At 64.7% G+C, this 57,671-nt stretch carries 44 protein-coding genes, 1 other RNA gene and 2 pseudogenes (1 of these 47 running past the window's edge); 32 read left to right on the plus strand and 15 right to left on the minus strand.

Annotation, left to right across the window (positions count from 1 at the left end):
* Positions 1-19: 19 nt before the first annotated feature.
* The 6 genes and pseudogenes from KW830_RS13960 (at position 20) to KW830_RS13980 (ending at position 13,375) form a co-directional block, all read left to right on the plus strand.
* Entirely contained in the window at positions 20-3,145 is a 3,126-nt protein-coding gene (locus KW830_RS13960) for a type I secretion C-terminal target domain-containing protein (RefSeq protein ID WP_218333503.1), read from the plus strand.
* A 305-nt stretch (positions 3,146-3,450) separates the two neighbouring features.
* The gene (locus KW830_RS13965; protein WP_218333504.1) at positions 3,451-4,164 is read left to right on the plus strand and encodes a transglutaminase-like cysteine peptidase; all 714 of its coding nucleotides are present in this window, start codon (positions 3,451-3,453) and stop codon (positions 4,162-4,164) included.
* Between the two features lie 124 nt (positions 4,165-4,288).
* Positions 4,289-6,253, plus strand: coding sequence for a LapD/MoxY N-terminal periplasmic domain-containing protein (locus KW830_RS13970; RefSeq protein ID WP_218333505.1), 1,965 nt, complete (start codon positions 4,289-4,291; stop codon positions 6,251-6,253).
* Between the two features lie 514 nt (positions 6,254-6,767).
* A pseudogene (locus KW830_RS21555) lies at positions 6,768-7,181 on the plus strand (retention module-containing protein); the annotation flags it as partial.
* Between the two features lie 1,338 nt (positions 7,182-8,519).
* A complete protein-coding gene (locus tag KW830_RS13975) occupies positions 8,520-12,077 on the plus strand; it encodes a calcium-binding protein (protein WP_255578399.1) in 3,558 nt (1,185 codons plus the stop codon).
* A gap of 278 nt (positions 12,078-12,355) precedes the next feature.
* A complete protein-coding gene (locus tag KW830_RS13980; RefSeq protein ID WP_218333507.1) occupies positions 12,356-13,375 on the plus strand; it encodes a tetratricopeptide repeat protein in 1,020 nt (339 codons plus the stop codon).
* Between the two features lie 97 nt (positions 13,376-13,472).
* Here KW830_RS13980 and KW830_RS13985 read toward each other — a convergent pair whose 3' ends face one another.
* From KW830_RS13985 to sbcD, 4 genes are all read right to left on the minus strand, one after another.
* Positions 13,473-14,012, minus strand: a complete 540-nt coding sequence (locus KW830_RS13985) for a VUT family protein (RefSeq protein ID WP_218333508.1) — start codon at positions 14,010-14,012, stop codon at positions 13,473-13,475.
* A 151-nt stretch (positions 14,013-14,163) separates the two neighbouring features.
* A complete protein-coding gene (locus KW830_RS13990) occupies positions 14,164-15,954 on the minus strand; it encodes an NAD(P)/FAD-dependent oxidoreductase (RefSeq protein ID WP_218333509.1) in 1,791 nt (596 codons plus the stop codon).
* Between the two features lie 229 nt (positions 15,955-16,183).
* The gene (locus KW830_RS13995; RefSeq protein ID WP_218333510.1) at positions 16,184-19,621 is read right to left on the minus strand and encodes an AAA family ATPase; all 3,438 of its coding nucleotides are present in this window, start codon (positions 19,619-19,621) and stop codon (positions 16,184-16,186) included.
* Positions 19,618-20,874: an exonuclease subunit SbcD gene (gene sbcD / locus KW830_RS14000; RefSeq protein ID WP_218333511.1), complete on the minus strand. Its 1,257-nt coding sequence runs from the start codon at positions 20,872-20,874 to the stop codon at positions 19,618-19,620. The genes KW830_RS13995 and sbcD overlap by 4 nt, the downstream gene beginning before the upstream one ends.
* A gap of 475 nt (positions 20,875-21,349) precedes the next feature.
* Between sbcD and KW830_RS14005 the strand changes: the two genes are divergently transcribed.
* The 4 genes from KW830_RS14005 (at position 21,350) to KW830_RS14020 (ending at position 25,820) form a co-directional block, all read left to right on the plus strand.
* Positions 21,350-23,785, plus strand: a complete 2,436-nt coding sequence (locus KW830_RS14005; protein WP_218333512.1) for a membrane-bound PQQ-dependent dehydrogenase, glucose/quinate/shikimate family — start codon at positions 21,350-21,352, stop codon at positions 23,783-23,785.
* 133 nt (positions 23,786-23,918) lie between these two features.
* Complete coding sequence (locus KW830_RS14010) at positions 23,919-24,374, plus strand: hypothetical protein (RefSeq protein ID WP_218333513.1); 456 nt, start codon at positions 23,919-23,921, stop codon at positions 24,372-24,374.
* A gap of 103 nt (positions 24,375-24,477) precedes the next feature.
* Positions 24,478-25,437, plus strand: a complete 960-nt coding sequence (locus KW830_RS14015) for a tripartite tricarboxylate transporter substrate binding protein (RefSeq protein ID WP_066542006.1) — start codon at positions 24,478-24,480, stop codon at positions 25,435-25,437.
* 167 nt (positions 25,438-25,604) lie between these two features.
* Positions 25,605-25,820, plus strand: coding sequence for a hypothetical protein (locus tag KW830_RS14020; RefSeq protein ID WP_192334185.1), 216 nt, complete (start codon positions 25,605-25,607; stop codon positions 25,818-25,820).
* Between the two features lie 249 nt (positions 25,821-26,069).
* Here the strand turns inward: KW830_RS14020 and KW830_RS14025 are convergent, their stop codons facing one another.
* Positions 26,070-27,914: an ABC transporter ATP-binding protein gene (locus KW830_RS14025; protein WP_218333514.1), complete on the minus strand. Its 1,845-nt coding sequence runs from the start codon at positions 27,912-27,914 to the stop codon at positions 26,070-26,072.
* Between the two features lie 310 nt (positions 27,915-28,224).
* On the opposite strand from KW830_RS14025, the gene KW830_RS14030 reads away from it, so the two are divergent.
* Positions 28,225-28,584 carry a DUF3617 family protein gene (locus KW830_RS14030; RefSeq protein ID WP_127446263.1) on the plus strand — a complete coding sequence of 120 codons (360 nt, stop codon included), beginning with the start codon at positions 28,225-28,227 and terminating at the stop codon, positions 28,582-28,584.
* 126 nt (positions 28,585-28,710) lie between these two features.
* Here the strand turns inward: KW830_RS14030 and KW830_RS14035 are convergent, their stop codons facing one another.
* From KW830_RS14035 to KW830_RS14050, 4 genes are all read right to left on the minus strand, one after another.
* Positions 28,711-29,475, minus strand: coding sequence for an amino acid ABC transporter ATP-binding protein (locus KW830_RS14035; RefSeq protein WP_218333515.1), 765 nt, complete (start codon positions 29,473-29,475; stop codon positions 28,711-28,713).
* A 46-nt stretch (positions 29,476-29,521) separates the two neighbouring features.
* Positions 29,522-30,172 carry an amino acid ABC transporter permease gene (locus KW830_RS14040; RefSeq protein WP_066542012.1) on the minus strand — a complete coding sequence of 217 codons (651 nt, stop codon included), beginning with the start codon at positions 30,170-30,172 and terminating at the stop codon, positions 29,522-29,524.
* Positions 30,173-30,189: 17 nt separating this feature from the next.
* The gene (locus tag KW830_RS14045; protein WP_218333516.1) at positions 30,190-30,852 is read right to left on the minus strand and encodes an amino acid ABC transporter permease; all 663 of its coding nucleotides are present in this window, start codon (positions 30,850-30,852) and stop codon (positions 30,190-30,192) included.
* Positions 30,853-30,962: 110 nt separating this feature from the next.
* Positions 30,963-31,763 carry a transporter substrate-binding domain-containing protein gene (locus KW830_RS14050; RefSeq protein ID WP_066542022.1) on the minus strand — a complete coding sequence of 267 codons (801 nt, stop codon included), beginning with the start codon at positions 31,761-31,763 and terminating at the stop codon, positions 30,963-30,965.
* Positions 31,764-32,083: 320 nt separating this feature from the next.
* On the opposite strand from KW830_RS14050, the gene KW830_RS14055 reads away from it, so the two are divergent.
* The 4 genes from KW830_RS14055 to KW830_RS14070 all read left to right on the plus strand — a co-directional run bounded on the left by KW830_RS14055 (position 32,084) and on the right by KW830_RS14070 (position 36,529).
* On the plus strand, positions 32,084-32,956 hold the full coding sequence (locus KW830_RS14055) for a MurR/RpiR family transcriptional regulator (RefSeq protein ID WP_066542014.1): 873 nt from the start codon (positions 32,084-32,086) through the stop codon (positions 32,954-32,956).
* A 64-nt stretch (positions 32,957-33,020) separates the two neighbouring features.
* Entirely contained in the window at positions 33,021-34,262 is a 1,242-nt protein-coding gene (locus tag KW830_RS14060; protein ID WP_066542016.1) for a diaminopropionate ammonia-lyase, read from the plus strand.
* Complete coding sequence (locus KW830_RS14065; RefSeq protein ID WP_066542018.1) at positions 34,259-35,503, plus strand: Zn-dependent hydrolase; 1,245 nt, start codon at positions 34,259-34,261, stop codon at positions 35,501-35,503. Before KW830_RS14060 ends, KW830_RS14065 begins: the two co-directional genes overlap by 4 nt.
* A gap of 69 nt (positions 35,504-35,572) precedes the next feature.
* Positions 35,573-36,529 (plus strand): N-carbamoyl-D-amino-acid hydrolase, encoded by a 957-nt coding sequence (locus tag KW830_RS14070; protein ID WP_218333517.1) that lies wholly within the window; start codon positions 35,573-35,575, stop codon positions 36,527-36,529.
* 27 nt (positions 36,530-36,556) lie between these two features.
* On the opposite strand, the pseudogene KW830_RS14075 reads toward KW830_RS14070, so the two are convergent.
* Positions 36,557-37,693, minus strand: a pseudogene (locus KW830_RS14075) (sterol desaturase family protein); the annotation flags it as partial.
* A 155-nt stretch (positions 37,694-37,848) separates the two neighbouring features.
* Positions 37,849-38,769 carry a cysteine synthase A gene (gene cysK, locus KW830_RS14080; RefSeq protein WP_066542020.1) on the minus strand — a complete coding sequence of 307 codons (921 nt, stop codon included), beginning with the start codon at positions 38,767-38,769 and terminating at the stop codon, positions 37,849-37,851.
* 268 nt (positions 38,770-39,037) lie between these two features.
* Between cysK and KW830_RS14085 the strand changes: the two genes are divergently transcribed.
* Together KW830_RS14085 and rnpB are read left to right on the plus strand one after the other, a co-directional pair.
* Positions 39,038-39,202: a hypothetical protein gene (locus KW830_RS14085; RefSeq protein WP_255578401.1), complete on the plus strand. Its 165-nt coding sequence runs from the start codon at positions 39,038-39,040 to the stop codon at positions 39,200-39,202.
* A gap of 60 nt (positions 39,203-39,262) precedes the next feature.
* Positions 39,263-39,601: RNase P RNA component class A (rnpB, locus tag KW830_RS14090), an RNA gene on the plus strand.
* 384 nt (positions 39,602-39,985) lie between these two features.
* Here rnpB and KW830_RS14095 read toward each other — a convergent pair.
* Entirely contained in the window at positions 39,986-40,771 is a 786-nt protein-coding gene (locus KW830_RS14095) for an RNA pseudouridine synthase (RefSeq protein WP_066537830.1), read from the minus strand.
* A 102-nt stretch (positions 40,772-40,873) separates the two neighbouring features.
* Complete coding sequence (locus tag KW830_RS14100; RefSeq protein ID WP_218333520.1) at positions 40,874-42,550, minus strand: MBL fold metallo-hydrolase; 1,677 nt, start codon at positions 42,548-42,550, stop codon at positions 40,874-40,876.
* A gap of 145 nt (positions 42,551-42,695) precedes the next feature.
* Between KW830_RS14100 and KW830_RS14105 the strand changes: the two genes are divergently transcribed.
* Positions 42,696-43,697: a tripartite tricarboxylate transporter substrate binding protein gene (locus KW830_RS14105; RefSeq protein WP_066537826.1), complete on the plus strand. Its 1,002-nt coding sequence runs from the start codon at positions 42,696-42,698 to the stop codon at positions 43,695-43,697.
* A gap of 135 nt (positions 43,698-43,832) precedes the next feature.
* Here the strand turns inward: KW830_RS14105 and KW830_RS14110 are convergent, their stop codons facing one another.
* Positions 43,833-44,225: a DoxX family protein gene (locus KW830_RS14110; protein ID WP_218333521.1), complete on the minus strand. Its 393-nt coding sequence runs from the start codon at positions 44,223-44,225 to the stop codon at positions 43,833-43,835.
* Between the two features lie 314 nt (positions 44,226-44,539).
* On the opposite strand from KW830_RS14110, the gene KW830_RS14115 reads away from it, so the two are divergent.
* The gene (locus tag KW830_RS14115; RefSeq protein ID WP_066537824.1) at positions 44,540-45,127 is read left to right on the plus strand and encodes a YSC84-related protein; all 588 of its coding nucleotides are present in this window, start codon (positions 44,540-44,542) and stop codon (positions 45,125-45,127) included.
* Between the two features lie 90 nt (positions 45,128-45,217).
* Here the strand turns inward: KW830_RS14115 and KW830_RS14120 are convergent, their stop codons facing one another.
* Positions 45,218-46,786 (minus strand): NAD(P)/FAD-dependent oxidoreductase, encoded by a 1,569-nt coding sequence (locus tag KW830_RS14120; RefSeq protein ID WP_218333522.1) that lies wholly within the window; start codon positions 46,784-46,786, stop codon positions 45,218-45,220.
* A gap of 21 nt (positions 46,787-46,807) precedes the next feature.
* Between KW830_RS14120 and KW830_RS14125 the strand changes: the two genes are divergently transcribed.
* From KW830_RS14125 to KW830_RS14185, 13 genes are all read left to right on the plus strand, one after another.
* Entirely contained in the window at positions 46,808-47,440 is a 633-nt protein-coding gene (locus KW830_RS14125) for a 2-hydroxychromene-2-carboxylate isomerase (RefSeq protein ID WP_066537814.1), read from the plus strand.
* A gap of 28 nt (positions 47,441-47,468) precedes the next feature.
* Positions 47,469-48,344: a diaminopimelate epimerase gene (gene dapF, locus KW830_RS14130; RefSeq protein WP_066537812.1), complete on the plus strand. Its 876-nt coding sequence runs from the start codon at positions 47,469-47,471 to the stop codon at positions 48,342-48,344.
* Positions 48,341-49,039 carry a DUF484 family protein gene (locus tag KW830_RS14135; protein WP_066537810.1) on the plus strand — a complete coding sequence of 233 codons (699 nt, stop codon included), beginning with the start codon at positions 48,341-48,343 and terminating at the stop codon, positions 49,037-49,039. The genes dapF and KW830_RS14135 overlap by 4 nt, the downstream gene beginning before the upstream one ends.
* Positions 49,040-49,104: 65 nt before the next feature.
* Positions 49,105-50,046 (plus strand): tyrosine recombinase XerC, encoded by a 942-nt coding sequence (locus tag KW830_RS14140; protein ID WP_218333795.1) that lies wholly within the window; start codon positions 49,105-49,107, stop codon positions 50,044-50,046.
* A 265-nt stretch (positions 50,047-50,311) separates the two neighbouring features.
* Entirely contained in the window at positions 50,312-51,421 is a 1,110-nt protein-coding gene (locus KW830_RS14145; protein WP_218333523.1) for a GTP-binding protein, read from the plus strand.
* A gap of 272 nt (positions 51,422-51,693) precedes the next feature.
* Complete coding sequence (dksA, locus tag KW830_RS14150; protein ID WP_218333524.1) at positions 51,694-52,419, plus strand: RNA polymerase-binding protein DksA; 726 nt, start codon at positions 51,694-51,696, stop codon at positions 52,417-52,419.
* Positions 52,420-52,456: 37 nt separating this feature from the next.
* The gene (locus KW830_RS14155; RefSeq protein WP_218333525.1) at positions 52,457-53,572 is read left to right on the plus strand and encodes an STAS domain-containing protein; all 1,116 of its coding nucleotides are present in this window, start codon (positions 52,457-52,459) and stop codon (positions 53,570-53,572) included.
* Between the two features lie 112 nt (positions 53,573-53,684).
* The gene (hslV, locus tag KW830_RS14160) at positions 53,685-54,230 is read left to right on the plus strand and encodes an ATP-dependent protease subunit HslV (protein ID WP_066537798.1); all 546 of its coding nucleotides are present in this window, start codon (positions 53,685-53,687) and stop codon (positions 54,228-54,230) included.
* A gap of 76 nt (positions 54,231-54,306) precedes the next feature.
* Positions 54,307-55,626, plus strand: coding sequence for an ATP-dependent protease ATPase subunit HslU (hslU, locus tag KW830_RS14165; protein ID WP_066537796.1), 1,320 nt, complete (start codon positions 54,307-54,309; stop codon positions 55,624-55,626).
* A 320-nt stretch (positions 55,627-55,946) separates the two neighbouring features.
* On the plus strand, positions 55,947-56,375 hold the full coding sequence (gene mraZ, locus KW830_RS14170; RefSeq protein WP_066537794.1) for a division/cell wall cluster transcriptional repressor MraZ: 429 nt from the start codon (positions 55,947-55,949) through the stop codon (positions 56,373-56,375).
* A 12-nt stretch (positions 56,376-56,387) separates the two neighbouring features.
* Positions 56,388-57,317 (plus strand): 16S rRNA (cytosine(1402)-N(4))-methyltransferase RsmH, encoded by a 930-nt coding sequence (gene rsmH / locus KW830_RS14175; RefSeq protein WP_218333526.1) that lies wholly within the window; start codon positions 56,388-56,390, stop codon positions 57,315-57,317.
* Positions 57,318-57,372: 55 nt separating this feature from the next.
* The gene (ftsL, locus tag KW830_RS14180) at positions 57,373-57,654 is read left to right on the plus strand and encodes a cell division protein FtsL (protein WP_066537791.1); all 282 of its coding nucleotides are present in this window, start codon (positions 57,373-57,375) and stop codon (positions 57,652-57,654) included.
* A gap of 2 nt (positions 57,655-57,656) precedes the next feature.
* A protein-coding gene (locus tag KW830_RS14185) for a penicillin-binding protein 2 (RefSeq protein ID WP_066537859.1) crosses the window boundary here: on the plus strand, positions 57,657-57,671 show its 5' end (the start). The gene runs 1,728 nt beyond the window's last position; only the first 15 of its 1,743 coding nucleotides appear in the window; it begins with the start codon at positions 57,657-57,659; the stop codon falls past the right edge of the window.

The raw sequence follows: 57,671 nt of genomic DNA on the forward strand, positions 1-57,671 counted from the left end.
ACTGAGCAACGGCCAGGAAGTGACCATCACTGTCGCAGCGGGCGCTGCCACAGGCACCGTCACCGTGGGCTGGGGCGCCGAACTGCAACCGGGCACGGTGGCACTGGATGGCTACCCCGATTCGGACTTCTTCGCAGAAGACGACGTGAGCCTGACTGTCGACGGCTTTGCGGCCGAGGGCAGCGGTGGCAATTTTGAAGACCTGGACGTGGTCAACGACAGCACCCCAGTGGTGATCGGCGACAGCATCAACACCACGACGGTGACACTGAGCGATTCGACTGTACTAGTTGGCGGGTTGATCTCCATTACTGCAACCGTCGATCATGCTCCTAAAACACAGCTGATTTTGAAGCTGAACAATGGGCAAGAAATCACGATCGAGGCAAACGCCACAAGTGGTACCGTGAGCTTTGCCAACACCAATGTAGGCGGTTCAAGCGCTGTATACAGCGTGATAGACCATGAAGGTGGAGATTACGAGGCATTGAACACGCTGGATACGGCGATCATTGACACGCCTGTGGTGCCCAAGGATCCTCTGGCGGTCAAAGATACCGGCGAGATCAATGAAGGAGCGACACAGCCCGCGACAGGGAATGTGCTGGATAACGACACCCTGGGTGATGGCACCAAGGCCGAACACAGCACCACATTGATCAGCAGTGGCCAGGGCCAGTACGGCACGATCACGTTGAATCCCAATGGTGGCTATAGCTACCAGTTGAACAACAGCAATCCTGACGTCAAGCAGATGGCCGCAGGGGATACCCTGACCGACACCTTCACTTACCAGGTGACGGACAAGGATGGCTCCACGTCAACGGCGACCATCATCATCACCATCAATGGTCAGAACAACGATGCTCCGAAGCTGATTGTCGATCCCAATGGCAACGGTAATCTGCAAGGAGGCGATGCCAACGATGTGGTGATCGGAGATATGGGCGGCGACACGCTGGTTCCGGGGGCAACGGCCAATATCGTGTTGGTGCTTGATGCTTCCAGCAGCATGTCGATGGATGGTAGTACCCGACTCGCCACCATGAAGGCTGCCGTGGTTCAAGCGCTGAAGGACCTGGCAGCTTCAGGGGCCAAAGATGTGATGGTGCATCTGGTGACGTTCGGAACCAGTTCCAAAGATCTGGGCTCCTTCCTGCTCACAAGTAACGGCGTTGATAGCCAGAAAGCGTTGGATGATGCAATTGCTGCGGTGAATAATGTGCCTGCATATAAAGGCGGTGCATACGAGTACACCAATTACGAAGCCGGGTTGAATACGGCGTATGACTGGATCAAATCAACATCGGGGACGGGAACTGATGCACCGCCGTTGGGTAATGCCAGCGTTAATAAGCTGGTGTTTATCACTGATGGTGATCCAACCTATGCGCTTGACAATAATGGAAATGGCATCAATTACATCAACACAAGTAATGGTGAAACGCTGGCCATGCAGCATGTGTTGGGGACATTTAATCCTGCTGGAACGGCCAATGATGACAATGTCAGCGAAGTGAAGCTGATCACAGACAAGGGCTTCTCCATCGAAGCAGTGGGCATTGATGTCAACAGCAGCACGGTTAATTTCCTGTCGCAACTCGAAGGGGTGAACGGAAATGGGGCCACCAGCGTGTCGAATGGTGCGCAGTTGTCGACGGTAATCGGCCAGTTGCTGGGTTCCAGCGGCGGTATCAATGCCGTGGGCAGCGACACCATCCATGGTGGTGCCGGCAATGATGTCATTCTGGGTGACAGCATCTACTCCACTGCGGCAGACAAAGGCTGGGCGGCATACCTGGCTGCGCATCCGAACGCCACGGAAGCAGACCGTCTGAATGACATTTACGCCAACCTCACCTCGGCAAACCCGACCTATGCACAAGAGGGTACGGTGGGCGGTAATGACACCTTGTACGGCGGCGCAGGCAATGACACCATTTTTGGTCAAGCTGGTGACGACAAACTGTATGGCGGAAGCGGAAACGACAAGCTCTACGGCGGAACGGGCAAAGACCTGCTGGTGGGCGGGACAGGCGATGATCTGCTGATCGGAGGTGTAGGAGCCGACACGTTCCAATGGTCGCTGGCCGATCTGGATGGTGGTGTGGACCGTGTGATGGATTTTGAGGTGACCAAAGTGACGGGGACGCCATGGAAGTACACCGTCGATTTTGAGAATTCGATCAGTAGTTTTAGCAACAGTGCTAGTGAAGTTATTCAGATCAAGGTCAATGGCGTGACTTATACGGCCTCAGGAAACTTGGGCGGTAACGGAAATGATGGCCGGTTTGATGCTGCTGCGAATGCTTTGGTGACCCAGCTCAATGCACTGGCTGGCATCGAGGCTAGCTACAACACCACGAGCAATACTTTCACCATCACGTCGGCAGATCAAGCACTGAGCATCAGCGCAACATCTACGAGCAGTGATACCTCAGGCGATATCGCGACAACCCAGGTGGGTTCGTTGACGACCTACACCGGCGATGTCATTGATTTGAGCGATGTGCCGGGCAATCTGCTTACCTTTGCCGACGTGGGCGGGAAAGCCGCCTTGCTGGTGGGTTCCGTGGGTGGGGATGTGGTGCAGACCATTGTGTTTGACAACTACACCCTGGCGAGCCTGACATCACTCATGGGTACGAATACCGCGGGCTTGACAAGCGCACTCAAGAGCAGCGGACTGTTGCTGACCGGGGCGGATGCCGTGGTCGACACGCACAAGGGCACTGGCGGTGATGACACCTTGCTTGGTTCGCCAGGCGACGACATCTTGCTGGGTGGTGCAGGCAACGACACCTTCAAGTGGAATGCTGGGGACCAGGGATCGGTCGCCGCGCCCGCCAAGGATGTGGTGCTGGACTTTGGTCATGGCAAGGACAAGCTGGATCTGAGCGATTTGCTCCAGGGCGAAGACAATGCAACGGATCTGAGCAAGTTCCTGCACATTGAGAGCGATGGCAAGGATACGGTGCTGAAAGTATCGAGCACTGGCGGATTGACAGAGTCCGGTGTCGGCTTCGACCAGAAGATCACGCTAGAAGGTGTGCAATGGAATGCTGCAGATACGGCGGCAGACCAGAATGCGCTGATCAAGAGCCTGATCGACCAAGGGAAGCTGCAGGTGGGGGGCAACCACTGACGACGACGGATGCCAGAGAAGGACATCGTCCTTCTCTGGCGCTGCCAGGTGCTGAATGCAGAACAAGAGCGCGCATGGGCATGGCTGCATGCGCTCTTTTTTTTGTTGGCACAGGCGGGCTGGTGGTTGACGGAGGCACTGGGATAATGTGCGGGCACCGGCATGCGCCCTGGAGGTGAGCGGTGAAGCATTTGCACACTTCAGTTTTTTGCGGTGCACTGCAGCCATGGGCCTGCTGCGTGGCAGGCTGTGGCTGTTTGTTTGTCTGATTGCTCCCGCCCGGGAATCTGCCTGGATTTTTTTTCATGCCCCTGTGTGTGCCCCGTCTTTTGCCAGTGCGCCGTGCGGCGCTGTGGGCATTGCGCACGGTGGCGGTGGCGGCGGTGCTGTCGGTGGGCGCTTGGCGCGCACCGGATGTGCAGGCGCTGGAGTTTCATGTACAGCAGATGCGCCAGAGCATTCAGTCCCGCTTTGGCGAGGGCGGGGTGCAGCGGCTGGATGCCTGGCTGGCCATGTTGGAAAGGTCGGCTGGGCGCAGCGTGCAGGGCCAGTTACAGGCGGTGAACGATTTCTGGAATCAGAGCGTTGTGGGTGGCGAAGACCAGCAGATCTGGGGTGAGGCCGAATACTGGGCCACCCCGCTGGAAAGCCTGGGCAAGCGCGCGGGCGATTGTGAGGACTATGTGATTGGCAAGTACTTTTCACTGGTGCGCCTGGGCGTGCCGGTGGAAAAGCTGCGTTTCATCTATGTGCGTGCCCGGGTGGGCGGCATGGGCAGCACGCAAAGCATTGCCCACATGGTGCTGGGCTATTACGAAACACCGCAGTCCGAGCCCCTGGTGCTGGACAACCTGCTGGGCACCATTCTGCCTGCCAGCCAGCGCAAGGATCTGACGCCTGTGTTCAGCTTCAACGCCCAGGGCATTTATGTCACCGGGGCGCAGCCCGCTTCGGTGGAGCGCATCAGTCGCTGGAAAGGCTTGATGGGGCGCATGCAGCAGGAAGGCATTGCGCCATGAGTCCGTCATGCACGGGATCGGCGAGATTGGTGGAGTAGGCGAGTCAGGTGGGGTCCGTGGAGTCAGTGGGGCTGGCGGTCATGGCCGCAGAGAACAAGGATAGAGGGATGAAGGTGAGGTTTGCATGTCATTGTTGAAACGTCTGTTGCTCACGGTGAGCGTGGCCATCTTGATCATTTTGTCGGGCACCTTGGCGCTGAGCATCCATGCCGCGCGCCAGTACCTGGACGGGCAGTTGCAGTCGCAAAGCGAGAACGCGGTGTCCGCGCTCGCCCTGTCGCTGTCGCAGCCGGCCAACCAGGACGAGGTCACGCGCGAGCTGCTGATGATGGCCTTGTTCGACAGCGGGCAGTTCCGCGCCATCAGCCTGACGGGCACCGAAGGCCAGACGCTGTTTGAGCGCAGCCACCCGGACACCCCGGGCAACGGGGTGGCCCCGCCCTGGTTTGCGCGCCTGCTGCCGCTGCGCGTGCCGGTGGCACAGCGCGCCATCAGCGACGGCTGGAAGCAGGTGGGCAATCTGTCGGTCACAGTGGACAACACTTTTGCGCGCGATGCCTTGTGGAGCAGCAGCATCCGCATGGGGTTGTTGGTGCTGGTGGCCGGCGGTCTGTGGGCGCTGTCGGTGGTGGGCTTGCTGAGCTGGTTCAGCCGCGTGCTGCGCGAGGAAATCTCTGCCCAGGTGATGGCTATCGGGGCGACGGCATCGGGCGCTACCGCGCCAGGCGCGGTGGCGCCGCTGCGCAGCAAGGTGGCAGAGCTGACCGACGTGGTGCACGCCATCAGCGACACCCGCGAGCGTGTGCGCGCCACGGCGCAGGAGCAGACGCAGCGCATCGAATCGCTGGAAGTGGAGCTCAACCGCGACCAGGTCACGATGCTGCCCAACCGCAAGTACTTCATGAACGAACTGCGCCGTGTGCTGCAAGGCGATGTGGGGGCAGACGGTCAGGCGCTGCCCGTGGGCGGCCATGTGCTGCTGTTCCGCCAGCGCGATCTGCAGGCGCTCAACACCTATATGACCCGCGCCCCCGCAGACGCGTGGCTGGCCGCCATGGCCGAGCGCGTGGGCCTGCGTTTGGCCGCTGAGGGGCCTGCCGGCACGCTGCTGGCGCGCCTCAACGGGTCGGACTTCATTGTGCTGATGCCGGGCATGGAAGGGCCTGCTGCCATGCATGTGGTGCAGCAGATCAAGCATGACCTGCAGGCGCTGCGCCAACCGATTGGCCCGGGCCAATGGTGCCGCTGGGCCTATGCGCTGACCGACTACGACAGCGGCGTGACCGTGAGCGAACTGCTGTCCCGCCTGGACCAGGGGCTGCGTCGCAGCGAGAGCGTGGGCCAGGAAGAGGTGGAATACCTGACCGACGCCGCACCGCGCAACACCGTGAGCGAACGCCAGTGGCAGCAGACGCTGGTGCAGGCTCTGGCCGAAGAGCGCTTGAGCCTGCAGGTGGCTGCACAGAACTATGCCGCTGCCAGCGCCGCCGTGCAGCGCCACGAAGCCTCGCTCACGCTGCAGGAAGCCGATGGCGCATTGCTGCAGGGCGCGCTGTTCCTGCCCGTGGCCGTGCGCCTGGGCATGTCGGCCACATTCGACGTACGTGCCATGCAGCTGGGACTGCAGTGGCTGCAGCAGCATGCAGGCGCCCAACTGGTGGTGAAGGTATCGCTGCCTTCCTTGTCGGATGACAGCTTCCTGCCGCAGCTGCGTGCGCTGTGGGAGCAGGCAGCGGATGTGCGCCAGCGCCTGTGGGTGGAGCTGGATGCCCACGGTCTGGTGGCCTATGCGGAAGAGGTGGAAGCCCTGGCCAGCGCTGCTGCAGCGCTGGGTGTGCACGTAGGCCTGCGCCGTTTGGAACACGAGCCCATGGCCCTGGCACGCCTGCATTTGCTGCCGCTGGCCTATGTCAAGCTGGGCAGCGACTTTGCCCAGCAGGCCGCCACCAGCCCCGGCAGCCAGCATCTGCTGCAGGCCATGGTGGCCACGGCCCAGGCGCTGCAGGTAGAGGTCTATCTGGCGGGCAGCGTGGATGCGGAGACCGCCCAGGCGCTGCAGGCGCAGGGGGTGCATGTGCCGGTGGCATAGATCTCATCGATCTCATAGATCCGCTGCAGAGGCCCTGTGCCGCACCTGCCGTCCCGTGCGGAAGATGCGGTGGGTGCTTAAAAAGAATAGCTGCTTGTGTAGGCTGTGCCTTCATGAGCGGCTATTTTTTATGGAAATTCGGGGGCGGCGCAAAGCCCGTCTTGTCCGCGTGCAATGGCTATCTGCTCTGAAGGGGGCGGCTTGTTGACCCCGCGTGGCAATGGTTGGCAGCGGTTGGCAATAGCTGGCGGCACATCACAACCAGTGCCCGTCGCGCGGTGTGCCAGCGCATCAGCGGCGTTGCGGATGGGTTGTTGAGGTCGCTCAAGGGGAGGCGTCTTTTTCGTTGCGCTCGAGATACATATAAGTGGCCTCTTGGTGAAAAGAGGGCGGGAACTGGCGTGGCGGCCAATGGTCGCCTTGTAGGCAATCTCTTACGATGTATGCACAAACAGCCTGGAGCGATGGCCCCCCGCATCGACATCTGGGCACTGCTTACTGAAAGAGGCTGCACTTGGCTACGACAACTGTTCTGGTTGCCCAACTCACCGGGCAAGCGTGGGTCCGCGATGCGGATGGAAATCTGACCCCCCTGCGTGAAGGCATGCGCATCCCCGCCGATGCACAGGTGGTGACTGCTTCCGGCAGCACCGTGCAGTTGCAGGCAGACGGCCAGCCCCCTCTGACGCTGGGCGAAAACCAGGATGTGGCCCTGGCGCCCGAAGTATTTGAAGACGTGACCGCCGCGGAAGCCGCCGTGCCTGCGGTTGCAGACCCGTTGCTGGACAACCTGATTGCCGCCATCAATGACGGCCAGGATCCTTTGGCTGAACTCGATCCCACCGCGGCCACGCTGAGCGGCGGTGGTGGTACCGGCAGCACCTTTATCCGTCTGGCCGATGTGGTGGAAGTGACATCGCCGCTGGCCTTGGTCTACCCACGTGGTGCCCCTGCAGTGCAGTTTGACCGCATTGGTGGCGGAACCGCCGTGGCTGCGGTTGCAGCGACCGAGGCGCCTACGGAGGCTCCGACTGAGGCGCCTACCGAAGCCCCGACTGAGGTCCCCACGGAAGCGCCGACTGAAGCCCCTACCGAGGCTCCGACGGAAGCACCGACTGAGGCGCCTACCGAAGCTCCAACCGAGGCACCCACGGAAGCGCCTACCGAGGCCCCGACCGAAGCTCCTACGGAAGCTCCGACTGAAGTGCCAACAGAGGCGCCCACGGAGGCACCTACCGAAGCCCCGACGGAAGCCCCGACCGAGGCTCCTACAGAAGCCCCGACGGAAGCCCCGACCGAGGCTCCTACAGAAGCCCCGACTGAGGCTCCCACGGAAGCACCTACAGAAGCCCCAACCGAGGCTCCAACGGAAGCGCCGACTGAGGCTCCGACAGAAGCACCGACGGAAGCACCGACAGAGGCGCCTACGGAAGCTCCGACTGAAGTGCCAACAGAGGCGCCCACGGAGGCACCTACCGAAGCCCCGACGGAAGCCCCGACGGAGGCTCCTACAGAAGCCCCGACCGAGGCTCCTACAGAAGCCCCGACTGAGGCTCCCACGGAAGCACCTACAGAAGCCCCAACCGAGGCTCCAACGGAAGCGCCGACGGAAGCACCGACAGAGGCGCCTACGGAAGCTCCGACTGAAGTGCCAACAGAGGCGCCTACCGAAGCCCCGACGGAAGCACCGACCGAGGCTCCAACGGAAGCACCGACCGAGGCTCCAACCGAAGCCCCGACGGAGGCGCCTACTGAGGCTCCGACAGAAGCACCTACGGAAGCGCCGACTGAGGCTCCGACAGAAGCACCAACCGAAGCTCCAACCGAAGCCCCGACTGAGGCACCTACGGAAGCTCCGACTGAGGCACCGACTGAAGCCCCAACCGAGGCCCCTACAGAGGCTCCAACGGAAGCACCTACCGAAGCCCCAACCGAGGCTCCCACCGAAGCACCTACTGAGGCGCCCACGGAAGCTCCGACGGAAGCTCCAACTGAGGCCCCAACGGAGGCGCCTACGGAAGCGCCTACCGAGGCTCCGACCGAAGCACCGACTGAGGCCCCAACCGAAGCCCCAACCGAAGCCCCGACGGAAGCCCCGACGGAAGCTCCAACTGAGGCCCCAACAGAAGCTCCGACTGAGGCTCCAACAGAGGCGCCTACGGAAGCTCCGACTGAGGCTCCAACGGAAGCCCCGACCGAGGCGCCCACCGAAAAACCGGAAGTCCTCGCCATCACTGGCGGAAAGGTCACGGTGGCGGAGGCTGACTTGGCAGCGGGCAACGCTGTCGCCTCGGGATCGTTCAGCATTACCTCGAACAAAGGCATTGCGTCGATCACGATTGCAGGCACGCAGATCAATGTGGGCGATATCGTTGCAGGCACCAAGGTTTCAGCGCCCGGTGGCGAGTTGACCATTACCGCTTTCACCAAGACAGCCACTGGCTACGAGGTGGAGTACGAATACCGCCTTACCGATGCGGTGTCGCACGATCCGTCCAAGGGGGAAGACACCGCGCTGGATCTGGAGTTGGATGTCTCGGTGACCAGCACCACTGGCGCGTCTGAGTCCAGCAATATCGCTGTGACGGTTGAGGACGATGTGCCCGAATTCTTCGGCAGCGAAGATATTCAGACCGGCAATGCGGTCGGCGAATTCTCCGGGGAGATGACTTTCTCCAAGGGCGCAGACAGCGACGGGTTCACGCTGAAGATTGCCGACATCGCCAACCTGCCCAGCGGCTGGACCTACAAGTCCTCCAGCGATGGCGGGAGTGCGTCTGTCTTCGACGCGGCGGGCAAGGAAATCTTCCAGATCACGCTGGCACAGGACGGTTCGTATACCGTCAAGCAACTGGCGCAGCTGTCGCAAACCGAACCAGGCGGGTTGGACCAAGGTGATTTGAAGCCTGGCAATTACAAGAATGGTTTCCAGCCGGAAGGCTCGGGGCTGACGATCACGGCGTCCGACAAGAACGGGTCCGCCTCTGTCAATGTCAGCGGCCAGGGCATCGGTGTGGCCAACAACCATGTGCAATCGGGTGAAAAGCTGGACTTCGCATTCAAGGATGCGGTGAGCGAGTTCACCATCACCATCGACCGCAACAATGGCGGCGACCCCGGCAAGTACACCACCATCTGGGTCAATGGCACGGCCTATGAGGTAGCGTTGACGGGCAACTCCTGGGTGATTTCGGCCGAAGCCCTGGGCATCACCGGCGGCATCAAGGACGTGGTCTTGGAGGTCTCCGGTCCTACCAACGGCAAAGATGCACCCAAGTTCACGGTGGAAGGTGCGGAGTGGCAGTCCATGCCCAAGGATGTCAACGTGGACTTCGATGTCAACGTGAAGGGCACGGATGGGGATGGAGATCCGTTCGATGGCGGATTCAATGTGTCGAACGGGCACAAGCCAACCGAGCCGACCAATCCCGCAGGGGATCCTCCGGATGTGAGCATCTCGCTGGCAGAAGAGGCGCGCCACACGGAAGTCACTTATACCAAGGGCGACTCCTCCATCACCGTGGGTGACGGTGGCGTGGTCGTGGACGGCATGGGCAAGACAACGGTGACTGCCGTGACCTACGACATGGGTGTAGGCACCCAGTCCCATGCGGTGGTCATCAACCAGGTGGGCTACAACCACACCACGGTGAAGGGGACGACCAATGTGGTGGGCACCTGGGACCAGGCCAACCAGAAGCCGGTGGACATTCTGGTGCTGCCCAAGCCGCTGGACCAGTACGACCTGTCGGGCCTGGTCTATCAAGGCGGAAGCTGGAAGGGCACGATCAAGGACAAGTCATCGCCAGACACCTTGTCGCTGACCCTGGATCGTTTTGCCGGCATTGTCTTTGGCGACGGCCAGACCATTGATGGCGGGATGCCTGGGTTTGAGCAGCACCTGACCGATCAGGTGACGCTGGACCTGGATGCCCTGCTGACGCAAGGCGATGCGGGCGATGCAATGTCCGATGTGGAGGTGCGCGGCCTGGGCGATGCCAAGGTGGTGTCGATCGAACACAACGGCAAGACCCTGGTTGAAGGCACGGACTACTCCTTGCACGATGGCGTGCTGACCTTGCACAACCCGAACGGCGTGAGCCTGGCCGATGTGAAGATCACGCTGGACGTGCCGCATGGCAGCCCTGCGCTGGACCTGACGGCGGATGTGTCGGCCTCGGGCAAGTACGGCAGTGACAACGCGTCGGATGACCTGACCGTGGCAGTCCCTGCCGTGGTGGTTCCGGAAGTACCTGAGGTGCCCGGCGACCCGGACCCGGTGGTCAATGCGCCCGAGGTGCAGCTGGAGATCACTGCGCACAATGTTGCCAAGGATCCGCTGGAAGGCACGACGGCCGTCAACGGCGGTGCCAAGGACCCCAGTGGCAATGGCTTCAACTTGGATGCTGCCGGCAACGTGGTGGCCGTGGGCTTCAACGTGCGGGTGTGGGGTACGTATTCCACCAGAGGGGTCGATGGCACGGGCAAGAATCCGATCAACGACTTTGACTCCAACGGCGATGGCAAGAACGACATCCTCGTTTACAAGAACGGTGCGTTCAGCGAGGCCCAGTACGGCGAAAACCTGATCCGCATTGGCTACGACACCAATGGCCAGGCCAACACCAACTCGGCCGCTGCCAACAAGACCGACCTGTTCCTGCTGCACAGCAGCAGCGGTACCTGGTCGGGCAATGGCAATGTCTCGGATGGCGAGTACGGCTCCTGGCGTGCGTTCAACAACTTCACGGGCAACACCGGAGCCAAGGGCTCTACGGCGCCGGACTACGCGATCCTGATTGGGGACGCCGCTTCGGGCGCCAAGATCAATACGCCGACGGCCAATAATGCCAGCACCCAGGTCAATGTGCTGGAAAGCCTGAACATCTCCACCAGCACTGGCAAGCAAGTGGGCCAGGGCATGAACAAGGTGGAAGGTGTCTTCGCTGGCGGCCAGCTGGTGGTGAACACCCCGGGCCACACGGATGTGAGCAAGCTGACCACGGTGCCCGCCACCGCCGATGCAGCCGAGTACATCGTGACCATCACCGCCACCTTGGCGGATGTGGATGGCAGCGGTGAAGTGCTGTCGCAGCATCTGACCCTGGAAGGCATTCCTGCCGGGGCCAAGGTGGTCTACAACGGCGTGGAAGTCGCGGTGGTCGATGGCAAGGTCCATATTGACGGCGTGCTGGCGGACAACGGCCAGTCTGTGCATGCGCAGCTGACCATCACGGGGGCCAAGGATGCCGACTTCACGCTGACGGCGCATGCGCAGTCTGCGGATGCACACGATGCATCGGCCACGGCCGATGGCCATGACGCCTCCAGCGTGTTGGCCGGTGCCGACGCAGCGGACACACTGCTGGGTTCCGACGACGATGACCTGCTGTTTGGCGGTGCCGGTAACGACAGGCTGGAGGGCGGCAAGGGCGACGACCACCTGTATGGCAGCAAGGGCAACGATACGCTGCTGGGCGGTGATGGCGACGATACCTTTGTATGGCTGAAGGGCGACGAAGGCACGGCCAAAGCGCCAGCGGTGGATACCGTCCAGGACTTCGGCAACGGCAAGGATGTGCTGGACCTGAGCGATCTGCTGCAGGGCGAGAACAAGTCCAACCTCAGCGATTACCTGGGCGCCTCCACCGAAACGGTGAACGGCAAGTCGACCACGGTGCTGAACATCTCGACCACGGGCCATCTGGGCAGCGAAGGCGCCAACCAGAAGATCGTGCTGGAAGGTCAGAACTACGACACCACCGACCAGGCCAAACTGGTGCAGGACCTGATCAGCCAGGGCAAGCTGCACGTGGATCTGTAAAGCCACGGGCCGGCGCCTGTGTGCTGCAAGGTGCACGGGCGCTGTGACCACCAGAGCTGCTTGCGCCTACGGGCACGGGCAGCTCTTTTTGTTGGCAGCCTCTGAGGCTGCGTGCCATCTGCCTTGATGGCCTTGCCCTTTCTGCCTGCAGGAGCGGGTGGGCAAGGCATGAAGCCGTGGCGCTTGGTCGCAGAACCCGTATCGGTGAAAATCGCCTGGGGTTGAGGTCATCACCAGATGGCAGCCACGCGGTCAAGAATTTTTATGAATGATTCGGAATGAGTCAGAACCGGTTGTCCGAAGCAGAATATAGAGAAGCGGTCGCCCAAGATGCTTTGAATCACAAGGCCTGGTATGGCCTTGGCTTGTGCCTGAAAGACATGAAGCGCTACCCGGAAGCTGCGGATGCCATTCTGGAAGCGGTGCGCATCCAGGAAGATAATTTTTATTATCGGAATGTGCTGGTGTCCACGCTGTGGCTGGCTGGGAAAGAAGACGAGGCGGTGAAGCAGGGCTATTTGTGCCTGGCGCTGAAAGACCGTATTGCAGTAGATAAATTCAAGAGCTCTGCCTATGCTGATTTATCGGTCAAAAGCAGGCATCCGCTGTTCGACTATAAAAAAAAGAAAAGCAATATCATCGCTTTTTCCTTGTGGGGGGATGATCCGGTCTACGTCACGGGTGCATTGATCAATGCACAACTGATACCGCATATGTATGACGGCTGGACCGCCAGATTCTATTGCGATGCATCGGTGCCGCCCCAGGCGCTGGACGCCTTGAGAAAGCTGGATGCCCAGGTGGTGATGATCGAGGATGAACGCCTGAAGAAATTCCGCTCCATGTGGCGGTTTTTGGTGATGGATGATCCGGGCGTGGAGTATTTTCTGTGCCGGGACACCGATTCACGGGTCAATGTGCAGGAAGTCGTTGCGGTGCAGGAATGGCTGTATTCGGACAAGAAGTTCCATATCATGCGCGACCATCCCTACCATGTGGAGCTGATATTGGCAGGCATGTGGGGAGGGGTGGCCGGGGTGCTCCCCAATATCCAGGAGATATTGCTGGAGAGTGGGAAATATGGGAACAATCCACTTTTCGATCAGGTATTTTTGATGGAAGTGGTCTGGCCGCTCATCAAGCAGGATGTGCTGGTTCATGACAGCTACTACGCGTTCCCGGATGGCAAGGATTTTCCGAAAGCGTTTCGCTTGCCCCCTGGCCGGCATGTGGGCGGCGGCATCAAGCAAATCCCCGAGAATCAGCAGAATTTCTTCAAGGATTTCTATCTGAAATAAGCGGGAATTCCGGACGCAGGATGTCTGGCATTTCCAATGGATGCAGCTAACTTTCCTGTCGCTGCATTCCGTGCTGAATGTGTGAATCCCTGCAGGCTTAGCGCGTTGCCACCACTTTGCCCATCAGTAAGCGGAAAGGCAGCAGCAGGCACACCCCCAGCACCAGCTTCACGCCCAGATCGCCCAGTGCCCAGGTGACCCAGGGCAGTTCTTCCCCGGCAAAGCCCACGCTCCAGAAAATGGCGGTATCCAGGCAGGCGGCCAGCACGGTGGCAATCAGCGGCGCGCGCCACCAGCGGCTGTGGCGCAGGCGGTCAAACACGGTGATGTCCAGCAACTGCGAGCAGGCGAACGCCAGGCCCGAGGCCATCGCAATGCGCGGCGGTGCCAGGACCAGGGAGGCGGCCACGGCCACGGCAAAACCCACCCAGGCCACGCGCCGTGCCTGCACCGGGCCAAAGCCGCGGTTGACCAGTTCGCTGACCAGAAAGGCAAACGGGTAGGTGATGGCGCCCCAGGTCAGCCAGTCGTTGATGGCGTACTGCACCAGGATGTTGGAGGACAGCACGACCACCACCATGGCCGCGATGGCGATCAGCAGCGGGGTGCGGGAAGCAACGGTGAGGTGGGTGTTCATAGGCAGAAATCCATGGTACTGCGCGCAGTCACCGGCCAGCGCAACCGGTGCGGCCCCTATTCAGAGGCCGCGAGAAAGGGCCTCCCTGCTCCGTGGTCCCCATCCCCTTGAGAGAGGCAGCGCACCACACGGCAGGGGGCGTTCAATGGAGTTACGCCGCGCCGCCCGAACTGCGGATGCCGGACGACGGCAGCTCCAGCCCCAGCATGGCGCAGGCCACGGCCTCACCCACCTTCACGCCGTCCACGCCGGCCGACAGAATGCCGCCGGCGTAGCTGGCGCCTTCACCGGCCGGGTACAGGCCGCGCGTGTTTTCGCTCTGGAAATCGGCGCCGCGGCCGATCTTCACCGGCGAGGAGGTGCGCGTTTCCACGCCGGTCAGCACCGCATCGGGCATGTCGTAGCCGCGGATCTTCTTGCCGAAGGCGGGCAGGGCTTCGCGCATGGCTTCGATGGCGTAGGCCGGCAGGGCATGGTGCAGATTGGTCAGGTGGATGCCGGGCTTGTACGAGGGCTCCACGCTGCCGAATTCCCTGGATTCGGTGCCGGCCACAAAGTCACCCACCAGCTGACCGGGGGCGCTGTAGTTGCGTCCTCCCAGCAGGAAGGCCTTGGACTCCAGTTGGCGCTGGAAGACGATGCCGGACAGCGGGTGGAACTGGCCTTCCGCCAGATCTTCCACGCCATAGGTCTTGCCGTCAAAGGCCCAGGCAAAGCTTTTGGCATCGCGCGGGAAGTCTTCCGGGTTGATGGCGCAGACCATGCCGGCGTTGGCATTGCGCTCGGCACGCGAGTACTGGCTCATGCCGTTGGTGACCACGCGCTCGGGTTCGCTGGTGGCCGCCACCACGGTGCCGCCCGGGCACATGCAGAAGCTGTAGACCGCACGGCCGTTGGCCGCGTGGTGCACCAGCTTGTAGTCGGCCGCGCCCAGCAGGGGGTGGCCGGCATCTTTGCCCCAGCGGGCCTGGTCGATGATGCTTTGCGGGTGTTCGATGCGAAAGCCGATCGAGAACGGCTTGGCTTCCATGGCCACCCCGCGCTCGTAGAACATGGCAAAGGTGTCGCGTGAGCTGTGGCCCAGGGCCATCACGGCGTGCTGTGTGGGCAGGGCATAGCTTTCGCCCGTGGCCTGGTTCAGCACCTGCAGGGCCGTCAGCTGGCGTTGTGCGCCTTCGCCGTCGATCTGCACATCGGTCACGCGCTGCTCAAAGCGGATCTCGCCGCCCAGGCGGATGATTTCCTCGCGGATGCCTTCCACCACCTTGACCAGCTTGAAGGTGCCGATATGGGGGTGGGCGGCGTAGAGGATTTCTTCCGGTGCGCCGTGCTGCACAAACTCGGTCATCACCTTGCGGCCCAGGTGGCGCGGGTCCTTGATCTGGCTGTAGAGCTTGCCGTCGGAGAAGGTGCCGGCGCCGCCTTCACCAAACTGCACATTGGACTCGGGTGTCAGCTCGCGCTGGCGCCACAGGCGCCAGGTGTCCTTGGTGCGCTCGCGCACTTCCTTGCCGCGTTCCAGCACGATGGGGCGGAATCCCATCTGTGCCAGCACCAGGGCGGCAAAAATGCCGCAAGGGCCAAAACCCACCACCACCGGGCGTTCGCTGTCGGCGAGCGTGGCAGGGGCTGCGCCCACGGGCTTCCACGCCATGTCCGGCGTGGGGTTCACATGGGACTGGTCGGCAAACCGGGCCAGCAGGGCGGCTTCCTGCGCCGGATCGGCCAGGGTGATGTCGGCGATATAGACCGCCAGCAGCGCGCTCTTGCGGGCGTCAAAACTGCGTTTGTGCACATGCAGCCGGGCAATGGCGCTGGCGGGAATGCCCAGACGCTCGGCCGCCAGGGCGGTCAGCTTGGCGATGGGCTGGTATTCGGTGTGGTTCTCGGGGTGGTATTCCACTGCCGAGAGGGGGAGTTTGAGTTCTGCAATCCGGATCATGGCTTGTACCTATCAAGCAAGGGCCTGGATGGTACGGTAAAGCACGCCGATGCAGCGTGCGCGTGCGGGGTGGCCTTGGAGCAGGCTCGGGAACGGAGCGGTGGCAGCGCGGTTTTTCATAGCGTTCCATGCAGGCGCCACATACACCGCAGGTGCAGCCGGCTTCCACGGCCTGTGGGCCGATCGGGAGGGAAGGGCGGCGCACAGTGCAGTCCCCGCGCCGCCGGGCCTAGATCACCAGCCGCGAATGGCCCACGCCGCCGCCTTTTTCCACCCGGATCTGGGCGGGGATGCGTTCCTTCAGTGCTTCGACGTGGCTGATGATGCCGATCATCTTGCCGCTGGCGTTCAGCGCGTCCAGGGCGGTCAGCGCCACTTCCAGCGTGTCGCCGTCCAGCGTGCCAAAGCCTTCGTCCAGGAACAGCGAGTCGATCGAGGTCTTGTGGCTGACCAGATCGGACAGCGCCAGTGCCAGCGCCAGGCTGACCAGGAAGGCCTCGCCGCCCGAGAGCGTGCGCGTATCGCGCGCCGCGTCGCCTTGCCAGCTGTCCACGATGTCCAGTTCCAGCTCGCCCGTGGGCTTGCGGCGCAGCAGGTAGCGGCCATGCAGTCGGGTGAGATGCCGGTTGGCGAGGTGCAGCAGGTGGTCCAGCGTCAGCCCCTGGGCGAATTTGCGGAACTTGTCGCCCCTGGCCGAACCGATCAGCCCGTCCAGGCGTTGCCACAGGTCGCTGTCTTCGGTCAGCGCCGTCATCTGCTGCAGCAAGGCCTGCTGGCCCTGGTGGCGCCGGGCATCGTCATCCAGCCGGGCGCGGGTGGCTCCCATCTGTTCACTGAGGGCAGTGCGCTGCGCTTCCAGCGCCTGTAATTGCGCGGCCAGGGCGTCGGGCGCGGTATCGGTCAGTGCCTGGCTGCGCAGTTGCTGGTGGCGTTGCAGCGCCTCGGCATGCAGCGTGGTGGCACGTTGCAGCCCGGTGTGCAGTTGCTGCTGCAGGGCGGTCAGGCGCTCCACCTCGGCGGCGGGCAGCAGGGCCTGGGTATAGGCCGCTGCATCGGCAAACGGGCTGGCTGCCAGGGCCTGCGTCCAGTCCGATGTGGCCTGCGCGGCGTCGTCGCCTTGCTGGGCCAGCGTGGTCTGCAACTGGCGGATCTGGCCTTCCAGCGTGGCCCGTTGCTGGTGCTGCTGCTCCAGGGCCAGCACGCAGTCGGCCAGGTCGCCGGGCAGGGCGGTGGCCGCCGGTGCGGGAGCGGCCAGGGATGGCTGCAACTGCTGCCAGCGGCCCTGCCACAGCGCGGCGTCCTGCTGGGCGCTGGCGCACAGGTGCTGCTGCAGATCGCGCTGGCGCACCGTGTCCTGCCATTGGCTGTGCTGGCTTTGCCAGGTCTGCCATTCCGCCTGGCGGGCCTGCAGCCAGGCCGGGTGGTCGCTATCGGGCGGCAAGGGGTAGCCTGCAGCTTCGACGGCGGTGCGCAAGGCCTGGGTCAGCGTGGCGGCCTCTGTTTCCAGGGCCTGGGCCGCCTGGGTGCTGCGCTGCTGCTGGGCCGCTGCGTCGCGTTGGGCCTGCTGCAGGCTGTCCAGCCGGTGCTGTGCGGCTTGCAGCCCTTGCAAGGCCTGCTGGCTGGCATCTTTGGCGGACTGCAGCGCGTGCTCGCCTGCTTCGGCGGCTTGCAAGGCATGGGACAGCGCCTCCAGTTGCGCCGCGGCGTGGGTGCGGGCATCGGCCAGCGCCTCGGGCTGTTGCCAGGCGTTGGCGGCGGGGGACTGCTGCAGGCCGGCGCACAGTGCCGTCCATTGCGCCTCCCAGCCGGGGATACGGGCTGCCAGTTCATCGCGCTGCGCCTGCAGCGCGGCATGCCGGGCCTGGTGGGCGGCATGGGCGCTGGCCTGCTGTTCGCCCTCTGCCTGCAATGTATCCAGCGTGGCGCGGGCCTGTTGCAGGGCGGTCTGGGTGGCCGAAAGGTCCAGCGCTGCGTAGGCCGCAATGGCCGGGTGTTCGATGGCACCGCACAGCGGGCAGGCCTCTCCGGGTTGCAGTGCATGGCGGTGGGCTTCCAGGCTTTGGATGCGCTGCTCCTGTTCCAGCAGCTTCTGCTTGTCGGCCACCCGCTCTTTTTGCTGCTTGTATTGGGCGCGCAGCTGGGCCAGCGCCTGCGTCTGCTGTGCGGTCTGGTCGGTGCTGGTCTGCAGCGCCTCTTCGGTCCGGGCTTGCTGCAGGGCCCATTGGCGGCGCTGGGCCGCGTGGGCTTCCAGCTGCTGCCAGGCATGTTGCAACTGCTGCGCCGCTTGCCACTGGGCACGCAACGGGGGCAGGCTGCCGCCGTGCGGTGCCAGGCGCTGCGCCTGGGCTTGCTGCGCCTGTGCCGCAGCCGCGCTGGCCTGCTGGTGTGCCAGCCCGGCTGCGGCCACTTCCCCGTTCTGTGCCGCCGTGTCTTGCTGCAGCTGGGTGCACCGGGTGGTGGCTTGGCGCAGTTCCAGCTGTTGCGCGGCATGCTGCTGCTGTACGTGGCGCTGCTGTTCCAGTTGCTGCTGCCAGCCGCTGAGCCGTTCACCCAGCTGCGCAAAACGCGCGTGTTCCGTGCGCCAGTGCTGCAGGGCTGCTTCTTGCGCCTGCAGCGATTGCAGTGCGTGCTGTGCGGACTGGGCTGCGCGGTCGGCCAGCACATGCGCCTGGTGGTGCAGCTGCAGCTGTCGCAGCCGGGTGCTGTCCTGCGCGGACTGCAGCTGCTGCAGCTGGGCGGCACTGCCCTGCAGCAGGGCCTGGGCATGATGCCAGCGCTGGTGAAGCGGTTGCAGAACCTGGGCGGGGGCATGGTGCTGCAAGCGTTGCAGTTGGGGGGCGGCGGCATCCAGGGCCTGCTGGGCGGCGGTGTGTGCCTGGCCGCTTTGCTCGGCATCGTGCGCGGCCTGTGCCGTTTGCTGGTGCCAGCGTTGCAGGGCCAGGGTGGCGCTGTGATCGCTCTGCACCTGGGCCAGCTCGCCTTGCAGGCGGTCGCTGTCCTGCTGCAGCTGGGCGCGTGCCTCGCTGGAGAGCAGCTGCATGCCATCGACCTGGGCCTGGGCCTTGTCCAGCTGCTGGCGTGCGTCGCGGGCGTGTTCAAACACGGCTTGCGAGATCTGGCCGTAGATTTCGGTGCCGGTCAGCTCTTCCAGCAATTCGGCGCGCTCATTGGCCGTGGCCTGCAAAAAGGCCGCAAAGCCGCCCTGGGCAAGGAGCATGGACTTGGTGAAGCGCGCAAAGTCAAGACCGGTGAGCTGTGCAATCTGCCGCAGCTTGTCGCCGCTCTGGCTGCTGAGGATGTGACCGTCTGCGACCCTGGCCAGTTCCACCTTGGGGGCCTGCAACGCACCCTGGGCTTTGTCGCGGGCGCGGCGCTGGCTCCAGAAGGCGCGGTAGACGGTGCCCTGGACTTCGAATTCCACTTCGGCCAGGCAGTCGGCGGTGTGGCGCGTCATCAGGTCGTTGCTGCCGGCGCTGATGGTGGCCAGGCGCGGGGTCTGGTGGTACAGCGCCAGGCAGATGGCATCCAGCAGCGTGGACTTGCCTGCGCCCGTGGCGCCGGTGATGGCGAACAGGCTGTTGTCGGCAAACGGTGCGGCGGTGAAGTCGATCTGCCACTCACCGTGCAGCGAGTTCAGGTTCTTGAGGCGCAGCTTGAGGATCTTCATGCCGCTCCTCCTTGGGCATCTTCTGTCGCACTCGTGAGGCGCTCCACCACCTGGTGGTAGCGTGTGGTCAGGGCCTGCTGCAGCGGAGGCTCCAGCGTTTCCTGCGCCAGGCGGCGGGCAAAGACTTCCTGCGGGCTGAGTTCATCCAGCGATTCGCTGGCGTCGGCCGTGAGCTGGGCCGCCGCAGTGCCGCGCTGGCGCTTGATACGCAGCAGCTGCACGGGCAAGCCTTCCAATAGTGTCTGCACCCGGGGTGCCAGATCGGTCAGGTAATCGTCTTCCTCGATGGTGACTTCCAGCCAGACCGGGCGCTCCGGGGTGGCGCTGGCAGCGAGGGCCTGCAAGGCGCTGGGCAATTCCGCCAGCGTGCCGCGCACCGATGCCAGGGGCTGGAACACCGGCACCGGCAGGGGGGTGACGGCCTGCAGGCCGGCTTCGTTCAGATCGACCAGCAGCACCTGCTTGGTCTGGCGTGCTTCATCAAAGCCCAGGGCGATGGGTGAGCCGCAATAGCGGATGTGTTCCAGTCCGCCAACTTTCTGCGGCTGGTGGATATGGCCCAGCGCAATGTAGTCGGCCGCCGGGAAGGCGGTGGTGGGGAAGGCTTCCAGCGATCCCACATAGATTTCGCGCACCGATTCGCTGCTGCTGGCGCCCACGGTGGTCAGGTGGCCGGTGGCCACGATGGGCAGCTTGCGTCCCAGCGTTTGCTGCAGCGCCGTCTGCCATGCGACGGCGGCGTCATACACCTGCTGGTAGGTGGTCTGGATGGCCGTCTGCAGTGCCAGCTGTTTGTCCTGGGCGCTTTGCCCCGCCTGGCTGTGCACCACGTCACGCGGGCGGATGAAGGGCAGGGCGCAGACGATGCAGCCGGGCTCTGCCGGCTGGCCGCGCAGCGGCAATGTGACGACATGCCCGGAGGCCTCACCCACAGCGGCAATCACCCGGGTGCCCAGGTAGGCCAGCAGGTCCTGGCTTTCGTCCAGCACGCTGACGGAGTCGTGGTTGCCACCCAGCAGCAGCAGGGCCACGCCGGCCCGGTGCAGGCGGGCGATGAGCTGGTTGTACAGCTCGCGCGCATAGCTGGGTGGTGCGCCGGTGTCGAAGATGTCGCCCGCAATCACCACCGCGTCCACCGCATGTGCTTCCACCTGGGTCAGCAGCCAGTCCACCAACGCACTGTGCTCGGCCTGGCGGCTTTGGCCCATGAAGTGCTGGCCCAGATGCCAGTCGGAGGTGTGAAGCAGTCGCATGCGAAAAGGGAAAGAAGAAGACGTGACAGGGGCGGCGCAGCCTGTGCCGCCGAACACGCCATGGTAGCGACTGCCTGGGGTGGTGCTGCGAGGCTGGTCGTTGGCAGCTTGCCAGGCCGGCTGTTGGTAGGAATGTCGTTGGATATGACATTCTTTTTGGGAATAACTGGTCGGTCGCTCGGGATGCGCCAGATGGTGCTTGGGGCACCTGCGTGGGGGCGTGAAGGTGCGGTCCAAATACGCAATAAAGAGAAGGTTTTATGCAGATTACTGTATTTTTAGTGCTTTCTGAAAATAAAAAATACATTTGAATTCAAATGCTTGTATTGCATTTGCAAGATTTTATTTTCTAGATACCTGTTGGTAATATTTTGTTTTGCAGCCTGCTGCCTACAGGCGCTGCAACCCTCTGCAGAAAACGGTCGGGCTTCCTAGAATCATTCTGGTATCGATTGAATGAAACATAGGAATCAACATGTCACAAGCTGATGTGCCGAACCGCGTGCCCGTATGGCCGCGCGTGTTGGGCGTTGTCTTGGCGCTGGTGGGTCTGGCGCTGCTGATTGGCGGGATCCAGCTGGTCACGCTGGGTGGGTCTTGGTATTACCTGATCGCCGGGGCTGCCTCCGTGGTGTCCGGCGTGCTGCTGGTGCGCGGCAAGCCGCTGGGTGCCCTGCTGTATCTGGTGGTGGTCATTGCCACCGCCATCTGGGCGCTGGCAGAAGTCGGCACCGCATTCTGGGGGCTGGTGCCGCGTCTGGCGCCGGTGCTGGTGCTGGGCCTGTTTGCCGCGCTGGCACTGCGTTCGCTGCGCTCGCCGGCCCAAGCCATTGCCCTGCCTGCCGCAGCCGTGCAGGCCGTGGTGGTGCTGGCGGGTGCTGCTTCGATCTTCACGCCCCACAACACGGTGGAAAACACGGCCAAGAAGGGTGTGGACATCGTCAAGCAAGTGGCAGTGGTGAGCGATGCTGGCAGCCCGGACAACCGCTGGACGCACTACGGCCGCGACGACCACAGCAACCGCTTTGCACCGTTCGACCAGATCACGGCCGACAACGTCAAGGGGCTGGAAGTGGCCTGGACCTACCGCACCGGTGCCAAAACCGGTGGCGGCAACGAAGACCAGAACACCCCCATCCAGGTGGGTGACTCGGTTTACCTGTGCACACCGCAGAACAAGGTCATCGCGCTGAACGCCGAAACCGGCGAAGAAAAGTGGGTGTTCGATCCCAAGACGCGTGAGAACAAGTGGTGGAGCCGCTGCCGTGGCGTGGCCTACTACGAAGTGCCTGCCGTGGCATCGGCTGCTCCCGCTGCCCAAGGCGGCGACAGCGCGCCCGCCGCACCGGCGCCCGCCAAGTGCAGCGCACGCATCATCACCACCGACAAGGACGCACGCCTGTGGGCGCTGGATGCCAAGACCGGTGAAGTCTGCGATGGCTTTGGTGACACCGGCAAGGGCTATACCGACCTGAGCGTGGGCATGGGCCAGTACCAGGACTTCTATTACATGCCCACGTCGCAGCCGCTGGTGGCGGGTGACCGCGTGGTCATCGGCGGCTGGGTCTGGGACGGCAAGAAGACCGAGCAACCTTCCGGCGTGGTGCGTGCCTACAGCCTGAAGGATGGCGCGCTGGAATGGGCCTGGGATCTGGGCAACCCTGCGATCACCAAGCTGCCTCCCGAAGGGCAGACCTACACCAAGGGCACGCCCAACTTCTGGTCGCATGGCGCCTATGACGCCAAGCTGGGCCTGATCTACCTGCCGCTGGGCAATGCCACGCCCGATTTCTGGGGTGCGCACCGCACACCCGAGATGAACCAGTATTCCACGTCCGTGGTGGCACTGAAGGCCGACACCGGCCGCGAAGCATGGCACTTCCAGGCCCTGCACATGGACACCTGGGACTATGACAACGGCACGCCTCCCACCATGGTGGATGTGCCCGATGGCAAGGGTGGCAATACCCCGGGCCTGGTGCTGGCCACCAAGACCCACCAGCTGTTCCTGCTGGACCGCACCAACGGCAAGCCGCTGGCGGATGTGGAAGAAAAGCCCGCGCCCCAGGGCGTGATGGAAGGCGATGCTGCACCATCGCCCACCCAGCCCTGGTCCGTGGGCATGCCGCAGCTGGCCAAGAACACACTGACCGAAAAGGACATGTGGGGCGCCACCATGTTCGACCAGCTGTACTGCCGCATCAAGTTCAAGCAATTGAAATATGACGGCCCGTACACCAAGCTGACCGACCAGATGACGCTGATCTACCCCGGCTACTACGGTGGCTTCAACTGGGGTGGTCACGCCTACGATCCGCGTACCAACATGCTCATCGTCAACGACATGGTCATGCCACAGATCGGCTTCCTGCACCCGCAGGAAGGCGCCCAGGAAAAGCTGGAGTCGCTGAAGAAGAACGACATCACCAACGCTTCGTGGGCCACCCACGTGCAGGAAGGCACACCCTTCCAGTCCATCCGTGGTGCGTTCAACTCCTTCCTCGGCCTGCCCTGCCACCAGCCTTCCTGGGGCAATCTGACGGCCATCGACCTGAACACCAAGTCGATTGCCTGGCAGGTGCCGCTGGGTACGGTGGAAGACAGCAAGCTCCAGGGCGTGCGCTTTGGTCTGCCGGTGCCGGTGGGCATGCCTTCGCTGTCCGGTCCGTTCGCCACGGCAGGCGGCCTGACCTTCTATGCCGGAACCCAGGACTATTACCTGCGCGCCTTTGACAACCAGAGCGGCAAGGAGGTCTGGAAGGGCCGTCTGCCCGTGGGGGCCCAGGCCACGCCCATGACCTATCTGTCGCCCGAATCGGGTCGCCAGTTCGTGGTCGTGTCTGCCGGTGGTGCCCGCATGACCACCGACAAGGGCGACTATGTGATCGCCTACGCACTGCCCAAGAAGTAGGCAGCGGCCGGGGCTGCGGCCCCGTGACACACAGGCCCGCCCTCCGCAAGGAGGGCGGGCTTTTTTGCATCTGCCAGCGGCTGCGGAGTTGACCTGACCTGACCTGACCTGGCTTGGTCTGGTTTGGTTTGGTTTGGTTTGGTTTGGTTTGGTTTGGTTTGGTCTGGTCTGGTCTGGTCTGGTCTGGTCTGGTTTGGTTTGGTTTGGTTTGGTCTGGTCTGGTCTGGTCTGGTCTGGTCTGGTTTGGTTTGGTTTGGTTTGGTTTGGTCTGGTTTGGTTTGGTTTGGTTTGGTCTGGTCTGGTCTGGTTTGGTTTGGTCTGGTCTGGTCTGGTCTGGTTTGGTTTGGTTTGGTTTGGTTTGGTTTGGTTTGGTCTGTGCGTTTTCTGCAGAACCGGATGGCGGGGTCAGGCCTTTGGGGCGGCGGTGAGTGACGCGCAAGACCATCCTGCAGCCCGCGAAGCGGCGGCAAATGAACCTGTGATTTGTCGCCTAAATGACAAGTGTTGGACAATCGAAGGCGCTGCGCTGCTGCTGGAACGGGTCGACAAGCCGCGCCATTGCTGGGATCGGGCCTCAGGGAATGGATGAATAAAGGGTAAACCCTTGATGTGGGTTTCCCGTAAAGGTTGCCCCGGAGTACGCACCTACATTGCAAGCTCTTTCGAGCAAGCAAGAGCAAGAGGAGACTTGAATGCAGCGTCGTACGTGGGGTGCCGTGGCCTGTGCCGTGGCCGCTTTGTGGGCTACCGGTGCCCAGGCCCAGGCCAACTACCCGAACCAACCCATTACCCTGCTGGTGCCCTACGCGGCCGGCGGGACCACCGACGTGCTGGCGCGTGCCCTGGCCAACAGCATGGGCAAGCTGCTCAAGCAGAGCGTGATCGTGGAAAACCGTCCCGGTGCCGGCGGTTCCATGGGCGTGGTGGAAATGCTCAAGACCAAGCCCGACGGCTACAAGCTGACCTTGACCCCGGTGGGCATCTTCCGCCAGCCGTACCTGCAGAAAACGCCGTACGACCCGATCCGCGATGTGACCTATATCGCCTCGTTTGCCACCTATGACTTCATTCTGGGCGTGTCCGCGACGGCGCCGCACAAGACGCTGAAGGATCTGGTGGACTACGCCAAGAAGAACCCCGGCGCCATCGATTACGGCACGCCCGGCAAGTATTCCGGCAACCAGGTGGCCATGGTGCTGCTGGGCAAGGCCGTGGGCACGGAATTTGTGCATGTGCCGTTCAAGGGCGATGCCGAGAACGTGAACGCGCTGCTGGCCGGTCACATCAAGTCCTCGGTGTCCACCAACAGCATCATGACCTTCATCGAATCGGGCAAGGTCCGTCCGCTGGCGATTGCGTCCGAGCAGCGCTCGCCCGCCTTCCCCAATCTGCCGACCTTCAAGGAGCAGGGCTATGACGTGGTCGTGCCGTCTCCGCTGGGCGTGGGCGGTCCCAAGGGGCTGCCCCAGCCCATCGTGGAGAAGTTGGATGCGGCCGTGAAGGCAGCGCTGCAGGACCCCGACTTCCAGCGCGTCGTCAAGAACTACGGCATCCGCACCGATTACCGTGATGCCAAGACCTACACCGAGTTCGCACGCACCACGTTTGCGGGTGAAAAGGCTTTGGTGCAGAGCATGGGCCTGAACGACTGAGGCTGGTGCTGACCGCTACCCGGAGCCCAGGCACATCCCGCGGCTCCGGTGCGGTCCCCGCTGCCTGCCTGCGCAGGCTGCTTACAGTCTTTACCTGCGTGATGGACAGCGGCGTGCAAAGCGGTGGCATGCTGGTGCCATCACCACTTGCAGGAAAGGACGAACCCATGCGTACATCCCGTTGGCTGGCAATGGCTGGCGCCGCGGTGGCTGCGGCGGCCCTCACGGGCTGCATACTGCCTCCGCCGCACGACCATGGCAGGGACGGCGGTCGTGGCGATGGCCGTTATGACCACCGAGGTGACCGCGACGGCGACGGCCGCTGGGACCGCGATGGTCGGCCCTCGGGCCCACCGCCCGGCGGCTATGGCCAGCGCTATTGACAGTGAAGATGAGGGCGGCACCCGATGGGTGCCGGATGCAAAAAACGGGTGCCAAGGCACCCGTTTTTTTATGGACATGCGCTGATAGCGCCGCCGCGCGTGCGGCCTCTTGTGTTCTCACGTCCGGCGCAACCGATGCCATAGATGCCATCGATGCAACCGGTGACGGCGGCACCGCAGACGCGCGCAGCGGAGGGCGTGCGGCATGCCCCCACGGCCTGGGGGATGCGCCGGCCGCTGCTGCCTGCCTCAGTCCTCCGGGTCCTCCGGCTCGGCCAGGAAGCCCCCGCTCTGGTGGGCCCACAGCTTGGCGTAGATGCCGCCCTTGGCCAGCAGTTGCTGGTGCGTGCCTTCTTCGACGATATGGCCTTCGTTCATCACGATCAGCCGGTCCATGGCGGCAATGGTCGAGAGGCGGTGGGCAATGGCAATCACCGTCTTGCCGTGCATCAGGCCATCCAGGCTGTGCTGGATGGCGGCTTCCACCTCGCTGTCCAGTGCGCTGGTGGCTTCGTCCAGCAGCAGGATGGGGGCGTTTTTCAGCATCACCCGGGCGATGGCCACGCGCTGGCGCTGGCCACCCGAGAGCTTGACGCCGCGCTCGCCCACCTGGGCGTCATAGCCGCTGCGGCCTTTGAGGTCGGTCAGCGTGGCGATGAAGTCCGAGGCCTCGGCCTTGTCGGCAGCGGCGCGCATCTCGGCCTCGGAGGCATCGGGCCGGCCGTAGAGGATGTTGTCGCGCATGGAGCGGTGCAGCAGCGAGGTGTCCTGCGTGACCATGCCGATGGCGCCGCGCAGGCTGTCTTGCGTGACATGGCGGATGTCCTGGCCGTCGATGGTGATGCGGCCGCTTTGCGGCTCGTGAAAGCGCAGCAGCAGATTGACCAGCGTGGACTTGCCGGCGCCCGAGCGGCCGATCAGACCGATGCGTTCGCCCGGGCGGATCTGCAGATTCAGCTGGTCGATGACTTTCTTGCCGCCGTCCTTGTAGCTGAAATCCACGCCTTCAAAGGCAATGGCCCCCTGCGTGACCTGCAGCGGCTGGGCATTGGGCGCATCGACGATGGAGCGGGGCTTGGTCAGGGTGGTGATGCCGTCCTGGATGGTGCCCACGTTTTCGAACAGGCCGGTCATCTGCCACATCACCCAGTGCGAATAGCCCATCAGGCGCAGCGCCATGGCAATCACCGCTGCCACCACGCCGGCGCTGGCATGGCCCTGGGTCCACAGGTAGAGGGCGGTGCCGCCGCTGCCCAGCAGCAGCAGGGCAATCATCAGGTGGTTGGTGATCTCGAACTGGCTGACCAGGCGCATCTGCGCATAGCCCGTGGCCTTGAAGGCCTCCATGGCGTTGCGCGCGTACTCGGCCTCGCGGCGCGTGTGGGCGAACAGCTTGACGGTGGCGATGTTGGTATAGGCATCGGTCACGCGGCCGGTCATCATCGAGCGCGCATCGGCCTGCTTCTTGCCGATCTGCCCCAGGCGCGGCACAAAGTAGAAACAGGCGGCGATGTAGGCGGCAAACCAGATGGCGAAGGGAATCATCAGCCGCCATTCGAAGCTGGCTGCCAGGATCAGGATACCGATCATGTAGACGCCGACCCCGACCAGCACATCGACCACCATGAACACCACTTCGCGCACCGACAGCGCGGTCTGCATGATCTTGGTGGTGATGCGGCCGGCAAATTCGTCCGCATAGAACGACATGCTCTGCCCCAGCATCAGCTTGTGGAAGACCCAGCGCAGCCGCATCGGAAAGTTGATGGCCAGCACCTGGTGCATGACCTGGGTGTGCAGGGCGAGCAGCGCCACGCTGCCCAGCAGGATGGCCGTAATGCCCAGCACCGTACCGCGCTGCTGTTCCCAGAAGTTGGCGGGCGAGACCGTGCCCAGCCAATCGACCACATGGCCCATGATGGCGAACAGCAGTGCTTCGTACACCGACAGCAGGGCCGAAGTGAGGGTTAACAGCGCAATCCAGCCGCGCATGCCCTGGGTGCAGGCCCAGATAAAGGCAAAGAAGCCTTTGGGAGGCACCGGGGGTTCTGTTGCCGGATAGGGCGGCACCTGTTTTTCAAATAAACCGAACAAGATCGAGCTCTCCTTGTACTGCCCATGGTAGTGGGGCGGCCACCCGGTGGAAAAGGCCCGGGTGATGCCCGTGCGGTGGCGGGGAGATTGGCTCCACCTCTGCCGGCGCCAGTATCCCGTGGCGGGTGCGATCGCTGCCTATACTTTGCCCGGGCTGCTGCGAGCTACAGGGGCCGCCGATTCAAGCGAAAGCAGGTAGAGATTGAAAGCATATTGCAAACGGATGAAGGGCGGGAGCGCATGGCTGGCCATGTGCCTGTTGGCAGGGGCTGTGCAGGCCGCGCAAGGCCCAACGGTTCAGGACATCGAAGTGCTGAAAACCATTCCCGGCGGGCAGTGGGAGCTGACCAGCCGTGTCGACCACGCGGAAAAGGCGACGCCGCCGCAGCTGGGCTGTCTGTCGGCCGAGGGCCTGGCCCGTGGTCTGCAGGAGCTGGTGACCACGGTGCAGTCTGAGCAGCGCTGCACCATCCAGCTGACGAGCAACACCGACGCGCTGGGTGTGCTGGAGCTGCGGTGCCCGCAGGACGGACGTGAGCTGGTGCCGGCGGTGATGGAGTTCCGGCGCCCGGCGCCGGACCGTCTGGAAGTGCGCAGCCAGCTGCAGTTTGGTCCCCGTTCCATGCACCTGGCGCAGGACTACCAATGGAAAGGTGCCTGCCCCCAGTGACCGGGTGAAGGCGCCGCTGCCCGGTCCGGGGCAGAGTGGCCTGGGTGGTACCGGCAGCGGTTTGCGGCTGCCGGTACCACCGAGCGGCGGGCGCCCACAGGGCGCGCCGGGCGGCAGGTGCAGGTATCAGGCCGTGACCATGCCCAGGAACTGGCGCAGTTCCGGCGTTTGCGGCGCTCCGAAAATCTGTTCCGGTGCCCCGACTTCGTGCACCTTGCCCTGGTGCATGAAGACCACTTTGTCGCTGACCTTGCGGGCAAAGCTCATTTCGTGCGTGACCATGATCAGCGTCATGCCCTGTTCGGCCAGGCTTTCCACCACGCCCAGCACTTCGGCCACCAGTTCCGGGTCCAGGGCCGAGGTGACTTCGTCGCACAGCAGGATTTCCGGGTCCATGGCCAGGGCACGGGCAATGGCCACGCGCTGCTGCTGCCCGCCGGAGAGCTGGTCCGGCATGGCGTCAAACTTCTCGGCCAGACCGACGCGGTCCAGCAGGCGTTCGGCATTCGCGCGGGCAGTGTCCTGCGGCTGGCGCATCACCAGCGAGGGGGCCAGCATCACATTGCGGCCCACGCTCAGGTGGGGGAACAGGTTGAAGCTCTGGAAGATCATGCCCACGTTCTTGCGCAGCTCGCGCAGGGATTGGGCGTTGTCGGCCTGCAGCGGCTGGCCATGCACCAGCAGCTGGCCTTCCTGAAAGGTTTCCAGGCCGTTGATGCAGCGCAGCAGCGTGCTCTTGCCGGAGCCGCTCTTGCCGATGATGGACACCACTTCGCTGCGGTTGATCTGCAGGTCCACGCCCTTGAGCACTTCGTTGCTGCCATAGCGCTTGCGCAGGCCGTGGATGTCGACCAGGGGGAAGGTGGAAGGAGAGGATGCAGGGGCGTTCATGTGCGCAATCCAGAAGTCGTCAGGGGAAACAGGGGGAGGCGTGCCATCAGGTGCGGGGACGCAGGCGTTTTTCCATGCGTTGGCTCCACAGCGACAGCGGGAAGCACAGCACGAAGTACAGCGCGGCCACGCAGCCGTAGACCAGGAAGGGTTCGAACGTGGCGTTGGCAATCAGCTGCCCGGCCTTGGTCACTTCCACAAAGCCGATCACGCTGGTCAGCGCGGTGGCCTTGATGATCTGCACGCCAAAGCCGGCGGTGGGGGCAATGCCCAGGCGCATGGCCTGGGGCAGGATCACGTGGCGCAGTTGTTCGGTGAAGCTCATGGCCAGGCAGGACGAAGCCTCCCATTGGCCGTGGGGCACGGCCTCCACGCAGCCGCGCCAGATGTCGCACAGATAGGCGGCGGAATACAGCGTCAGGCACACGGCGGCCGCCATCAGCGCCGAGGTCTCGATGCCGATCAGCGCCATGCCGAAGTAGGTGAGAAACAGCTGCATCAGCAGGGGCGTGCCCTGGAACAGCTGCACATAGAGCGACACGGCGCGCACGGCCCCGGGCAGCTTGGACAGGCGCAGCACCAGCAGGCCCAGACCCAGCAGGCCGCCGCAGACAAAAGCGATGAGAGACAGGCCCACTGTCCAGCGCAGAGCCAGCAGCAGCTGGCGGGCAATGTCCCAGTACGTGAATTCAACCATGGGGAAACACTCCGAAATCAGCGACGGCGGCCGAAGACACAACGGGGGCCGAACCAGTTCAGGAACTGGCGCAGCAGCACGGCCAGGCCCAGGTAGACCAGGGTGACCACGATGTACGACTCCAGGCTGCGGAAGGTGCGGCTGGAGATCAGGTTGGCGGCGTAGGAGATTTCCTCGGTCGAGATCTGGCTGCACACGGCAGAGCCCAGCATCACGATGATGATCTGCCCGGTCAGTGCCGGCCAGACACGGCTCAGGGCGGGTGGCAGCACCACGCGGGTGAAGATCTGCATGCGGTTCAGTGCCAAGCACTGGGCAGCTTCGATCTGGCCGCGCGGCGTGGCTTCGATGCCGGCACGGATCTGCTCACAGGCGTAGGCTCCCAGGTTCAGCGTCATGGCCAGCACGCTGGCCACCTCGGGCGACATGCGCAGGCCCAGCGAGGGCAGGCCGAAGAACAGGAAGAACAGCTGGATGATGAAAGGGGTGTTGCGGAACACCTCCACATAGGAGGCGACCAGGGTGCGTACCGCCAGGCCGGCGTGCAGGCGCATCCAGGCGCAGGCGATGCCCAGCAGCACACCCAGTGGCACGGCAAAGGCCGTCAGCAGCACGGTGAGCCACAGGCCCTGAAGGAGCATGGGCCATTGGCCCAGCACCGTTGCGAAGTTCATTTCCATGGGCGTGGCCCCGTTCTCGATTCTGTGCAATATCCAAAGTCAGGTCCTGGCGGCGCGGACGCGCCAGGCGGGAGGGACCCATGGGGTTCCTCCCGGAAGTCCACCGGCGGTCAGTCCGGCAGATTGCCCATGTCGCGGCCCAGCCACTTCTTGGAGTAGGAGTTCAGCGTGCCGTCCTGCTTGGCGGTGCGCAGGATGTCATTGACCTTGTTCAGCAGCGCGGTCTCGCCCTTGCGCACGCCGATGTAGTTGGGCGAGTCCTTGATCAGCAGCTTGTATTCGGCCTGGACCTTGGGGTTCTTGGCCAGTGCGGCGCCGGCGACGGCCGCGCCCACGGCCACGAACTGGGTTTGCTGCGTCATGAAGGCGGCCATGGTGGCGTTGTCGTCTTCAAAGCGCTGGATCTTCAGCGTCTTGGGGGCGAGGTGCAGCAGCGCCTCGTCCTGGATGGTGCCGCGCGTCACGGCCAGGGTCTTGCCGCCCAGGTCGTCAAAGCTCTTGACGGCGATGTCCTTGGGGCCGAAGACGGCCTGGAAGAAGGGGGCGTACGAGGTGGTGAAGTCGATCACCTTGGCGCGCTCTTCGTTCTTGCCCAGGGCCGAGACGATCAGGTCGATCTTGTTGGCCTGCAGGTAGGGAATGCGGTTGGGGGTGCTCAGGGGCACGAATTCGGCTTTGACGCCCAGCTTGTCTGCAATCAGCTGGGCCGTGGCCACGTCCACGCCGGTGGGCTTGAAGTCCGGGCCCATGAAGCCGTAGGGAGGGTAATCGGTGGGAATGCCCAGGGCGATCGACTTCTTGTCGAGCACGCGCTGCAGCGACTTGTCCTCTTGCGCCATGGCGCCGGCAGAAACGGAGAGGGCGATGGCGGCCAGTGTGGTGGCGGTGAAGGTGCGGCGGCTCAAGGACATGGGTGCACTCCGGGAAGCAAAAAAGTTGCGGGTGCACTGCTTGAGCATTTACCGTGCCAGCTTGAAACGCGGGTTTCTGTTTGCGGTGCCGGGGCGGTGCCGGACGGTGTCCGCACCCCGGGTGTACGTGCCGACCTGGGGGACTGCCGATGGCTTTTTCTACAGAGCGCCAAAGCAGGCATCGGTTTTGCAAGCAGGGACGGTGTTTTTGAAACTTTTGTGCCTATGTTTCATATTTTTGGCACGTTCGTTTCATGAACGGTGCAAGCCGCGCCCCATGGTGGTGCGCGCTCCCCAAATTGGAGACAAGGTTCCATTCCATGCACGATTCGCTCAATCCCAGCACGCTGGATGCCCGCATCCGCCATGTCTATGCCCAGCTGTCCTCGGCCGAACGCAAGCTGGCCGATATGGTGCTCACCCGACAGCGGGAGCTGCTGGGCTATTCGGCCACGGAACTGGCCGGACTGGCTGGCACGTCCAAGTCCAGCGCAGCGCGCTTTTTCCGCAGCCTGGGTTATGCCGGGTATGACGAATTCCGCCAGGCCCTGCGGGCGGCGCAGCTGCAGCAGTCGCCCCTGGCGCGCATGGAGCAGCCACGCCGCAAGCGCAGCCTGGCGCAGCAGTTCCAGTCCCATCTGCAGGCCGATGCCAGCCTGCTGAATGCCTGGGCGGAGTCCATCCCCGAGGCGCAGCTGGAAGCGGCGATTGCCATGCTGGTCAGGGCGCGCAAGGTCTGGGTGGTGGGCTACCGCCACAGCCACCTGACCGCGTTCTATGCCCAGTCGCTGCTGGCCCAGGTGCGGGGCGAGGTCGGCAGCCTCAACGATGTGGCTGGGCGCGAAGCGGATCTGCTGGCCAGTGCCTCGGAAAAGGATGTGCTGCTGGCCGTGGACTTTCGCCGCCGCAGCACGCGCCTGCCGCGCCTGCTGGCTGCGGCGCAGGCCGTGGGGGCCCAGACGCTGGTGCTGACCGATGCGCCGGTGTCCGCCCTGGCCATGCAGGCCCAGGTGGTGCTGCGCTGTGGCGCCAGCAGCCCGCAGGGCCTGTTCGATTCCTATGTGTGTGCCGTCAGCTTGGTGAACTTTCTGGCCAGCGCCCTGGCCCAGCAGCAGCGCGTTCCTACCCAGGAGCGGCTGGAACGCATCGAGCGCCTGCATGTGGCGCTGGATGACCTGGAACCCCAGCTGTGACCCGCCGCTGGCGGGCGTGATGTGTCTTCTCCCCCTCTCTCTGTCCCTGATGTTGAAAGCCCCTATGACTTCTGCTTCCCTCCCGGCCCTGACCGTGGATTGCTTTGCCAACCCTGCCGCCAACCGCATGACGCCGTATGGTGCGCGTCGCACCGACATCCTGGGGGCCGATGCGCTGGCCCTGGCGCAGCGCGAGCTGTCGCAATGGCAAGGCTATGCCCCCACGCCCCTGCACAGCCTGCCTGCGCTGGCCCGCGCACTGGGCGTGGCCAGCGTGCACTACAAGGATGAAGGCGGCCGCTTTGGCCTGGGCAGTTTCAAGGCGCTGGGCGGCGCCTATGCGGTGGCCCGTCTGCTGTGCCGCGAGCTGGGGCGCAAGCTCGGCCGTGCGCTTGGCACCCAGGATCTGCTGCGCCCGGAAATGCGTGCGCTGTGCCAGAACATCACCGTGACCTGTGCCACCGATGGCAACCATGGCCGTTCCGTGGCCTGGGGCGCGCAGCGCTTCGGCTGCCAGTGTGTGATCTACATCCACGCCACGGTGAGCGAAGGCCGCAAGGAGGCCATTGCACAGTACGGTGCGCAGGTGGTGCGCACCAGCGGCAATTACGACGATGCCGTGCGCCAGGCCGATGCCGATGCGCAGATGCACGGCCGGTTCGTGATCTCCGACACCTCCTACCCCGGCTATATGGATGTGCCGCGCGATGTGATGCAGGGCTACCAGCTGATGGTGGAAGAGGCCGCTGCGCAATTGCAGGAGCGCCCCACGCACATCTTTGTGCAGGCGGGGGTGGGCGGTCTGGCGGCAGCAGTCTGCGGCTATTTCTGGGAACGCGATGGGGGCGACCGCCCTTTTTATGTGGTGGTGGAGCCCGACAAGGCCGACTGCCTGGCGCAAAGCGCCAAGGCGGGCGCACTGACTGCGGTGACGGGCGATATCGACACGCTGATGGCGGGCTTGGCCTGCGGCGAGGTTTCGCACCTGGCCTGGGAAATCCTGGAAAAGGGCACGGATGCGTTCTGCGTGATTTCCGACAGCGCGGCGGTGCAGGCCATGCGCCTGCTGGCCCATCCGCTGGAGGCCGATCCGGTGATCGTCGCCGGCGAGTCGGCCGTTGCCGGTGTGGCGGCGGCCCTGGCGGCCAGCCAGAGCGACACCGCACGCGCCCTGCTGGGCCTGAACGCAGGCAGCCGCATCCTGTTCTTCGGCAGCGAGGCGGCGACCGATCCGGTGCTGTATGCCGAGCTGGTGGGCGAAACTGCGCAAGCCGTGGCTGAGCGTGCCGACAAGGTGGTCGTATGAGTGCGATGGACACCCTGCGCATCAATGGCGCGCGGCTGCTGCAGCGGCTGAAGGCGCTGGGCCAGTTCGGTGCGCTAGAGGGCGGCGGGACCAACCGCCTGGCCCTGGGGGACGCCGACCGGGCCGGCCGTGACTGGACCGTGGCACAGATGCAGGCACTGGGCATGCGGGTGCAGGTCGATGCCATCGGCAATGTGGTCGCAACCTATGCCGGCACCGAAGACCTGCCGCCGGTGATGACTGGCAGCCATATCGACACCGTGCGCACCGGCGGCCTGTATGACGGCAACTATGGCGTGATGGCGGGGCTGGAGGTGGTGGCCACCTTATGTGACGCAGGGCTGCGCACGCGCAGGCCCCTGCAGGTGGCGTTTTTCACCAACGAGGAAGGCGCACGCTTTCAGCCCGACATGATGGGCAGTCTGGTGATGGTGGGCGGCATGCCGCTGGAGGAGGCGCTGGCAGTCCGGGCCGTGGACAACGGCGCCACCGTGGGCGCCGAGCTGCAGCGCATCGGCTATGCCGGTGGGGCGCCTGTGGGAGCGCCGCAGGTGGACAGCTTTGTGGAGCTGCACATCGAGCAAGGCCCCGTGCTGGAGCAGCAAGGGGTGGAGATCGGCGTGGTCGAAGGCGTGCAAGGCATCTGCTGGATGGAGTTCACCTTTGACGGCACCAGCAACCATGCCGGCACCACGCCCATGGCCTTGCGCCATGACGCAGGCATGTGCGCCATGCGCACCGCCGCCTGCGTGGCCGAACTGGTGGCGCGCTACGGCGGACGGCAGCTGGGCACCGTGGGGGCCCTGCAGCTCAAACCCAATCTGATCAATGTGATTGCAGCGCAGGCAGTGATGACGGTCGATCTGCGCAACACCGATGGCGCGAAGCTGCTGCAGGCCCAGGCCGAGGTGCTGGCCTTTGCACGGCAGATCGCGGCCGAGAACGGGGTGCGCTTTGCACACCGGCAGCTGGCGGACTTTGCCCCCGTGGCCTTCGATGCCGCGCTGGTGCGCAGCGTGGAGCAGCACGCCGGCGCACTGGGTCTGAGCACCTTGCGCATGCCCAGCGGTGCGGGCCATGACGCGCAGATGCTGGCCCGCGTCTGCCCCACGGCCATGGTGTTTGTGCCTTCGGCCGCAGGCCTGTCGCACAACGTGCGCGAGCACACTGATGCCGTGCAGCTGGAGCAGGGCGCGAATGTGCTGCTGCAGGTGCTGCTGGAGCGCGCGAACCGCATGTGAATGCAACGGACCGCCTGGGCGCCGTGCAGCGGCCCGGGCCGTGTCCACCCCATAGAAAGCGAATGTGAAATGACCCGTATCGTCAACGTTGCCCTGGGCCAGCTGGGCCCGGTGCAGAAAGCCGACTCCCGCGCCAGCGTGGTGCAGCGCCTGTGCGCCATGATGCACGAGGCCAAAAGCCTGGGGGCCGATGTGATCGTCTACCCCGAGCTGGCGCTGACCACCTTCTTCCCGCGCTGGTACATCGAGGACCAGGCCGAGCTGCACCGCTACTACGAGCGCAGCATGCCCAATGCCGAGGTGCTGCCGCTGTTCGAGCTGTCCAAGGCGCTGGGCATCGGCTTTTACCTGGGCTACGCCGAGCTGGCCGAGGAAGCCGGCCGGCTGATGCAGTACAACACAGCCATTCTGGTGGACAAGACCGGCAGCATTGTCGGCAAGTACCGCAAGATCCATGTGCCGGGTCACTTCGAGCACGAACCCTGGCGCCAGTTCCAACATTTGGAAAAACGCTATTTCACGCCGGGCAAGTCCTTCGATGTGTACCAGGCCTTTGGCGGCACCATGGGCATGGCGCTGTGCAACGACCGCCGCTGGGCCGAGAGCTACCGTGTGATGGCGCTGCAGGGCGCGGAGATGATCTTCATCGGCTACAACACGCCCGTGCACAACGCGCCGGCGCCGCAGCATGATGACCTCTCGCTGTTCCACAACCAGCTGGCGGTGCAGGCCGGGGCCTACCAGAACGGTTGCTGGGTGGCCAGCGTGGCCAAGGGCGGCGTGGAGGAGGGCGTGGACAGCATTGCCGGCAGCCTGCTGGTGGCGCCCAGCGGCGAGGTGGTGGCGCGCTGCACGACCAAGGACGACGAAGTGGTGCTGGGCCGCGCCGACCTGGATTTCTGCGCCGTGTACAAGCGCACCACGTTCGACTTCGATCTGCACCGCCATCCGGAATGCTATGGCCTGGTCACAGCCCGCAAGGGCGAGAAGCTGGCGGCGGATGGCTCGCCCTGGACCACGGCCTGAACCCACGGCCCTGGCATGGCGCTAGCGCAGCGCCAGGGCGGCCAGACCCGCTGCCGCTGCCTGCAGGGCCAGCGCCAGGCCCCAGTGCATGCGGCTTTGCATGGCGGCGCCCAGTGTCCACTGCCCGGCCAGCAGCACGCCAAAGCCCCAGAGGTTGCGTGACAGCGGGGCCTGGTCGGCCTGCCAGAGAAAAGCGACGGCGCCCCCCACCAGGGCCGCAAAGTCCAGCATCGCAAACAGGCGCAGCGCGCGGCCCATGGGCGGGGCGAACCGCTGGCGGTGTGCCGCCAGGTCGAACGCCGGCTTCGGGAAACGCAGCGCCACATCGGCCGGCTGCCAGCCGGGGGGCATCAGCCAGACCCTAGCCTTGTCGCTCCAGCGGCGTGCCTGCCAGCTGTCGTGCACCAGCTGGCGGTAGACGGCGGCATTGGCCCACAGCGGGTCCCAGCTGTTGAGCAGGCCGCGGGTGCCGTAGACGCAGGGGTCGTGTGGGTCTTCTTCCTTGAATGTGCCGAACAGCCGGTCCCACACGATCAGGATGCCGCCGTAGTTCTTGTCCACATAGGCGTCGTTGACGGCGTGGTGCACGCGGTGGTTGCTGGGGGAGCAGAACCAGCGGTCAAACCAGCCCAGGCGGCGCACCTGTTCGGTGTGGATCCAGAACTGGTAGAGCAGATCGATCAGGCCGACCACGGCAAAGACCAGCGGCGGCACGCCCAGCAGCGCCATCGGCAGGTAGAAGACCCAGGCCAGCAGCGCGCCGGAGCTGGTCTGGCGCAGCGCGGTGGACAGGTTGTAGTCCTGGCTCTGGTGGTGCACCACATGGGCCGCCCACAGCACGGCAACTTCGTGCCCCATGCGGTGCAGCCAGTAATAGCAGAAGTCGTAGAGCAGCAGGGCCAGCAGCCAGCCGGGCAGGCTGAACCAGAAGGCGTCATGGCGCCACAGGGCCGCGTGGTGGGCCACGGCGGTGTAGATGCCCAGCGTCAGCAGCTTGGTGAAGACCGCGCTGGTCTGGCTCAGCACGCCCAGGTTCAGCGAGGTGATGGCATCGGCCAGTGCGTAGGTGTTGCGTCCGCGCCGGCGGCCGATGGCCCATTCCACGGCCATCAATGCGAGGAACACCGGGAGGGCCAGAACAATGATTTGGCTGGGTGAGAGCATGGCGCCCGATTCTGGGCGCGGATGGCAGGCACCGGCTTGGCGGGAACCCTAGTTGCGCGCGCAGGCGGGGTGCTGCACCGGTGCCCATGGGGTGGCAACAAAAAACCGCCTGGCGGAAGCGCTCAGGCGGTTGTCTGGGGCGGCGTGGCCGGCGCTCAGGCGGTGGGCAGGAAGCCTTCCACCGACAGATAGCGCTCGCCGGTGTCGTAGGCAAAGCCCAGCACCTTGGCGCCTGCGGGCAGCTCAGGCAGCTTCTGTGCGATCGCGGCCAGCGTGGCGCCCGAGGAGATACCGACCAGCAGACCTTCTTCGCGCGCCACGCGGCGGGCGTATTCACGGGCGGGTTCGGCATCCACCTGGATCACGCCGTCCAGCAGGCTGGTGTCCAGGTTCTTGGGCACAAAGCCGGCGCCAATGCCCTGGATGGGGTGGGGCGCAGGCTGGCCGCCGGAGATCACGGGCGAAGCCGCAGGCTCTACAGCAAACACCTTCAGATTGGGGAACTTGGCCTTGAGCACCCGGGCCACGCCGGTCAGGTGACCCCCCGTGCCCACGCCGGTGATCAGTACATCAATGCCTTCGGGGAAGTCCTTCAGCACTTCCTGGGCCGTGGTGGCTTCGTGCACCGCCACGTTGGCGGGGTTTTCGAACTGCTGGGGAATCCAGGCACCGGGCGTCTGTGCGGCCAGTTCCTGCGCGCGGGCGATGGCGCCCTTCATGCCCTTTTCCTTGGGTGTCAGGTCGAACGTGGCGCCATAGGCCAGCATCAGGCGGCGGCGTTCGATGGACATGCTCTCGGGCATCACCAGGACCAGCTTGTAGCCCTTGACGGCGGCCACCAGGGCCAGGCCCACGCCGGTGTTGCCGCTGGTCGGCTCGATGATCACGCCGCCGGGCTTCAGCGCGCCGGACTTCTCCGCATCCTCCACCATGGACAGCGCAATGCGGTCCTTGATGGAGCCACCCGGGTTGCCACGCTCGGACTTGATCCAGACATTGGCGCCTGCACCGTAGAGGCGGTTGATGCGGATGGCAGGCGTGTTGCCGATGGTTTGCAGAACGTTGTCGAATTTCATGGTCTCTCCAGCAGGTGGGTGGAATTCGGGAACGGCCATTGTGGCGCACTTGTTCCGCCTGGACGGAATATGAATATGCCCTGCAGAAGGGGTCGGTGGCAGCCTGTGGTGCTCCCCTGGCTACGGGCTTGTCCGGGCTGCCAAAGCCGTGTGCCGCGCAGAAACTGCAGCTTGCGCTTGATGCACATCAAGCGCCGGGTGATCGGTGGCCCGCAAACGCCTGCGGCGCGAAACAATGGCCAGGTGTTTTATGCAAAGGAGGTTCCCCTTGTTGCTCACGTTCAATAACACCATGCTGCTGCTGGGCGCGTGCTGCGTGCTGTTGATGGTCGGCTTTTCCTACCGTGACCGACGTTGGGGCCCCTGGACCATGCTGGTGGCCGTGATCTGCCTGCTGCTGTTGATGGGCTACAGCATCCTGAACCTGCTGTAGCGCAGGGTTGTGTCCAGACCTGCCGGCAGACGGGCGCCAGACGGGCGATAATGGCGCCGTGAAGTTCGCTGGACCGCCGCTGGTGCTAGTGCCGAAAGGCCGCACTGGAGGAACGTCCGGACTGCATAGGGCGGCGTAGCAGCTAACGGCTGTCCACCGTGAGGTGAGGATCAGAGCAACAGAGACGAGTCTGGCAGGAGTGCCGCAAGGCAGACCATCCAGGGTGAAACGGGCAATCTCTACGCGCAGCAATACCAAGTAGGCACACGTTGACGGGGCCCCCGGAGTGTGCGGGTAGGTAGCATCGAGCTGGTGGGGCGACCCCCAGCCCAGAGTAATGGCGGTCACGCAGCGGGCAACCGTTGTGCACAGAATCCGGCTTACAGGCGAACTTCACACTTTTAGATTCCACACAAAAACCGCGCTTCCAGCCACTGGGAGCGCGGTTTTTGTTTCCGTGGATGACGTGGGCGGCGCGCAAGCTGAAAAGAATTTTTCAACTTTCCGGATCAATACGAACACCAGTCATCCTGGCTTCCAGGTGTTTCTCATTGGAGAGAAGGCTGTGCGCGCATCCGCAGCTATGCATTTGCACGTGCAGGCGGTGGCGGCGCTGAAAAGAATTTGCCAGATGGCGGGCCGCGGCGCAGGGGCGCGCCGGTGGGCGATTCACCGCACTGCGCCATGGCCGGGCGGCGGGTGCGGCCGCCGCCGCAGGCTGGCGGCACGCCGGTGGTGCGGGCGGGGGCCTCGCCCGGCGGGACGCCGCGCCGCAACGGGGGGTTAGAACCGCTCCCAGGGCATGGCGTAGCGCCACTGTCCCTCGGGCAGCTTGGCCACCGAGATGCGGCCGATGCGCTGGCGCTTCATGCCGATCACTTCCAGGCCCACGCATTCGCACATCTCGGCAATCTCTTCGGGAAAGATGCCTTTGAGCGCAAAGCGCAGATGGGTTTCGTTCTGCCAGCTGACCTTGATGCGGGGCAGGCGCTTGCCGTCGATGGAGGTGCCGTCGCACAGGCGCTCCAGGCCGCCTTCATCGATGGTGCCGCGCACTTCGACAATGCATTCCTGCTCCAGGTACAGCGCTTCTTCCTGCAGCTTGCGCGCCACGCGGTGGTCCTGTGTGAACACCATCAGGCCGCTGGCGGGCACCGGAATGGGCAGCAGGCATTCCAGGTTCTTGAAATGCTTTTGTAGCACCAGGATGGGCGCTGGCGTGTCCACATCGGCCAGGTTCTCGGGCACCAGCAGATCGTAGGCATTGCCCACCTTGCCACGGGTGTGGCCGCGTGCGCCCTGGGGGTTGCGCACGGTGTAGCCGGCGGGCTTGTGCAGCAGCAAGGTGACGGGGGGCGCGCCTTCGGGTTTGGCGCCTTCCTTGACGCTGACGGCTTGCTGCGGCCGCACGCGGGTGGCAGGGGTCTGGACGGTGATGCCGTCCACCTGCACGGCGCCGCTTTCAATGTAAAGCTCGGCTTCGGCGCGCGAGCAGCCCAGCTGGGCGGCCAGGCGTTTGGACAGGCGGACGCCTTCGTCCTGTGCTTCGGGGTGTTCAGTCGGTGACATAAGCGCGCAGTCTACGAGGCCCGCGATGGCCTGTGGGCCTCGCGGTATCTGCGACGGCCAAAAAGCGGGGTTGTCGTGTGCGGATCCGGTGAGGTGCCAGCGTCAGGCAGCCGGTGCCAGCCCCAGCGCCTGGATGCGCTCCACATGGGCCAGCAGGCTGCGTTCTGCGAGCTTCCACAGCGGCTGGGGGGTGTCGGCGTAGGCGTGCTGCACCCAGTCCTGTATGCTGCCGCCGGGCAGGGCCTGCATGGCGGCCAGCACCTTGGCCTCGCGTGCCAGGCGGTGGTTTCTCAGGCGGGCGATCACCGCGCGCGCGGCGCCCAACACATAGCCGTGGGCGGGCAGGATGAAGTCGATCTCTTCCTGCGCACAGATGGCATCCAGCGTGTCCAGCGAGCGCAGGTAGGCGTCCATATTGCCGTCCGGCGGGTTCACGATGGGCGTGCTGCCGTTCAGGATGTGGTCGCCGCTGAACAGCAGCTCGTCCTCTTCCAGCACCAGGCAGACATGGTTGGCGGCGTGGCCGGGCGTGAACACGGCGCGCAGGGTGTGGGTGACGGGGAGGTCCTGGCCTGCCGGCGGCGGGGCAGACAGCACCAGACGCTCTCCATCCTGCAGTGCCAGATCCGGGGTGAACCGGGCAGATGCCGAGGCCGTGGGGGCGGACGGCAGGCCGTGGATCTGGGGGCGGGGGACGCCCCGGTCCTGGCACAGCTGCTGCAGCACAAAGGCCCCGGGGGCATGGTCGGCATGGGAATGGGTGCAGACGATGGCGCGGATATCGCCGCCCGCGGCGTCGTACAGGCGCTGGATGTGGGCGGCATCGGCCGGACCGGGGTCGATGGCGATGAAGCCCGTGGCCGCCTCCCCCACCAGATAGCTGTTGGTGCCGGGACCGGTCATCACGCTGGCGTTGGGGGCCGTCAGACGCAGCAGGTTCTTGCGCAGCGGTACGGGGTGTTCGCTCTGCCAGTCGAGCGGGTGCAGGCATTGGCCGTCGGGGCAGACCATGGCCAGCTCGCCGTAGGGGGCTTCGTCCTCGGTAAAACGCGCTTCCTTGCCGCTTTGCAGGCCGGTGCGGGGCGAATGCTTCCACAGCGGACCGTTGACCACGGCCGCCAGCACGCCTTCGGTGCTGCCCAGCTGGGCCAGCCGCGTCAGGGTGCGGATGGTGGGGAAGATCATGGGCATCTGCCGGGCCTGGAAGCGCTCCAGCGCCCGGGCCGGCTGCACCCAGACGGGCTCGAACTGCTCGCGGTTGTCGGGCTCCGGTGTCTGGCCGGACGGCATGCGGGCCACAAAAAAGGGCACGGCAAAGCGCTTGGGCAGGTTGCGGTCGGCGGTGAAGTGGCCGATCTGCCACAGCTGGGCCACGTCCAGCCGCAGGCCGCGCGCGCGCAACTGGGGCCACAGCGGGGCATGGCGGTCCAGCGCATCCACATCGGCCTGGGTGGCGGGGCTACCGTCGGCATGCACGGCCAGCAGCAGGCCCATTTCCTCGAAGGTTTCGCGCAATGCCGCGGTGGCGGCCGTGCGGCCGGTGGCGTCCAGCCCGTCGCGGCTGCGCACCACATCGTCGCCGGCCTGTGCGTCCTGGGCCTCGATGCCGCCGCCGGGGAAGACATACATGCCCGGCGCGAAGCTGGCGCGCTCGGAGCGGCGGGTCATCAGCACTTCACAGCCGCCGTCCGGCAGGTCGCGCAGCAGCAGCAGGGTGGACGCGTCCAGCGGCGTGACGGGGACGCGCTGGGGGTGGAGGAGCAGGTGGTCGCGGGGCATGGCCACATTATTGGGGCGGTGCGGCGTGCACGTCTGTCACCTGCAGCCATGCATATAAACACATGCCGGAATCTTATGAAAGGACGGCTACCATGGCTGTCATTGATCCAGATCAGACCCGATCCGCTTGCTGAGGCCATCACCCATGACCGTTTTTCACCGCCGCACCCTGCTGGGCGCCTTTGCCGCCGCTGCCCTGACCACTTCCGCCCCCGCCGTGCTGGCGCAGGGTGACTGGCCCAGCCACCAGCCGGTGACCATCATCATGACCTTCAACGCCGGCTCCGGCGTGGATGTGGTGGCGCGCCTGATCCAAGAGCCGCTGTCCAAGCTGATCGGCCAGACCGTGATCATCGACTACAAGCCCGGGGCGGCCGGCAACATCGCCAGCGAGTATGTGGCCCGCGCCAAGCCGGACGGTTACACCCTGGTGTTCGGTACGGCGGCCACCCACGGCACCAATGCCGCCCTCTACCCCAAGCTGCCGTTTGACGTGGAGAAGGACTTCGAGGCCGTGGCCCCGGTGGTCGATGTGTCGAATGTGCTGACCATCAACCCGGATGTGATCAAGGTGAATTCGCTGGCCGAGTTCGTCAAGGAAGTCAAAGCCAACCCCGGCAAGTACAACTTTGCCTCGACGGGCAATGGCACCGGCACGCACATGGCGTTTGCCGAGCTGAACTGGCGCCTGGGCCTGGACATGGTGCATGTGCCCTACAAGGGCGGTCCGGAAGCCATCACCTCGGTGCTGCGCGGCGAGACCTGCTGCATCATGAACCAGGTGCAGACCGTGCTGCCCCACTACAAGAGCGGCAAGCTCAAGCTGCTGGCCGCCACCACCGCCAAGCCGATTGCGGCCGTGCCTGAAGTGCCGCCCGTGGCCGCCAGCGGTCTGCCCGGCACCAAGGGTTTTGACAGCGCCATCTGGTTCGGCCTGTGGGCCCCCAAGGGCACGCCGGCGCCCATCGTCAACAAGCTGAACGCGGCCATCCAGCAGGTGCTGCACCAGCCCGAGATCAAGAAGCGCCTGGAAGACAGCGGCAACAGCCTGCGCTTCGAGACGCCCGAGCAGTTCCGCAAGACCGTGCACGAAAACCGCCTGAAGTCGGCCGAGATCGTGAAGGCGGCCAAGATCACCATCCAGTAAGCTGCGCCGCGGCCGCCCGCCCGGCACCAGGCGCGGGCGGCGCCGGCATGCACAAAGCGACAGGCAGGCCTGTCGCTTTTTTGTTGCCGTCTGCTGACGCCGGGGAGGGCGCGCAGGTGTCAAAGCGCCAGACGCCTATTTGCCCTTGCTGTAGCCCATGGCCACCACGATGGCGCAGACCAGATAGAAGGCCTGCAGCTCCAGCGCCCAGCCGCCCGTGGGGTGCAGCCCCAGGAACTGCCCGGTGTGCACCAGAAACAGCGCAAACAGCATGCTGATGGCCATCACGATGGCGGCGGGTACCACCCACAGGCCCACCAGCATCAGCAGCGGCGCCACCACTTCGCCCAGGTAGACGCCGTACGCCACCCAGCCAGGCAGGCCGGCCTTCATCACCAGCGATTCGATGCCGCCCACCCCCTTGGTGATCTTGGCCCAGCCGTGGAACAGCATCAGCACAGCCAGGGTGATACGCAGCAGCACCATGGCCGCCTGGGGGTGGTGGAAAACACGCAGCAGATTGTTCATGGGCACCTGTCGTCAAAAAAGCTGGGGGAATGGTAATGCAGCCCGGCGGCGCTGCGGGGCAACACGCTGGTGCTGTCGGCGCAAAGCGGCTACGGTGTACAGGCAGATGCCATCTGCCGTGTAGGCGGTTTGCGCAAAGCGTATGCAACGGCGCACAAACCGGCGCGGCACGCCTAGCATGGGCAGCACCGACACGGACCACAGCGCTTTCGTGTACGCGGAAGGGGCACGGTCATCGTCCTGTCACCCGCAGGGTTGCAGGATGGGCTCCAGCCCCTTTTTTCTTCGGACGTTTCTTACTGAGGAGGTACCACATGGTCGCAATTTCCCACCGTTCCACCTGGCTGGCTGCCGCAGCGGTTGCCGCTGCGCTGGGCATCGCAGGTTGCAGTTCCACCGGTCAGACCCAGGGCAAGGGCAGCGCGCCGCAGACCAAGGAACAGCTGGAATCCCAGTCCACCGCCGCACTGAACCGGCTGTATGAGGCCATGCCCGGCACCCGCGAGCTGGTGGCCAAGTCGCGCGGCGTGCTGGTGTGCCCGGCGGTGATCGGCGGCAGCTTTGTGATCGGTGCCGAGCACGGCAAGTGCGTGCTGCGTGCCAACGGCACCACGCGCGGCTACTACAGCACGACGGCAGCGTCGATCGGCTGGCAGGCGGGCGGGGCATCCAAGGCGGTCATCTACGTCTTCAGCTCGCAGGATGCCTACAACAAGTTCCTGAACAGCGATGGCTGGTCCGTGGGGGCCGATGCCAATGTGGCCGTGGGCAAGGCCGGTGCCAATGGCGGCATCGACACCACCACGGCCAACGCGCCGGTCAGCAGCTATGTGCTGAACAACACCGGTCTGGAAGCCGGCGTGTCCGTCAACGGCAGCAAGATCAGCAAGATCAGCATGTGACGGCGCAGCTGCGCCGCCATCGTGTGGTGCAACATGCAAAAAAGACCGGCCTGGGCCGGTCTTTTTTTGTTCCATCGGATGCGCCGCCGTTCAGGTGGGCGAGTCGGTGCTGGCGCCGGGCGCGGGCTGGTACCAGCGGGTGGCGATCAGCTCGGGTTCGTCGTGTTCCAGCAGCTTCTGCCAGTGCAGATCGGCGTCCTGCACGAACAGATCGCTCACCAGGGCCTGCGCCAGGCGGGTGGCGCCGATGCCCAGGCCGGGAATGTCGCTGCCCAGGGCCGCATGGCTCATGGTGGCGCCCCAGTTGAACAGGTGCAGGCGCGACAGGGCCTCGGCCTTGTCGCCGTCGGCGCTCTGGAGCGCGAAGTTGGCCGCCAGATAGGGGAAGCGGGCCGGTTCAGGCTGGGCGGCGGCCATGGCGGGGGACACATGGCGGCCCCAGGTGTCGATGTGCGGGGTGTAGCGGGCCAGCTCGGGGCGGTCCAGCAGGTCCACATCAAAGCCGGTGCCCAGGATGACGGCGTCAAAGCGCTGCACGCTGCCATCGGCCAGCGTCACGGCCACGCCGTCGGCCAGGGGCTGCACATCCTTCCAGCCGCAGCCCAGGCGCAGCGTGAAGCTGTCGTGGGCGTCGCAGCGGCGCACGGTTTCCCAGGGCGGAGGCACCTGTTCGTCGAAGATGTAGGTGTAAAAGCGCCATTTGCGCGCATCGTCCAGTGCCGAGTAACCGCGCAAAAAGCCGGGAAAGGAGGCAGCCTTGCTCTTGTTGATCTGCGGCAGCACGGCGCGGCGGGCGAACTGGCTGACGGCGGCGCCGGCTTCCAGCGCGCAGGCGGCATTGTCAAAAGCCGAGGCACCGGCGCCCAGCACGGCGATGTGCCGGCCGCGCAGGGCGTCGAAGTCGATGGCATCCATGGTGTGGAACACGCGGCCGACGGCCAGCGGGTCCTGCATGGACAGCGAGGGGAAATCCGGCCAGCGCGGGGCGCCGCTGCCATCGCGGCCCAGCGCCAGGATGATCTTGCGGGTGCGCACCGTCTCCACGCCCTGGGGGCCTTGCAGGCGGGCGGTCAGCACACCGTCGGCATCGCCGACTTCCAGCAGGCGCACGCCGTTTTCCACCTGTACCCCGGCGGTGTCGCGCACCCACAGCAGGTAGTCACGCCAGTCCACGCGGCCGATCTTGTGCAGCCCTGCCCATCCGGGGGTGGCGGCATCGAAAGGCGAGATGTCACCGGTGCCGTGCTGGGCTTCGTACCAGGCGCGGAAGGTGAGGCTGGGCACGCCCAGGTCGGGGCCGATCAGCTGCTTGGGGCTGCGTAGCGTCAGCATGCGGGCGTAGGTGGCCCAGGGGCCTTCGTCGCCCCGGGCGGCGGCATCGATCACGCGGATTTTGCGCACGCCTTCGCGCAACAGGGCAAAGCCCGCGGTCTGGCCGCACATGCCGGCGCCCACCACCAGCACGTCCAGGGTGGGGTCATCGGCTGCGGCCGTGCCCTGCACCCAGTTGGGGGCAGGGTAGTTCAGGCGCTCCAGGTCGCGGCGGGCCTCGGCGGCGAGGGCCTCGAGCGCGGGCTGGTTGCGGGGGCTGGACAGGGTTTGGAGGGGAACCGCAGGAAGTTCGGCGGAAGAGGAGGGGGAAAGGCTTTCGTTCGTCACAGGTAGGAAGATAATCCAAGGATGACCCAACTTGACTGTTTCTATAGCCTTTCTTCTCCCTGGGCCTATCTCGGAGGCCCCCAACTGCAGGACATCGTGCGCCGCCACGGCGTCAAGCTGGTGCTCAAGCCTTATGACTTCCAGCTGGTGGTGCCGCAGACCGGCGGCATTCCGCTCAAGACCCGTCCCGAGCCCCGCAAGACCTACCACGCGCTGGAGCTGGCACGCTGGAGCGACTACCTGGGCCTGCCGCTGAACCTGGTGCCAGCCCACTATCCCCAGGGTGTGGCCGACGACGTGAACTGGAACAAGACCCCGGGCTGGATGGTGATTGCCGCCCAGCTGCAGGGCCTGGATGCCTTCCCGTTGTCGCATGCGCTGCTGCGTGCCCTGTGGGCCGAAGAGCGCAAGACCTCCGACGCGGCGGTGCGCATTGCCGTGGCCAACGAAGCCGGCTATGACGGTGCTGCCCTGCATGCGCTGGAAACCTCGGCCGAGGTGCAGGCCCAGTACCAGGCCAACAGCGAGGAAGCCGTGGCCCTGGGCGTGTTTGGCGCCCCCACCTTCATCCTGAACGGCGAGCGTTTCTGGGGCCAGGACCGCCTGCCGTTCGTCGACCGCGCACTGGCCAAGCTGGCCGCTGCCAAGGCCTGACAGGGCCTGATCCACCCTCTGCCACACCATGCACATTCGCTTCACCAAGATGCAGGGCGCGGGCAACGACTTTGTCGTGCTCGACGAGACGCAAGGCCGCCTGGGCCTGACGGCGGCGCAGTACCGCTTTCTGGCGGACCGCCATTTCGGCGTGGGCGCCGACCAGATCCTGACGGTGCGCCCTTCGCCCGCCGACGGCGTGGATTTTGAATACGTGATCCACAACGCCGACGGCGGTGAGGTGGAGCAGTGCGGCAACGGCTCGCGCTGCTTTGCCCGCTTTGTGTATGACAAGGGCCTGACCGACAAGACCACCATCCGCGTGCAGACGCTCAGCGGGGTGATCGCCCCCCAGCTCACACCGGATGGCCGCGTCACCGTGGACATGGGCCTGCCGGTGCTGGATGCCCCGCGCGTGCCCTTCGACGCCAGCGGGCTGGCGGCGGCCACGCGCCACCGGGCCCAGGTCTGGCCGCTGGCGCTGGCGGCACCGGCGCCTGCCCAGGTCGAGGTCGTGGTGGTCTCCATGGGCAATCCGCACGCGGTGCAGCTGGTGGACGATGTCGACCAGTTCCCCGTGGCGGTGGTGGGCCCGCAGGTGGAGCGCCATGTGCGTTTTCCGCAACGCGTGAACGCGGGCTTTCTGCAGGTGCAAAACCGCGCGCAGACCAAGCTGCGCGTCTATGAACGTGGCTCGGGCGAGACCCTGGCCTGCGGCACCGGCGCCTGCGCGGCCGTGGTCGCCGGCATCCAGCAGGGTTTGCTGGATGCGCGTGTCGATGTACAAACCCGGGGGGGCTTGCTGACGATCGCCTGGGAGGGCGGCGCGCAAGACCATGTGTTCATGACCGGCCCGGCCACCACGGTGTTCGAAGGCCAGATCGAGATTCCTGACGCTTTATGACTTCCAACGTCTCCACCATGAATGACGACAGCATTGCCGACTACCTGCGGCAGCACCCCGAATTCTTTGAACGCCACGCCGAGCTGTTGTCGACCGTGCAGCTGAGCAGCGGCCACGGCGGACGTGCCGTCAGCCTGCAGGAACGCCAGGCCGAGATGCTGCGCGACAAGATCAAGGGCATGGAGCAGCGCATCATGGAAATGGTGCGCAACAGCAGCGACAACGCCAGCATTGCCCACAAGATCCACCGCTGGAGCTGTGCACTGGCCAAGGTCCAGGACCCACGCCAGCTGCCGCACACGGTCAGCGAAGGCATCCAGCGCGAATTCGAGGTGCCCCAGGTGGCGGTGCGCGTGTGGGATGTGGCCGGCCCCTACCAGGGCGGCATGTACACCATGGGCGTGAGCGACGATGCCAAGTCCTTCGCCACCTCGCTGACCATGCCGTTCTGCGGTCCCAACCTGGGCTTCGAGCCCACCAGCTGGCTGTCCAAGCCCAGCGAAGTGCAGTCGCTGGCGCTGCTGACGCTGCGCGAAGGCCCGAACGACAGTGCGGCCCCGGCCTTCGGCCTGCTGGTGCTGGGCTCGCCCGATCCGCTGCGTTTCGATGCCACCATGGGTACCGAGTTTCTGGCGCGCATTGCCGAACATGCCAGCGCGGCCCTGGGCCGCCTGCGCATCACCCCCGGCAACTGACGGGCACCACCATGGCGGCCACCGGTCGGCTTACCGCAGGGCGTCCCCGCGCCGGCCAGCCTGCCATGGCGCACCCGGTGCTGGACGCCGTGGCGGGCCAGTACCTGGAGCATGTGCGGGTGGAAAAGCGCCTGTCGGCCCGCACGCTGGCCCTGTACACCTTGGATCTGGAGCGCCTGAGCACGCTGGCACAGACCGTGCAGACCCCGCTGCTGCAGCTGCAGCCGGTGCAGATACGCCGCTTTGTGGCCCAGATGCACGGCCAGGGACGCAGCGGGCGGGGGATTGCGCTGATTCTCTCGGGCTGGCGCGGCTTCTTTCACTGGGCGGCGCAGCAGGGGCTGGTGCCGCACAACCCGGTGCAGGGGGTGCGGGCGCCCAAACAGGCCAAGCCCCTGCCCAAGGCCCTGGGGGTGGACGATGCGGTGCAGCTGGCCGGTTTCCGCAACGACGATGCCGACCCCTGGACCGAGGCGCGCGACGCAGCCATGACCGAGCTGCTTTACAGCAGCGGCCTGCGCGTGGGCGAGCTGGTGGGCCTGAATCTGCGGCCCGGCGACGCGGCGCAAAGCGGCTGGATCGACTGGGAGGCGGCCGAAGCCCATGTGCTGGGCAAGGGCGGCAAGCGCCGCACCGTGCCGGTGGGCAAGCATGCGCTGGCGGCCTTGCAGCGCTGGCTGCGCCGCCGTGCCGAGCCCTTCGAGCCCGATTGGGCAGAGCCCGCGCTGTTCGTGGGCGCCCGGGGTGGGCGCATGTCGGCCCAGACCGCCTGGGCGCGGCTGCGCCAGCGCGGCCAGCAGGCGGGCCTGGCGCAGCCGGTGCACCCGCATGTGCTGCGCCATTCCTTTGCCAGCCACATGCTGCAAAGCAGCGGTGACCTGCGTGCCGTGCAGGAGCTGCTGGGCCATGCCAACATCGCCACCACCCAGGTCTATACCCGGCTGGATTTCCAGCACCTGGCCCAGGCCTACGAGCAGGCCCACCCACGCGCCAAGCGCAAGGAGTGAGTGTGGCAGAGGACGATGGCCCCTGCCCACCGTCGCCGTGGCTTCCTGATTTGATAGCTGCCTGTGGCGGCGCAGCGCTGTGGGGCGATCGATAGCACCCGCAAGGTGGACGCCCCCATGGGCGCAGGGCACTTGACCGGCTGGCTACACTGACTGTTGTTGCGCGCCCTGGAATTTTCGGGTAGCGCCTCCAGCTGATTGCTGTTTTTCCCCGTTTCGCGGCGGCCCGGTGCGGCTGCCGCGCCAGATTACAAGGCATACCACCATGGCACTGATTCCCGTCAGCATCCTCACCGGCTTCCTGGGCTCGGGCAAGACCACCTTGCTCAAGCGCGTGCTCAGCGAATCCCACGGCATGAAGATCGCCGTGATCGAAAACGAATTCGGCGAAGAGAACATCGACACCGACATTCTGAAGACCGAATCCAAGGAACAGATCCTGCAGATGAGCAATGGCTGCATCTGCTGCACCATCCGCGAAGACCTGCGCGAAGCCCTGCAACTGCTGGCCGCCAAGCGCCGCAAGGGGCTGGTGGAGTTCGACCGCATCGTGATCGAGACCACCGGCCTGGCCGACCCCGGCCCGGTGGCGCAGACCTTCTTCATGGACGACGAGATCGCCGAAAGCTATCTGATCGACTCCATCATCACCCTGGTGGATGCCAAGCACGCCAACCAGCAGCTGGACGACCGCCAGGAAGCACGCCGCCAGGTGGGCTTTGCCGACCAGATCTTCCTGACCAAGACCGACCTGGTTAGCGCCGCCGACAAGGAGGCACTGGTCCACCGCCTCAAGCACATGAACCCGCGCGCGCCCATCCAGGCCGTGCATTTCGGCGACGTGCCGCTGTCCGAAGTGTTTGACCTGCGCGGCTTCAATCTGAACGCCAAGCTGGACATCGATCCCGATTTCCTCAAGGCCGACGAGCACGACCACAGCCACTGCGACCACGATCACGGCAAGTGCGAACATGACCACGATCACGGCCATGCCCACCACCACGAACACGGCAAGCACTGCGACCATGAACCTGCCCATGGCGCGGAGTGCAAGCACCCGCACCACCACCACCATGACGACGATGTGAAGAGCTTCGTCTACCGTGCCAGCCGTCCGTTCGACCCGGCCAAGCTGGAGGACTTCCTGGGCGCCATCGTCAACATCTACGGCCCGCGCATGCTGCGCTACAAAGGGGTGCTGAACATGAAGGGCACCGAGCGCAAGGTGATCTTCCAGGGTGTGCACCAGCTGATGGGCAGTGACCTGGGGCCGGAGTGGGAAGCCGGTGAGGCGCGTGAAAGCCGCATGGTGTTCATCGGCATTGACCTGCCGCAGGACATCTTCAAGCAAGGCCTGGAACAAAGCCTGGCATAAACCCTGCTTTGTGGTTTGCCGCCGGTCGCGGCCGGGCCTCTGGCCGGCCGCGGGGCTGCTGCCGCACCGGCGCAGAATCGCCCGCCACCTCTCGCAGCCATGCGGGAGAGGGCGGGCGATTTACATGGTCTTACCAAAGCTGGTTGTGTGATATCCGCAACTTTGCGTTAGGTATTGTTGGAGATGGCTACAATCCCGCCCCTAAAGAGAACCCGGTCGGTCTGCCCACGGGGAAGACAGACTGGGACGGTCATACTGTGAGGAGACAGGACGTGACAGCCGAGACCAGCAAGAAGAAAGCCACACCCAAAGTGGCTGCACCTGCGGCCCCCAAAGCCGCAGCCGCGAAGACGCCTGTCAAGGCCGCTGCCAAGAAGGTGGCCGCACAGCCCAAGGCTGCGGCAGCCCCCGCCGTTTCCCCTGCGCGCAGCCCTGCGCGCAGCGCCTCAACCCAGCCTCTGGCAGCCGCTTCGACGGCTGCCAAGCCCACAAGCACGAAAGCCATGCCTTCCACTATCTCTGCCCCCACAGCCGCCGTGCTCAAGCGTGACCCCAAGCTGGCCAACAACTGGAAGACCAAGTCTGCCGAAGAGCTGAGCGATGCCGAAGTCATTGCCATGCCCGACGAGGAGTACATGAACGACAAGCAGATGGCGTTCTTCCGCCACAAGCTGGTGCAGCTCAAGCAGGACATGCACAACAACGCGGGCGAGACGGCTGAAAACCTGCGCGAAGACACCGTGGTGGTGCCCGATCCCGCCGATCGTGCCACCATTGAGGAAGAACACGCCCTGGAACTGCGCACCCGCGACCGCGAGCGCAAGCTGCTGAAGAAGATCGAACAGTCCATCGCCCGCATCGACGCCGGCGACTACGGTTACTGCGACGAAACCGGCGAGCCCATCGGCGTTGGCCGTCTGCTGGCCCGTCCCACGGCCACGCTGTCGCTGGAAGCCCAGCAGCGCCGCGAGCTGAAGCAAAAGATGTTTGGAGACTGATCCTCCCCGGATCCACCGCCCACCGTTGCAGGACACCATGAACCAGGAATCAGGCAAGACAGGCGGTTTTCTCTCCAAGATGTTGCAGAAGGTCACGGGCTCCTCCGCGCAGGAGCCTGCTGACCTGGCTGCCAGCGATGAAGGGTCTGGTAAAGAGGCCCTGCACCAGATGGTGGAGCGCAAGCGCCGCGACGACGCCATCCGTGCCCAGGAATTTGCCGAGCTGCGGCAGCTTCGCAGCCAAAGCGGCCGCGGCGGCCCCCCGGCACGCATGCCGGCTTCGGCGTTTTTGCCTTCGGCGCTGGACGCCGAAGACCACGGCACCACCACCTTGCGAAAAATCGATGCCATCGAAGCGCAGATGGCGCAGCAATGGCTGCGCACTGCCGATGGCTCCGCGCCGGTGACCGACGCCGTGCCTCCGGTTGCAGACGCCCGCGCTGCGGCGTCCAGCCCGGCACCGGGCCGGCCGCCCGGCATGACGGCGGCCCAGTGGCAGGCGATTCCCACGCTGGGCGAGGAAAGCCGGGTGCCCCCCGTGCCGTTCGGCACCGCGGACGGTGAGGGCTTTGCCATCACGCCCGATATTGAAGAAGCCGCCATCCTGTTTGCCCATGGCGATCTGGATGGTGCCAAGGCGCGCCTGCTGGAGCTGCTGGTGCAGGGCCTGGACCATGCGCCGGTGGACCGCCGGGCGGTGGCAGGCATCTGGCAGGTGGTGCTGGACCTGTACCGTGCCATTGGCGATGAAGAAGGGTTCGAGCCGCTGGCGCTGGACTGGGCGAGCTATTTCGGCCATGCGGCGCCGGTGTGGTTCTCCATGCCGCAGCAGCTGGGCATGGCGTCCCTGGACATGGCGGCAAGGCTTCAGCCCACCGCGCGGGACGGGCTGGCAGGGGTGATCGAAGGGGATGCCACCCCCTGGCTGCAGGCCTTGCAGGCCCGTGCGCGCTTGGGCACGCCGCTGGAGATTTCCTGCGAGCGCCTGATCCGCCTGGACTTTGTGGCTGCCGGCATGGTGCTGAACTGGGCGGCCGAGATGCAGGTCCTGGGTCACCAGCTGCGCTTCACCCAGCTGCACCATCTGGTGGCGGTGTTCCTGCAGGTGATCGGCATCGAGGCCCACGCCAAGCTGCAGCTGCGCGCGCCCTGAGGGGGCGGCGTGTCGCCGGTGGCGGGAGGCTGGAACGCGTGCCTTGCCCAGGCCAAAAAAACTGTGCTCCGGCCTCTTGCAAGCGGCTCAATCGCCTCGATATATGGAAGCTATGGAACAGTATCACGGCACCACCATCCTCAGCGTGCGGCGCGAAACGCCGGACGGCATCCAGGTCGCCATCGGCGGCGACGGCCAGGTCACGCTAGGCAACATCGTTGTCAAGGGCACGGCCCGCAAGGTGCGCAAGCTCTACCATGGCAAGGTGCTGGCCGGCTTTGCCGGCGCCACGGCCGATGCCTTCACGCTGTTCGAGCGGTTCGAGGCCAAGCTGGAAAAGCACCAGGGCCACCTGACGCGCGCGGCCATCGAGCTGACCAAGGACTGGCGCACCGACCGTGTGCTGCGTCGCCTGGAGGCCATGCTGGCCGTGGCCGATGCCTCGGCGTCCCTGATCATCACCGGCAACGGCGATGTGCTGGAGCCCGAGCAGGGCATCGTGGCCATCGGTTCCGGCGGGGCCTATGCCCATTCGGCCGCCAAGGCGCTGTTGAACCACACCGAGCTGTCGGCCGAAGAGGTGGTCAAGAAGTCGCTGGAGATCGCCGGCGAGCTGTGCATCTACACCAATATGCACCACACCATCGAGACGCTGTAAACCGGTTTCTCCATTGTTTTGATAGCGCCCTGTGCTCGCGCTCGCCGCACAGGACGCCCATTTGAGTCTTAAAGCCATGTCGTCCATGACCCCGCAGGAAATCGTCTCCGAGCTGGACCACCACATCGTCGGCCAGCCCGGCGCCAAGCGCGCCGTGGCCATTGCGCTGCGCAACCGCTGGCGCCGCCAGCAGGTGCCCGATGGGCTGCGCCAGGAAATCACGCCCAAGAACATCCTGATGATCGGCCCCACCGGCGTGGGCAAGACCGAGATCGCGCGCCGCCTGGCCAAGCTGGCCGATGCGCCTTTCATCAAGGTGGAAGCCACCAAGTTCACCGAAGTCGGCTATGTGGGCAAGGACGTGGATGCCATCATCCGCGATCTGGCTGAAATCGCCGTCAAGCAGACGCGCGAAGCCGAGATCAAGAAGTTGCGCGTGCGCGCCGAAGATGCTGCCGAAGAACGCATCCTGGACGTGCTGCTGCCCCAGGCCCGCACGCACGATGCCGTGCCGGCCGACAATGCCACGCGCCAGGTGTTCCGCAAGAAGCTGCGCCAGGGCGAGCTGGACGACAAGGAGATCGAGATCGATCTGGCCGAAGCCCGTCCGGCGCTGGAAATCATGGGCCCCCAGGGCATGGAGGAGATGACCGAGCAGCTGCGCGGCATGTTCAGCCAGATGGGCCAGGAAAAACGCAAGACGCGCAAGCTGCCCATCCAGGAGGCATTGAAGCTGCTGACCGACGAGGAAGCGGCCAAGCTGGTCAATGAGGACGACATCAAGACCCGCGCCATTGCCAACGCCGAACAGAACGGCATTGTCTTCATCGACGAGATCGACAAGGTGGCCACGCGCCAGGAAACCAGCGGCTCCGACGTGTCGCGCCAGGGCGTGCAGCGCGATCTGCTGCCGCTGGTGGAAGGCACTACGGTGTCTACCAAGTACGGCATGGTCAAGACCGACCATATTCTGTTCATCGCCTCGGGCGCCTTCCACCTGTCCAAACCCAGCGATCTGATTCCGGAGCTGCAGGGGCGCTTTCCCATCCGGGTGGAGCTGGCGTCGCTGTCGGTGCAGGACTTCGAAGCCATCCTCACGCAGACCCATGCCTCGCTGGTCAAGCAGTACCAGGCGCTGCTGGCCACTGAGGGGGTGACACTGACGTTCACCCCCGAAGGCATCACCCGCCTGGCCCACACGGCCTTCCAGGTGAACGAGCGCACCGAGAACATCGGGGCCCGCCGCCTGTCCACGGTCATGGAACGTCTGCTGGACGAGGTGAGCTTTGACGCCGCCAAGCTGGCGGGCCAGACCATCACCATCGACGCCGCCTACGTCGATGAGCGGCTCCAGATGCTCAGCCAGGACGAGGATTTGTCGCGCTTCATCTTGTGATCTGACCCCGATTGCACGCCACGCCCCCTGCGGTCCTCGCGACGGCAGGGGCGTTTTGTTTGCGAAATGCAATTAATTCCCGAGCTCAAGCTTTGTCTGTGCACTACCGCCTAAGTTCTTGTAGACAAAGGACTTTTGTGTATCTGCTATAGAAATCTTCACCCTAAGTTGTTGATTTCATTGCAAATGTTTGTGACAGGCGTCGAGGCAAGAACCGGATTTGCTGCTACAGTGCAAAAAAGTGCAATTAAGTGGTGAAAGTTGCCTCTGCAGCCCAGGCGCAGAGGTCGCAAGGTTCAACCTAGCCGGGGTCAACAACCGTGTTTCAAGGGGCGTCTTCGCTGAGTCTGGATGCGAAGGGGCGGCTTTCAGTGCCGACCCGGCATCGTGACGCCCTCCTGGCCATGGCCGAAGGCCAGATCACCATCACCAAGCATCCCCACGGCTGCCTCATGTTGTTTCCCCGTCCTGAATGGCTGAAGTTCCGCGAACGCATCGCAGAGCTGCCCATGTCCGCGCAGTGGTGGAAGCGCATCTTTCTGGGCAATGCCCAGGATGTGGACATGGATGGCACCGGCCGCGTGCTGGTGGCACCCGAGCTGCGCCAGGCCGTGGGGCTGAGCAAAGAGGTGGTGTTGCTGGGCATGGGCAACCACTTCGAGCTGTGGGACCGCGCCACTTACGAAGCACAGGAGGCAGAGGCCATGCAGGCCGACATGCCGAACGTTTTCCAGGATTTTGCTTTTTGAAAAGGGCGAGCGTTGAACCAGCCCCTCCAACACATCACCGTCCTGTTGGACGAAGCCGTGGACGCCCTGCTGGGTGCGGCCGGGCCTTCGCCCGCCGGTCAGTGGGTGGATGCGACTTTTGGCCGTGGCGGCCATTCCCGCAAGATTTTGCAGCGACTGGGGCCGGATGGCCGCCTGGTCGCTTTCGATAAAGACCCGGAAGCGATTGCCGAGGCGGCACGCATCACGGACCCGCGTTTTTCCATCCGCCACGAAGGCTTCCGCCATCTGGACGAATTGCCCGCAGGCAGCTGTGCCGGCGTGCTGATGGACCTGGGCGTGAGTTCGCCCCAGATCGACAGCCCCGAGCGGGGTTTCAGCTTCCGTTTCGACGGCCCTCTGGACATGCGCATGGACACCACCCGTGGCCAGAGCGTGGCCGACTGGCTGGCCGATGCGGAGGTGCACCAGATCGCGGAGGTGATACGTGACTATGGCGAAGAACGGTTTGCTGGGCCCATTGCAAAGGCGATTGTTGCTCGGCGCACAGAAAAAGGCCCTCTCACCACCACTGCCGAGCTGGCCAGCATCGTGGCTGGTGCGGTCCGCACACGGGAGGCAGGCCAGAACCCTGCCACGCGGACCTTTCAGGCTTTTCGGATTTTCATCAATGCCGAGCTCGAAGAGCTGCAGCAGGCGCTGGCCGCCGCGTTGAAGGTGCTGCAGCCGGGCGGTCGCCTGGCTGTGATCAGCTTCCACTCGCTGGAAGACCGCATCGTCAAGCAGTTCATCGCCCAGCATTCCAAAGAGGTGTATGACCGCAGGGCGCCGTTTGCCGCGCCCCAGCCCATGCGCCTGAAGGCGCTGGAACGCATCAAGCCCAGCGCAAAGGAAATCGAGGGCAATCCGCGTTCACGCAGCGCCGTGATGCGCGTGGCCGAGCGCACCGAGGTGCCTGCATGATCTGGCCGCTGCGCACTGCTTCCATCCACCTGGCTGCCTGGCAGCGGGAGGAAGCATGCTGCGCCTGAATATCCTCCTGCTGGCGGCCGTGGTGGCGAGTGCACTGTTTCTGGTGCACACGCAGTACGAGGCGCGCCGCCTGTTCACAGAGCGTGAACGGGCGCAGCATGACGCGCGCGAGCTGATGACCGAGTACCAGCGCCTGCAGGTGGAAAAGCGTGCCCAGGCCACGCCGCTGCGCATCGAGCGCCTGGCGGTGGCGCAGAGCATGCAGAGTGCCACACCGGCCATCACCCAGTATGTGGAAGACAAGGCGGCTGCCGGAGGTGCGCAATGAGCGTGCACCGCAGCGTC

Source organism: Comamonas sp. CMM03 (assembly GCF_019218715.1).
Taxonomy (GTDB): Bacteria; Pseudomonadota; Gammaproteobacteria; order Burkholderiales; family Burkholderiaceae_C; genus Comamonas; species Comamonas terrigena.

Excerpts from the sequence above, each read along its gene's own strand:
- KW830_RS13965 (WP_218333504.1), top strand. The coding sequence starts at position 3,451 with ATGCCCCTGTGTGTGCCCCGTCTTTTGCCAGTGCGCCGTGCGGCGCTG.
- KW830_RS13970 (WP_218333505.1), top strand. The coding sequence starts at position 4,289 with ATGTCATTGTTGAAACGTCTGTTGCTCACGGTGAGCGTGGCCATCTTG.
- KW830_RS13980 (WP_218333507.1), top strand. The coding sequence starts at position 12,356 with ATGAGTCAGAACCGGTTGTCCGAAGCAGAATATAGAGAAGCGGTCGCC.
- KW830_RS13985 (WP_218333508.1), bottom strand. The coding sequence starts at position 14,012 with ATGAACACCCACCTCACCGTTGCTTCCCGCACCCCGCTGCTGATCGCC.
- KW830_RS13990 (WP_218333509.1), bottom strand. The coding sequence starts at position 15,954 with ATGATCCGGATTGCAGAACTCAAACTCCCCCTCTCGGCAGTGGAATAC.
- KW830_RS13995 (WP_218333510.1), bottom strand. The coding sequence starts at position 19,621 with ATGAAGATCCTCAAGCTGCGCCTCAAGAACCTGAACTCGCTGCACGGT.
- sbcD (WP_218333511.1), bottom strand. The coding sequence starts at position 20,874 with ATGCGACTGCTTCACACCTCCGACTGGCATCTGGGCCAGCACTTCATG.
- KW830_RS14005 (WP_218333512.1), top strand. The coding sequence starts at position 21,350 with ATGTCACAAGCTGATGTGCCGAACCGCGTGCCCGTATGGCCGCGCGTG.
- KW830_RS14015 (WP_066542006.1), top strand. The coding sequence starts at position 24,478 with ATGCAGCGTCGTACGTGGGGTGCCGTGGCCTGTGCCGTGGCCGCTTTG.
- KW830_RS14020 (WP_192334185.1), top strand. The coding sequence starts at position 25,605 with ATGCGTACATCCCGTTGGCTGGCAATGGCTGGCGCCGCGGTGGCTGCG.
- KW830_RS14035 (WP_218333515.1), bottom strand. The coding sequence starts at position 29,475 with ATGAACGCCCCTGCATCCTCTCCTTCCACCTTCCCCCTGGTCGACATC.
- KW830_RS14040 (WP_066542012.1), bottom strand. The coding sequence starts at position 30,172 with ATGGTTGAATTCACGTACTGGGACATTGCCCGCCAGCTGCTGCTGGCT.
- KW830_RS14045 (WP_218333516.1), bottom strand. The coding sequence starts at position 30,852 with ATGGAAATGAACTTCGCAACGGTGCTGGGCCAATGGCCCATGCTCCTT.
- KW830_RS14050 (WP_066542022.1), bottom strand. The coding sequence starts at position 31,763 with ATGTCCTTGAGCCGCCGCACCTTCACCGCCACCACACTGGCCGCCATC.
- KW830_RS14055 (WP_066542014.1), top strand. The coding sequence starts at position 32,084 with ATGCACGATTCGCTCAATCCCAGCACGCTGGATGCCCGCATCCGCCAT.
- KW830_RS14060 (WP_066542016.1), top strand. The coding sequence starts at position 33,021 with ATGACTTCTGCTTCCCTCCCGGCCCTGACCGTGGATTGCTTTGCCAAC.
- KW830_RS14065 (WP_066542018.1), top strand. The coding sequence starts at position 34,259 with ATGAGTGCGATGGACACCCTGCGCATCAATGGCGCGCGGCTGCTGCAG.
- KW830_RS14070 (WP_218333517.1), top strand. The coding sequence starts at position 35,573 with ATGACCCGTATCGTCAACGTTGCCCTGGGCCAGCTGGGCCCGGTGCAG.
- cysK (WP_066542020.1), bottom strand. The coding sequence starts at position 38,769 with ATGAAATTCGACAACGTTCTGCAAACCATCGGCAACACGCCTGCCATC.
- KW830_RS14095 (WP_066537830.1), bottom strand. The coding sequence starts at position 40,771 with ATGTCACCGACTGAACACCCCGAAGCACAGGACGAAGGCGTCCGCCTG.
- KW830_RS14100 (WP_218333520.1), bottom strand. The coding sequence starts at position 42,550 with ATGCCCCGCGACCACCTGCTCCTCCACCCCCAGCGCGTCCCCGTCACG.
- KW830_RS14105 (WP_066537826.1), top strand. The coding sequence starts at position 42,696 with ATGACCGTTTTTCACCGCCGCACCCTGCTGGGCGCCTTTGCCGCCGCT.
- KW830_RS14110 (WP_218333521.1), bottom strand. The coding sequence starts at position 44,225 with ATGAACAATCTGCTGCGTGTTTTCCACCACCCCCAGGCGGCCATGGTG.
- KW830_RS14115 (WP_066537824.1), top strand. The coding sequence starts at position 44,540 with ATGGTCGCAATTTCCCACCGTTCCACCTGGCTGGCTGCCGCAGCGGTT.
- KW830_RS14125 (WP_066537814.1), top strand. The coding sequence starts at position 46,808 with ATGACCCAACTTGACTGTTTCTATAGCCTTTCTTCTCCCTGGGCCTAT.
- dapF (WP_066537812.1), top strand. The coding sequence starts at position 47,469 with ATGCACATTCGCTTCACCAAGATGCAGGGCGCGGGCAACGACTTTGTC.
- KW830_RS14135 (WP_066537810.1), top strand. The coding sequence starts at position 48,341 with ATGACTTCCAACGTCTCCACCATGAATGACGACAGCATTGCCGACTAC.
- KW830_RS14140 (WP_218333795.1), top strand. The coding sequence starts at position 49,105 with ATGGCGCACCCGGTGCTGGACGCCGTGGCGGGCCAGTACCTGGAGCAT.
- KW830_RS14145 (WP_218333523.1), top strand. The coding sequence starts at position 50,312 with ATGGCACTGATTCCCGTCAGCATCCTCACCGGCTTCCTGGGCTCGGGC.
- KW830_RS14155 (WP_218333525.1), top strand. The coding sequence starts at position 52,457 with ATGAACCAGGAATCAGGCAAGACAGGCGGTTTTCTCTCCAAGATGTTG.
- hslV (WP_066537798.1), top strand. The coding sequence starts at position 53,685 with ATGGAACAGTATCACGGCACCACCATCCTCAGCGTGCGGCGCGAAACG.
- hslU (WP_066537796.1), top strand. The coding sequence starts at position 54,307 with ATGTCGTCCATGACCCCGCAGGAAATCGTCTCCGAGCTGGACCACCAC.
- ftsL (WP_066537791.1), top strand. The coding sequence starts at position 57,373 with ATGCTGCGCCTGAATATCCTCCTGCTGGCGGCCGTGGTGGCGAGTGCA.